The 56,900-nt window shown below is 62.1% G+C and carries 53 protein-coding genes, 1 tRNA gene, 3 pseudogenes and 1 riboswitch (2 of these 58 running past the window's edge); of the genes and pseudogenes, 33 read left to right on the forward strand and 24 right to left on the reverse strand.

What is annotated here, in order from left to right:
• A protein-coding gene (hemN, locus tag X741_RS157445) for an oxygen-independent coproporphyrinogen III oxidase (protein ID WP_023764654.1) crosses the window boundary here: on the reverse strand, positions 1–449 show its 5' end (the start). 901 nt of this gene lie to the left of the window's left edge; 449 of the gene's 1,350 nt are visible here — the first part of the coding sequence; it begins with the start codon at positions 447–449; its stop codon lies beyond the left edge, outside the window.
• A gap of 162 nt (positions 450–611) precedes the next feature.
• Here hemN and X741_RS157440 point away from each other — a divergent pair, with 162 nt between their 5' ends.
• The gene (locus X741_RS157440) at positions 612–1,340 is read left to right on the forward strand and encodes a Crp/Fnr family transcriptional regulator (protein ID WP_023777166.1); all 729 of its coding nucleotides are present in this window, start codon (positions 612–614) and stop codon (positions 1,338–1,340) included.
• A gap of 7 nt (positions 1,341–1,347) precedes the next feature.
• Here the strand turns inward: X741_RS157440 and X741_RS1000000170805 are convergent, their stop codons facing one another.
• Positions 1,348–2,295 (reverse strand): hemerythrin domain-containing protein, encoded by a 948-nt coding sequence (locus X741_RS1000000170805; protein ID WP_245272678.1) that lies wholly within the window; start codon positions 2,293–2,295, stop codon positions 1,348–1,350.
• Positions 2,296–2,674: 379 nt separating this feature from the next.
• Between X741_RS1000000170805 and ccoN the strand changes: the two genes are divergently transcribed.
• From ccoN to X741_RS157395, 10 genes and pseudogenes are all read left to right on the forward strand, one after another.
• Positions 2,675–3,715 (forward strand): cytochrome-c oxidase, cbb3-type subunit I, encoded by a 1,041-nt coding sequence (ccoN, locus tag X741_RS01000000166415; RefSeq protein WP_280940332.1) that lies wholly within the window; start codon positions 2,675–2,677, stop codon positions 3,713–3,715.
• Between the two features lie 11 nt (positions 3,716–3,726).
• Positions 3,727–4,458 (forward strand): cytochrome-c oxidase, cbb3-type subunit II, encoded by a 732-nt coding sequence (gene ccoO, locus X741_RS157430; protein ID WP_023777168.1) that lies wholly within the window; start codon positions 3,727–3,729, stop codon positions 4,456–4,458.
• Positions 4,459–4,470: 12 nt separating this feature from the next.
• Complete coding sequence (locus tag X741_RS157425) at positions 4,471–4,620, forward strand: CcoQ/FixQ family Cbb3-type cytochrome c oxidase assembly chaperone (RefSeq protein WP_023764650.1); 150 nt, start codon at positions 4,471–4,473, stop codon at positions 4,618–4,620.
• 2 nt (positions 4,621–4,622) lie between these two features.
• A complete protein-coding gene (gene ccoP / locus X741_RS157420) occupies positions 4,623–5,486 on the forward strand; it encodes a cytochrome-c oxidase, cbb3-type subunit III (RefSeq protein WP_023777169.1) in 864 nt (287 codons plus the stop codon).
• 172 nt (positions 5,487–5,658) lie between these two features.
• Positions 5,659–7,223, forward strand: a pseudogene (ccoG, locus tag X741_RS01000000166420) (cytochrome c oxidase accessory protein CcoG).
• Positions 7,220–7,717, forward strand: a complete 498-nt coding sequence (locus X741_RS157415; protein ID WP_023764648.1) for a FixH family protein — start codon at positions 7,220–7,222, stop codon at positions 7,715–7,717. Before ccoG ends, X741_RS157415 begins: the two are co-directional and overlap by 4 nt.
• A complete protein-coding gene (locus tag X741_RS157410) occupies positions 7,714–10,002 on the forward strand; it encodes a cation-translocating P-type ATPase (protein WP_023777170.1) in 2,289 nt (762 codons plus the stop codon). Before X741_RS157415 ends, X741_RS157410 begins: the two co-directional genes overlap by 4 nt.
• Positions 9,999–10,160, forward strand: a complete 162-nt coding sequence (gene ccoS, locus X741_RS157405; RefSeq protein ID WP_013897073.1) for a cbb3-type cytochrome oxidase assembly protein CcoS — start codon at positions 9,999–10,001, stop codon at positions 10,158–10,160. Before X741_RS157410 ends, ccoS begins: the two co-directional genes overlap by 4 nt.
• Positions 10,161–10,363: 203 nt before the next feature.
• Entirely contained in the window at positions 10,364–11,470 is a 1,107-nt protein-coding gene (nirK, locus tag X741_RS157400) for a copper-containing nitrite reductase (protein WP_023777171.1), read from the forward strand.
• 54 nt (positions 11,471–11,524) lie between these two features.
• Positions 11,525–12,394: an SUMF1/EgtB/PvdO family nonheme iron enzyme gene (locus X741_RS157395; protein WP_023777172.1), complete on the forward strand. Its 870-nt coding sequence runs from the start codon at positions 11,525–11,527 to the stop codon at positions 12,392–12,394.
• Positions 12,395–12,462: 68 nt separating this feature from the next.
• Here the strand turns inward: X741_RS157395 and X741_RS157390 are convergent, their stop codons facing one another.
• From X741_RS157390 to X741_RS157380, 3 genes are all read right to left on the reverse strand, one after another.
• Positions 12,463–12,795, reverse strand: a complete 333-nt coding sequence (locus X741_RS157390) for a cytochrome b/b6 domain-containing protein (protein WP_348625674.1) — start codon at positions 12,793–12,795, stop codon at positions 12,463–12,465.
• A 74-nt stretch (positions 12,796–12,869) separates the two neighbouring features.
• Complete coding sequence (locus X741_RS157385; protein WP_023777174.1) at positions 12,870–14,042, reverse strand: NnrS family protein; 1,173 nt, start codon at positions 14,040–14,042, stop codon at positions 12,870–12,872.
• Between the two features lie 118 nt (positions 14,043–14,160).
• On the reverse strand, positions 14,161–14,595 hold the full coding sequence (locus tag X741_RS157380) for a pseudoazurin (RefSeq protein ID WP_013897078.1): 435 nt from the start codon (positions 14,593–14,595) through the stop codon (positions 14,161–14,163).
• Positions 14,596–14,747: 152 nt separating this feature from the next.
• Here X741_RS157380 and X741_RS157375 point away from each other — a divergent pair, with 152 nt between their 5' ends.
• Positions 14,748–15,449: a Crp/Fnr family transcriptional regulator gene (locus tag X741_RS157375; protein WP_023777175.1), complete on the forward strand. Its 702-nt coding sequence runs from the start codon at positions 14,748–14,750 to the stop codon at positions 15,447–15,449.
• Positions 15,450–15,452: 3 nt separating this feature from the next.
• On the opposite strand, the gene X741_RS157370 is transcribed toward X741_RS157375, so the two are convergent.
• Positions 15,453–15,668 carry a DUF1858 domain-containing protein gene (locus X741_RS157370; RefSeq protein WP_023777176.1) on the reverse strand — a complete coding sequence of 72 codons (216 nt, stop codon included), beginning with the start codon at positions 15,666–15,668 and terminating at the stop codon, positions 15,453–15,455.
• A 134-nt stretch (positions 15,669–15,802) separates the two neighbouring features.
• On the opposite strand from X741_RS157370, the pseudogene X741_RS1000000169650 reads away from it, so the two are divergent.
• Positions 15,803–15,934: pseudogene (locus tag X741_RS1000000169650) on the forward strand (CBS domain-containing protein); the annotation flags it as partial.
• A 104-nt stretch (positions 15,935–16,038) separates the two neighbouring features.
• On the opposite strand, the gene X741_RS157365 reads toward X741_RS1000000169650, so the two are convergent.
• Entirely contained in the window at positions 16,039–16,308 is a 270-nt protein-coding gene (locus tag X741_RS157365) for a DUF6455 family protein (protein WP_023764639.1), read from the reverse strand.
• Positions 16,309–16,516: 208 nt separating this feature from the next.
• The gene (locus tag X741_RS157360; protein ID WP_023777178.1) at positions 16,517–17,329 is read right to left on the reverse strand and encodes a universal stress protein; all 813 of its coding nucleotides are present in this window, start codon (positions 17,327–17,329) and stop codon (positions 16,517–16,519) included.
• 198 nt (positions 17,330–17,527) lie between these two features.
• On the opposite strand from X741_RS157360, the gene X741_RS1000000170810 reads away from it, so the two are divergent.
• Positions 17,528–17,884: a hypothetical protein gene (locus X741_RS1000000170810; RefSeq protein WP_023777179.1), complete on the forward strand. Its 357-nt coding sequence runs from the start codon at positions 17,528–17,530 to the stop codon at positions 17,882–17,884.
• Here X741_RS1000000170810 and X741_RS157350 read toward each other — a convergent pair.
• Positions 17,881–18,153: a hypothetical protein gene (locus X741_RS157350; RefSeq protein ID WP_348625675.1), complete on the reverse strand. Its 273-nt coding sequence runs from the start codon at positions 18,151–18,153 to the stop codon at positions 17,881–17,883. The two genes, X741_RS1000000170810 and X741_RS157350, sit on opposite strands and share 4 nt — an antisense overlap.
• A gap of 235 nt (positions 18,154–18,388) precedes the next feature.
• On the opposite strand from X741_RS157350, the pseudogene X741_RS01000000166425 reads away from it, so the two are divergent.
• Positions 18,389–19,370 (forward strand): annotated as a pseudogene (locus tag X741_RS01000000166425) (aminotransferase class I/II-fold pyridoxal phosphate-dependent enzyme).
• 73 nt (positions 19,371–19,443) lie between these two features.
• On the opposite strand, the gene X741_RS157345 reads toward X741_RS01000000166425, so the two are convergent.
• Together X741_RS157345 and mscL are read right to left on the reverse strand one after the other, a co-directional pair.
• On the reverse strand, positions 19,444–20,610 hold the full coding sequence (locus tag X741_RS157345) for a pyridoxal phosphate-dependent aminotransferase (protein ID WP_023768330.1): 1,167 nt from the start codon (positions 20,608–20,610) through the stop codon (positions 19,444–19,446).
• Between the two features lie 105 nt (positions 20,611–20,715).
• Positions 20,716–21,135, reverse strand: a complete 420-nt coding sequence (mscL, locus tag X741_RS157340; protein ID WP_023768331.1) for a large conductance mechanosensitive channel protein MscL — start codon at positions 21,133–21,135, stop codon at positions 20,716–20,718.
• Between the two features lie 249 nt (positions 21,136–21,384).
• Between mscL and X741_RS157335 the strand changes: the two genes are divergently transcribed.
• Positions 21,385–24,876, forward strand: coding sequence for a PAS domain-containing hybrid sensor histidine kinase/response regulator (locus tag X741_RS157335; protein ID WP_023777180.1), 3,492 nt, complete (start codon positions 21,385–21,387; stop codon positions 24,874–24,876).
• Between the two features lies 1 nt (position 24,877).
• Here the strand turns inward: X741_RS157335 and X741_RS157330 are convergent, their stop codons facing one another.
• Both X741_RS157330 and X741_RS157325 read right to left on the reverse strand, forming a co-directional pair.
• Positions 24,878–25,537, reverse strand: coding sequence for a response regulator transcription factor (locus X741_RS157330; RefSeq protein WP_013897245.1), 660 nt, complete (start codon positions 25,535–25,537; stop codon positions 24,878–24,880).
• A gap of 127 nt (positions 25,538–25,664) precedes the next feature.
• Positions 25,665–26,099, reverse strand: a complete 435-nt coding sequence (locus X741_RS157325) for a hypothetical protein (protein WP_023768334.1) — start codon at positions 26,097–26,099, stop codon at positions 25,665–25,667.
• A 163-nt stretch (positions 26,100–26,262) separates the two neighbouring features.
• Between X741_RS157325 and X741_RS157320 the strand changes: the two genes are divergently transcribed.
• Both X741_RS157320 and X741_RS157315 read left to right on the forward strand, forming a co-directional pair.
• Positions 26,263–26,613 carry a DUF952 domain-containing protein gene (locus X741_RS157320; RefSeq protein ID WP_023777181.1) on the forward strand — a complete coding sequence of 117 codons (351 nt, stop codon included), beginning with the start codon at positions 26,263–26,265 and terminating at the stop codon, positions 26,611–26,613.
• Complete coding sequence (locus tag X741_RS157315) at positions 26,610–27,689, forward strand: quinone-dependent dihydroorotate dehydrogenase (RefSeq protein ID WP_023777182.1); 1,080 nt, start codon at positions 26,610–26,612, stop codon at positions 27,687–27,689. Before X741_RS157320 ends, X741_RS157315 begins: the two co-directional genes overlap by 4 nt.
• Here the strand turns inward: X741_RS157315 and X741_RS157310 are convergent.
• Positions 27,682–29,022 (reverse strand): MATE family efflux transporter, encoded by a 1,341-nt coding sequence (locus tag X741_RS157310; RefSeq protein ID WP_023777183.1) that lies wholly within the window; start codon positions 29,020–29,022, stop codon positions 27,682–27,684. The two genes, X741_RS157315 and X741_RS157310, sit on opposite strands and share 8 nt — an antisense overlap.
• Before the next feature lie 131 nt (positions 29,023–29,153).
• Here X741_RS157310 and X741_RS157305 point away from each other — a divergent pair, with 131 nt between their 5' ends.
• Positions 29,154–30,050: a histone deacetylase gene (locus tag X741_RS157305; protein ID WP_023777184.1), complete on the forward strand. Its 897-nt coding sequence runs from the start codon at positions 29,154–29,156 to the stop codon at positions 30,048–30,050.
• A gap of 20 nt (positions 30,051–30,070) precedes the next feature.
• Here the strand turns inward: X741_RS157305 and X741_RS157300 are convergent, their stop codons facing one another.
• Positions 30,071–30,334: a DUF6460 domain-containing protein gene (locus X741_RS157300; RefSeq protein WP_023768339.1), complete on the reverse strand. Its 264-nt coding sequence runs from the start codon at positions 30,332–30,334 to the stop codon at positions 30,071–30,073.
• A 274-nt stretch (positions 30,335–30,608) separates the two neighbouring features.
• Between X741_RS157300 and X741_RS157295 the strand changes: the two genes are divergently transcribed.
• The 6 genes from X741_RS157295 (at position 30,609) to X741_RS1000000167450 (ending at position 38,314) form a co-directional block, all read left to right on the forward strand.
• The gene (locus X741_RS157295) at positions 30,609–31,598 is read left to right on the forward strand and encodes a glycosyltransferase family 2 protein (RefSeq protein ID WP_051410427.1); all 990 of its coding nucleotides are present in this window, start codon (positions 30,609–30,611) and stop codon (positions 31,596–31,598) included.
• A gap of 32 nt (positions 31,599–31,630) precedes the next feature.
• A complete protein-coding gene (locus tag X741_RS157290; RefSeq protein ID WP_023777186.1) occupies positions 31,631–32,086 on the forward strand; it encodes a GtrA family protein in 456 nt (151 codons plus the stop codon).
• Between the two features lie 1,898 nt (positions 32,087–33,984).
• Positions 33,985–35,952 (forward strand): acyltransferase family protein, encoded by a 1,968-nt coding sequence (locus X741_RS157285; RefSeq protein ID WP_023777187.1) that lies wholly within the window; start codon positions 33,985–33,987, stop codon positions 35,950–35,952.
• A 24-nt stretch (positions 35,953–35,976) separates the two neighbouring features.
• Positions 35,977–36,050: transfer RNA gene (locus X741_RS157280), tRNA-Gly, on the forward strand.
• A gap of 189 nt (positions 36,051–36,239) precedes the next feature.
• Entirely contained in the window at positions 36,240–36,560 is a 321-nt protein-coding gene (locus X741_RS157275) for a hypothetical protein (protein ID WP_156937864.1), read from the forward strand.
• Positions 36,561–36,973: 413 nt separating this feature from the next.
• Complete coding sequence (locus X741_RS1000000167450) at positions 36,974–38,314, forward strand: methyltransferase (protein ID WP_084018426.1); 1,341 nt, start codon at positions 36,974–36,976, stop codon at positions 38,312–38,314.
• Positions 38,315–38,558: 244 nt separating this feature from the next.
• Here X741_RS1000000167450 and X741_RS157270 read toward each other — a convergent pair whose 3' ends face one another.
• Entirely contained in the window at positions 38,559–39,320 is a 762-nt protein-coding gene (locus X741_RS157270; RefSeq protein ID WP_023777190.1) for a Stf0 family sulfotransferase, read from the reverse strand.
• 339 nt (positions 39,321–39,659) lie between these two features.
• Between X741_RS157270 and X741_RS1000000169660 the strand changes: the two genes are divergently transcribed.
• The gene (locus X741_RS1000000169660) at positions 39,660–39,935 is read left to right on the forward strand and encodes a hypothetical protein (RefSeq protein WP_156934524.1); all 276 of its coding nucleotides are present in this window, start codon (positions 39,660–39,662) and stop codon (positions 39,933–39,935) included.
• 124 nt (positions 39,936–40,059) lie between these two features.
• On the opposite strand, the gene X741_RS157260 is transcribed toward X741_RS1000000169660, so the two are convergent.
• Entirely contained in the window at positions 40,060–41,049 is a 990-nt protein-coding gene (locus tag X741_RS157260; protein WP_023777191.1) for a LysR family transcriptional regulator, read from the reverse strand.
• Positions 41,050–41,337: 288 nt separating this feature from the next.
• Between X741_RS157260 and chvE the strand changes: the two genes are divergently transcribed.
• From chvE to araD1, 4 genes are all read left to right on the forward strand, one after another.
• A complete protein-coding gene (chvE, locus tag X741_RS157255; protein WP_023768349.1) occupies positions 41,338–42,408 on the forward strand; it encodes a multiple monosaccharide ABC transporter substrate-binding protein in 1,071 nt (356 codons plus the stop codon).
• A 99-nt stretch (positions 42,409–42,507) separates the two neighbouring features.
• Positions 42,508–44,040 carry a multiple monosaccharide ABC transporter ATP-binding protein gene (gene mmsA, locus X741_RS157250; protein WP_023777192.1) on the forward strand — a complete coding sequence of 511 codons (1,533 nt, stop codon included), beginning with the start codon at positions 42,508–42,510 and terminating at the stop codon, positions 44,038–44,040.
• Positions 44,037–45,323 (forward strand): multiple monosaccharide ABC transporter permease, encoded by a 1,287-nt coding sequence (gene mmsB / locus X741_RS157245; protein ID WP_023768351.1) that lies wholly within the window; start codon positions 44,037–44,039, stop codon positions 45,321–45,323. Before mmsA ends, mmsB begins: the two co-directional genes overlap by 4 nt.
• A gap of 292 nt (positions 45,324–45,615) precedes the next feature.
• A complete protein-coding gene (gene araD1, locus X741_RS157240) occupies positions 45,616–46,608 on the forward strand; it encodes an AraD1 family protein (RefSeq protein WP_023777193.1) in 993 nt (330 codons plus the stop codon).
• Between the two features lie 308 nt (positions 46,609–46,916).
• Here the strand turns inward: araD1 and X741_RS157235 are convergent, their stop codons facing one another.
• Positions 46,917–47,690, reverse strand: a complete 774-nt coding sequence (locus X741_RS157235; RefSeq protein WP_023768353.1) for an ABC transporter substrate-binding protein — start codon at positions 47,688–47,690, stop codon at positions 46,917–46,919.
• Between the two features lie 99 nt (positions 47,691–47,789).
• Positions 47,790–48,884, reverse strand: a complete 1,095-nt coding sequence (locus X741_RS157230; protein WP_023777194.1) for a 2'-deoxycytidine 5'-triphosphate deaminase — start codon at positions 48,882–48,884, stop codon at positions 47,790–47,792.
• An 88-nt stretch (positions 48,885–48,972) separates the two neighbouring features.
• Positions 48,973–49,050: riboswitch (SAM riboswitch) on the forward strand.
• A 55-nt stretch (positions 49,051–49,105) separates the two neighbouring features.
• Here X741_RS157230 and X741_RS157225 point away from each other — a divergent pair.
• Positions 49,106–50,296 (forward strand): O-succinylhomoserine sulfhydrylase, encoded by a 1,191-nt coding sequence (locus tag X741_RS157225; RefSeq protein ID WP_023777195.1) that lies wholly within the window; start codon positions 49,106–49,108, stop codon positions 50,294–50,296.
• Positions 50,297–50,332: 36 nt separating this feature from the next.
• Here X741_RS157225 and X741_RS157220 read toward each other — a convergent pair whose 3' ends face one another.
• Positions 50,333–51,484, reverse strand: a complete 1,152-nt coding sequence (locus tag X741_RS157220; RefSeq protein ID WP_023777196.1) for a ceramide glucosyltransferase — start codon at positions 51,482–51,484, stop codon at positions 50,333–50,335.
• Positions 51,485–51,704: 220 nt separating this feature from the next.
• On the opposite strand from X741_RS157220, the gene apaG reads away from it, so the two are divergent.
• The gene (apaG, locus tag X741_RS157215) at positions 51,705–52,097 is read left to right on the forward strand and encodes a Co2+/Mg2+ efflux protein ApaG (RefSeq protein ID WP_023777197.1); all 393 of its coding nucleotides are present in this window, start codon (positions 51,705–51,707) and stop codon (positions 52,095–52,097) included.
• A 39-nt stretch (positions 52,098–52,136) separates the two neighbouring features.
• On the opposite strand, the gene X741_RS157210 is transcribed toward apaG, so the two are convergent.
• The 3 genes from X741_RS157210 to X741_RS157200 all read right to left on the reverse strand — a co-directional run bounded on the left by X741_RS157210 (position 52,137) and on the right by X741_RS157200 (position 55,410).
• Positions 52,137–53,168 (reverse strand): Hsp33 family molecular chaperone, encoded by a 1,032-nt coding sequence (locus X741_RS157210; RefSeq protein WP_031249923.1) that lies wholly within the window; start codon positions 53,166–53,168, stop codon positions 52,137–52,139.
• A gap of 112 nt (positions 53,169–53,280) precedes the next feature.
• Positions 53,281–54,192: an ornithine carbamoyltransferase gene (gene argF, locus X741_RS157205; protein ID WP_013897269.1), complete on the reverse strand. Its 912-nt coding sequence runs from the start codon at positions 54,190–54,192 to the stop codon at positions 53,281–53,283.
• Between the two features lie 18 nt (positions 54,193–54,210).
• Positions 54,211–55,410 (reverse strand): aspartate aminotransferase family protein, encoded by a 1,200-nt coding sequence (locus tag X741_RS157200; protein WP_023777199.1) that lies wholly within the window; start codon positions 55,408–55,410, stop codon positions 54,211–54,213.
• Between the two features lie 356 nt (positions 55,411–55,766).
• Between X741_RS157200 and X741_RS157195 the strand changes: the two genes are divergently transcribed.
• Positions 55,767–56,285: a GcrA family cell cycle regulator gene (locus X741_RS157195; RefSeq protein ID WP_023777200.1), complete on the forward strand. Its 519-nt coding sequence runs from the start codon at positions 55,767–55,769 to the stop codon at positions 56,283–56,285.
• A 128-nt stretch (positions 56,286–56,413) separates the two neighbouring features.
• Here the strand turns inward: X741_RS157195 and X741_RS157190 are convergent, their stop codons facing one another.
• A protein-coding gene (locus X741_RS157190; RefSeq protein ID WP_013897272.1) for a magnesium and cobalt transport protein CorA crosses the window boundary here: on the reverse strand, positions 56,414–56,900 show its 3' portion. It continues 521 nt past the right edge of the window; only the last 487 of its 1,008 coding nucleotides appear in the window; its start codon lies off the right edge, out of view; it ends in the stop codon at positions 56,414–56,416.

Below are 56,900 nucleotides of genomic sequence, written 5' to 3' on the forward strand. Positions count from 1 at the left end.
CGGGCTTCGTCCATATCGTTGGGTTCGATTTCGACGCTGATCTTGGCGCCGGGAAGAAATGAGAAGCTGTTGCGCAGAACGTCTCCCAGCGCCACCATGTCCTGTGGTTTGAGCATCGTCGGTGAGCCGCCACCGAAATGGACGGCACGTACCCGGCCCTTGCCTCCGGCGAGCCTTGAGACGGTGGCGATCTCCGCATGCAGCGATCTCAGATATTTCGTGACCGGTTCGTAGTGGCGTGTCTGCTTGGTATGGCACGCACAGAACCAGCAAAGCTTGTCGCAATAGGGGATGTGCAGATAGAGCGAGATCTCGTCGCCCTCATTGAGCGCCTGCAGCCAGCCACGACAGACGGCGGCATCGACGCCCGGATGAAAATGCGGCGCCGTTGGGTAACTCGTGTAACGCGGCACGTTCTCACCAAGCCTGGCAACTAATTCTGGCCGCATGTCGCTCTCAACTCCGGAACGTTTCGCGCGATATTGTGCAAGGTGGGCAACAGCCGCCTTGATTTCGGTCAATGCCCATCGGCTGCGGACAAACTGCCGCAAGGCTTTTTCTTGGGTCGATGCTATATCCTGACGGAACCTTTAGGTTCGCGGACGACCACGATGACAGTGCGTCAGGATGTACATAGCGCCGGCATTCCCGTGCTTTGCCAGTCATGCGAAGCGCGGCATCATGGCGTTTGCGGCGCGCTCGATCCGGACCAGCTGGTGGGCCTCGCCAAGACCTCATCGAAGCATACCGTCGAAGCGGGCGTGGAATTGATCGGTGACGCCGAGGCCGTCGACAGCTACGCGAATGTGCTTTCCGGCGTGGTCAAGCTGATGAAGAGCCTTTCGGACGGGCGCCAGCAGATTGTCGGGCTTCAATTTGCTCCCGATTTTCTGGGCAGGCCCTTCAAGGTGGAAAGCGCGATCAACGCCGAAGCCGCAACCGCAGTTTCCCTGTGCTCGTTCCCAAAGGCGGCCATCGAACGGATGATGAAGGAATCGCCGGGACTGGAGCATCGTCTCTTCAAGCAGACGCTGAACGAACTCGATGATGCCCGCGACTGGATGGTGACGCTGGGCCGCAAGAGTGCTTCGGAAAAGGTGGCGAGCTTCCTACTCATGATCGCCAGGAACATCGACCCCACGCTTGATCCGGCCGCCCAGTCGACAAGTTTCGATCTGCCTTTGACCCGCGCCGACATCGCCGATTTCCTCGGTCTGACGATCGAGACCGTCAGCCGTCAGCTGACCCGGCTGCGATCAGATGGCGTGATCCGCATCGAGAACAATCGGCATGTCATCGTCGATAGCTTGACTCGGCTGCAGCGCCGCTCCGGCGCCTAGTCTAGGCTCAATCGACAAACCCAATCATCGGCAGGACATGCTCGCGCTCGAAGGCGATATGCCGGCGCAGGCTTTCGAAGAACCCGCGCAGCATGAACCCAACCGCCTCGGCATTGTCGATCGTCTTGCCGTGGCCGATCGCCAGCAACATCTCTGTCACCTCACCGGCAAAGCATTCGTCCTCGATATGCTCGGCGCTCAATCGCCTTGCTGAATCAAGATTGGCATCACTGCCGGCCAACGCCATCTCGTAGGCGGGGAATATGACCGTCTCTTCGTATCGATGACTGTCGCGCAACAGCGGAACGATTGCGTTTGCTACCGCCAAGCATGCCAAAATGTCGACCTTGGGCAGCGTGTCCGCGATCCTTTCCAAGGCATCGCAGAGCTGCAGTTTTTCCAAGTGTACACGTTTCATCACCGCAGCAGACCCTGCCGGCATCGAATTTTTGCCGCCTGCATGCAGTGGAAACGGTCCCCCTCCTGTCTGCGAGTTCAACGGCAATCTCCTGATCGTTCGCAGGATCAAGCCTGCCCAATCCAAATGCACATGACTTTGACATGGATCAAGGCGGGGACGTGCTGGCTGCGGAATTGGTGTTGCCGCGGATTGGCGTCCGCGCAGGGAATCCGAGGTCGGGGAAATGTCATGAAGTTCGGCACACAAATCTTCGCGTTGAGCCTTTTTACTTTCGCGGCCTTGGTGGCTGCCGGCTTCGGCGTGGACGAGCCGTTCCGGCAGCACATGTGGGTGCTGTTCTTCGTGCTGCTCGGTTTTGTCGCCATCCTCATTCGCAACTCGAGCTTCGAAGTGGCCGCTCCGATCGACCCATCCGCTTACATGGACGGTCCAATCCGCTACGGCGCCATCGCCACGATGTTCTGGGGTGTCGTCGGCATGCTGGTCGGCGTGGTCATCGCGCTGCAGCTGGCCTACCCCGATCTCAACATTCAACCTTGGTTCAATTTCGGCCGCTTGCGGCCGCTGCACACGTCCGGCGTCGTCTTCGCCTTCGGCGGCAACGCGCTGCTGTGCACGTCATTATACGTCGTGCAACGTACCTGCCGCGCCCGCCTGTTCGGCGGCGATCTCGCCTGGTTCGTCTTCTGGGGCTACCAGCTTTTCATCGTAATGGCCGCGACGGGCTACCTGCTAGGCATCACCGAGAGCCGCGAATACGCCGAACCCGAATGGTACGTGGACATCTGGCTGACTATCGTCTGGGTCGCTTACCTCATCCTGTTCCTTGGCACGATCCTGAAGCGCAAGGAACCGCACATCTACGTCGCCAACTGGTTCTACCTGTCCTTCATCGTCACCATCGCGATGCTGCATGTGGTCAACAACCTTTCNCCTGTTCCTCGGCACGATCCTGAAGCGCAAGGAACCGCACATCTACGTCGCCAACTGGTTCTACCTGTCCTTCATCGTCACCATCGCGATGCTGCATGTGGTCAACAACCTTTCGATGCCGGCCTCTCTCCTCGGTTCCAAAAGCTACTCCGCCTTTTCCGGCGTCCAGGACGCGCTGACGCAATGGTGGTACGGCCACAACGCGGTCGGCTTCTTCCTGACCGCCGGCTTCCTCGGCATGATGTATTATTTCGTGCCCAAGCAGGCGAACCGGCCAGTCTATTCCTACCGGCTCTCGATCATCCATTTCTGGGCAATCATCTTTCTCTATATTTGGGCCGGGCCGCATCACCTGCACTACACCGCCTTGCCCGACTGGGCGCAGACGCTCGGCATGGTGTTCTCGATCATGCTGTGGATGCCGTCCTGGGGCGGCATGATCAATGGCCTGATGACGCTGTCCGGCGCCTGGGACAAGCTGCGCACCGACCCGATCATCCGCATGATGGTTATGGCCATCGCCTTCTATGGCATGTCGACCTTCGAAGGCCCGATGATGTCGATCAAGGCGGTCAACTCGCTATCGCATTATACCGACTGGACAATTGGTCACGTGCACTCCGGCGCGCTCGGCTGGGTCGGCATGATCTCGTTCGGCGCGATCTACTACATGGTGCCGAAGCTCTGGAACCGTAACCGGCTCTATTCGCTGCGGCTGGTTACCTGGCACTTCTGGCTGGCGACCCTGGGGATCGTCGTCTACGCCGCGGTCATGTGGGTGTCCGGCATCATGCAGGGCCTGATGTGGCGCGAATACGACGAGCAGGGCTTCCTGGTCTACTCCTTCGCCGAGACCGTCGCTGCCATGCACCCCTACTACGTCATGCGCGCCATGGGCGGCGCCATGTATCTCTCGGGTGCCCTGATCATGGCCTGGAACATCACCATGACCATCCTCGGCCACCAGCGTGAGGAGCAACCGATGCCGGGCTCCGTTCCCGCCCTTCAGCCTGCCGAATAAGGAGCCAGAACATGGGCTTGATGGATAGACATGCACTAATCGAGAAGAACGCCACGCTTCTTCTCGTAGGCTCCCTTCTTGTGGTGACCGTCGGCGGCATCGTCGAGATCGCACCCCTCTTCTACCTCGATAACACGATCGAGAAAGTCGAAGGCATGCGGCCCTACTCGCCGCTCGAGCTTGCCGGACGCAACATCTATGTGCGCGAGGGCTGCTACCTCTGCCACAGTCAGATGATCAGGCCGTTCCGCGACGAAGTCGAGCGCTACGGCCACTACAGCCTGGCCGCCGAGTCGATGTACGATCATCCCTTTCAGTGGGGATCGAAGCGGACGGGGCCGGATCTCGCCCGGGTCGGCGACCGATATTCGAATTCATGGCATGTCGCGCATCTCTCCGATCCGCGTTCCGTTGTGCCGGAATCCATCATGCCCAGCTACGCGTTCCTGAAGGACGCGCCGATTGACGTGAAGGACTTCTCGACGCACCTGGTCGCCAACCGGCGGGTCGGCGTCCCCTATGACGATGATATGGTCGCGCACGCCAATGTCGATCTGATGGCGCAGGCTGATCCCAACGCCGACACATCAGGTCTTGAGGCCCGGTATCCCAAAGCCAAGATCGGCGACTTCGACGGCAACCCGCAACAGGTCACCGAAATGGATGCCCTCGTCGCCTATCTGCAGATGCTGGGCACGCTGGTCGATTTCAAGAACTACGACGAAGCCGCCGGCTACCGCTGAGGAGTTTTTTCCATGAATTACAATCTTATGCGGGAGTTTGCCGACAGCTGGGGTCTTGTCGCCATGGCGCTTTTCTTTGCGGGGGCAATTGTCTTCGCCCTGCGCCCCGGCAGCCGCAAGCTTGCGGACGAAGCAGCCCGGATTCCCCTCGAGGACGAGTGATCATGAGCGACGAACACATCGACGAAATCTCCGGCGTCTCAACCACGGGTCACGAATGGGACGGCATCCGGGAGCTGAACAACCCACTTCCGCGCTGGTGGGTCATCACGTTCTACGTCACCATCGTCTGGGCGATCGGCTACACCATCGCCTATCCGGCATGGCCGCTGCTGCACTCGGCGACAACGGGCGTTCTCGGCTATTCGAGCCGCAACGACGTCAAGAACGAGCTGGCGGCAGCGGAAGCAGCGAAGGGCAAATACCTCGCGGCGGTGGAGTCGAAAAGCGTCTCCGAAATCGCTGCGGACGATGCCTTGCGGGAATTCGCGGTCGCGGCCGGCGGCGCCGCATTCAAGGTCAACTGCACGCAGTGCCACGGCTCCGGCGCCCAGGGTTCCAAGGGCTTTCCCAACCTCAACGACGACGACTGGCTGTGGGGCGGCAAGGCCGAGCAGATCCAGCAGACGATCACGCACGGCATCCGCTTCGCTTCAGATCCGGACACGCGCCTGTCGGAAATGCCGGCCTTCGGGGACATCATCACCGCCGACCAGATCGCTCAGGTCAGCGCCTACGTTGCCAGCCTGTCCGGCAAGGTCCGCGATGCAACTCTTATTCAACCCGGCGCCAAGGTCTTCGCCGAAAACTGCGTCGCCTGTCACGGCGACAATGCGAAAGGCAACAGGGAACTCGGCGCACCCGACCTGACCGACGCGATCTGGCTTTACGGGTCGGGCGAGACGGCAATCGGTGACCAGGTTCGCGCACCGAAGCAGGGCGTGATGCCAGCGTGGGGCGCGCGTCTCGGCGAGACCAAGGTCAAGGAGTTGGCGGTCTACATCCATTCGCTCGGCGGTGGGGAATAGGTCGGGGGCCCTATTCCTGCCCTTCGCCGCCTGAGCGACGAGGCCCGGCCAGTCCGGGCCTCGATCTTTTCGGCATTCGCCAATTGACCTGCATCAACGCGGGTCGATCCATGCGGCGGCAATGTTGCCCTGCGCGCTCAAAATCACAGTCCGCGCGCAAGTGGAGATAGTCGTGCTGGACAAGACGCAGGTAGAACGGCTGGAAGCCGAGGCGGTCTATTCCGCCAAGACACGTCAGCCCCTCTACGCTGCGCGCAAGAAAATCTTTCCAAAGCGCGCCTCGGGCAACTTTCGCCGCTTCAAATGGCTGGTGATGGCGATCACGCTTGGCATCTACTACCTGACGCCGTGGCTGCGTTGGGATCGCGGTCCATTTGCCCCGGACCAGGCCGTGCTGCTCGATCTTGCCAATCGGCGCTTCTACTTCTTCTTCATCGAGATATGGCCCCAGGAATTCTTCTATGTGGCCGGCCTCCTGGTCATGGCCGGCGTTGGACTTTTCCTGATCACCTCGACTGTCGGCCGTGCCTGGTGCGGCTATGCATGTCCGCAGACCGTATGGGTCGATCTGTTCCTTGTCGTCGAACGTGCGGTCGAGGGGGACCGCAACGCCCGCATGAAACTTGACGCTGGCCCCTGGACCGCCCGCAAGCTGATGCTGCGGCTATCGAAGCACGCCGTCTGGTTGGTCATCGGCGCGGCGACCGGCGGCGCCTGGATTTTCTATTTCGCTGATGCACCGACACTTATGGGCGAGCTTTTCACCGGTACCGCCGCGCCTGTCGCCTACATCACCATCGCCGTGTTGACGGCGACCACCTACACGTTCGGCGGCCTGATGCGCGAACAGGTCTGCACCTATATGTGCCCATGGCCACGCATCCAGGCAGCCATGCTCGACGAGAACTCGCTCACCGTCACCTACAATGACTGGCGCGGCGAACCGCGCTCACGTCACGCCAAGAAGGTGCAAGCGATAGGGCAGTCCGTCGGCGACTGCGTAGACTGCAATGCCTGCGTTGCGGTCTGCCCAATGGGGATCGACATTCGCGACGGCCAACAACTCGAGTGCATTACCTGCGCGCTGTGTATCGACGCCTGCGACGGCGTCATGGACAAGCTCGGCAAGGAGCGCGGGCTTATCTCCTACGCGACGCTCTCCGATTACAACGCCAACATGATGCTGGCGACCGCAGGCGGCTCCAGTTCAATCAATCCGTCGCTGGTCAGGACTGCCGTCGGCACCTTCTCCGATCAGGTGGCGCATTTTCACGTTCGCAAGATATTCCGGCCGCGCACCTACGTCTACATGGGCCTGTGGTCGCTGATCGGGCTGGGCCTGCTCTATTCGCTGCTGACGNGACGCGCGATCGGCTCGAGCTGAACGTGCTGCATGACCGCAATCCGCAATTCGTCACGCTATCCGATGGCTCCATCCGCAACGGCTATACCGTCAAGCTGCTCAACATGATCCCTGAGCCAAGGACGATCGTCGTCACCATGCAGGGCCTGGAGGGTGCCGACATGGTCGTCGTCGGCGACGACATTCCGGCCGGCCGGTCTTTCGCCATCCCGGTCGAACCCGACCGGCTGAAAACGTTGAAGGTCTTCGTTCGCCGGCCGGCGGACCAGATCCACGCCCCGGCACAGACCTTCAAGTTCCGTGTCGAGGATAGAGCGAGCTTCGAGTCGAACGAGTACATCGCCACATTCAACGCGCCAGAGGCCGCCAAATGACCGCCAATGCCCAAAAGCCTCGCGAATTCACAGGCAGGCACATGCTGGCCATCATTCTCACCTTTTTCGGGGTGGTCATCGCGGTCAACCTGACCATGGCCACGCTCGCCAATACGAGTTGGACCGGCCTCGTCGTCGAGAACACCTATGTGGCCAGCCAGCAATTCAACAAGGAGGCCGAGGCCGGCCGCGCCCAAGCGGCGCTCGGTTGGACCGGCAAGCTGACCATCGCATGGGGCGAAGTCCGCTACAGCCTCTCCGACGCAGCCGGCAAGCCGGTTCCTCTGCACGGTGTCAAGGTGCTGTTTCGTCATCCCGCCTACGAGAAAGAGGACGAATCCGTCACGCTCGCCCTCGCCTCAGGCAAGGAATTTGCAGCGCAACATATGCCGAAGGACGGCGTCTGGATCGTCGAAGTCGACGCCGATGCCGGCCTGGCGCGACCCTATCGCGACGTCCGCAGGATCATGATTTCTCATGGAGCGCTGCAGTGAGCTGTTGTGCACCGGGCGCTGAAATGGCGCTGGATCTGAACGGCGCCACATCGGTCCTGCCATCCAGCCAGGAAATCAGGTTGGCGAGCCGATCGCTTGGCGACGATCTTCGGCAGACCGACCTTTCAGTGCCGACGGTTCATTGCGCCGCCTGCATCCAGACGATCGAAGCGGCACTTGGAAGGCTCGATCACGTCGAAAGCGCGCGCGTCAACCTGTCGACGAAACGGGTCGCGGTCCGGTGGCGTGGAGACGAGGTGCCACCGTTCGTCGCCGCGCTTGGCAGGCTGGGCTACGAGGCGCATCTGTTCGCACCCGAGATCGACGACAAGGACAAGACGCTTGCCGAACTGATCCGCGCCGTCGCTGTTGCCGGCTTTGCGGCGGGCAACATCATGCTGCTTTCGGTCTCGGTCTGGTCCGGCGCCGAGGGTGCTACCCGCGACCTGTTCCACTGGGTCTCGGCGCTGATCGCCATTCCTGCCCTCGCCTTCGCCGGCGGCATCTTCTTCCGGTCGGCCTGGAACGCCTTGCGTCATGGCCGCATGAATATGGACGTGCCCATCGCGGTCGGTGTTTCGCTCGCCTACGCCATGAGCCTCTATGAGACGATCAATCATGGCGACCACGCCTATTTCGACGCGTCGGTATCGCTGCTGTTCTTCCTTTTGATCGGACGCACGCTGGATCATGTGATGCGGGAGCGTGCCCGGACTGCCGTGAAAGGCCTGTCTCAGCTGGCCGCGCGTGGCGCCATGGTGCTGCGCGGCGATGGCGCGCGCGACTATCTGCCGGTCGGCGAGATCGAACCAGGCATGCGGTTGTTGATCGCGGCCGGTGAAAGGATCCCCGTCGACGGCAAGATCATCCAGGGAACGTCGGATCTCGATTGCTCGCTGGCCTCAGGCGAAAGCACGCCGAAAAACGTGGCGCCAGGCGAAGCGGTACAGGCCGGCGTGCTCAATCTTACCGGCCCCCTGACGATTGAGGCGACAGCCGCCGCAAAGGATTCATTCCTGGCGGAAATGGTCCGGTTGATGGAGGCCGCCGAGGGCGGCCGCGCGCGATATCGCCGTATTGCCGACCGCGTTTCAGCGCTTTATGCCCCGGTGGTCCATCTCACGGCGTTTGTGACATTCCTGGGCTGGATAGCGGCGACCGGAGACTGGCATCGGGCGATGACGATCGCCATCGCCGTCCTCATCATCACATGCCCGTGCGCGCTTGGCCTCGCGGTGCCGATCGTGCAGGTGGTCGCCGCACGGCGCCTGTTCGAGAACGGCATCATGGTCAAGGACGGCTCCGCCATGGAACGCCTGGCAAGCGTGGACATTGCGGTGTTCGACAAGACCGGAACGCTGACGCTTGGCCAGCCCCGGCTCGTCAACGCGCCGTCGATCGATCCGGCCATGCTGACAGTCGCAGCCGACCTAGCGGCGCACTCGCGTCATCCGTTTTCAAAGGCCATAGCCGGCTTTGCCATTCCTGGCGGGCAGCTCAAATTCGATGCCGTCACCGAGCATCCGGGATTTGGAATCGAGGCCACTGACGCGGCAAGCACCTGGCGACTGGGCCGACGCGGATGGGCTGGCTGGAAGGCTCGAACCGGCGGTGAAGGCAAACACGGCTACGGCGGAACGGTGCTGACGAGAAACGGGATGATCGCCGCATGCTTCGTTTTCGAGGATGCATTGCGCGCCGACGCCAGAGCGGCCATCGATCAATTGAGCGACGCCGGGGTTCCCGTGGAGATGCTGTCGGGCGATACTGCGGCAGCCTGTGCCGAGGTTGCGAAGTCACTCGGAATCGACGACTTCGTTCCGTGCCTGCTGCCATCCGGCAAGCTCGAGCGCATCGAAACCCTCGCGAAAGTTGGGCACAAGGTTCTGATGGTTGGCGACGGCCTCAACGACACGCCGGCGCTGAGCGCAGCGCATGTCTCGATCGCACCGGCCACCGCCGCCGATGTTGGCCGCAACGCCGCGGATTTCGTCTTCCTGCGCGAAAGCCTCGTGGCGGTGCCGCTCGCGCTGGACGTCTCGCGCAAGGCAGGAAGCCTGATCCGGCAGAACATCGCAATCGCAATCGTCTACAATGCGGTGGCAGTACCGATCGCCATACTTGGGCACGTCACGCCCTTGATAGCCGCAATTGCCATGTCCGCTTCATCACTGCTGGTCATCGGAAATGCGCTGCGACTGCGAACCGCCGAGCCCATTTCACAGGCCAAAAATGTTCGCCGTGACAGGCTGTCCGACTTCAACGAACTGGCCCGGTCGTCATGACCACCCTCACCTATCTCATACCCGTCGCTCTCTTTCTTGGCGCGCTTGGCTTGGGCGGCTTCCTGTGGGCGTTGAAAAGTGGCCAGTATGAAGATCTCGACGGTGCAGCTGAGCGAATTCTCATCGATCCAGAAGAGAAAAAGCGTCCACTGATCTAAAGATAATCGTTGGCGACAGCTCTCCTTTGGAAGAAGACCGAGACACCAACCTCTTCACCTCAATCGTGGCGCGCGAGATCGTTGTATTCCAGGCTGTTGTTTCTCCGACTAACGCCCATCAATTTGCGCCAGCGCAAAGAAACCCTGCGTCAGGTCCTGTAGCTTTCTTCTCATCCGCAACGGTCGAGACACAGGAGATTGACATGATCACGCGACGCGAAGCCCTCTTCGGAGCAGCGCTCGGCGCTGCCGCCGTTGCGGCACTGCCGGCATTGTCGGCAACGGTCACAAAGGCGGAGATCCGCGGGCTACCCCGTGAACAGATCACGCTCGTGGCACCGCCTTTTGTGCATCCGCATGACCAGATCGCCAAGAGCGGGCCGAAGATCGTCGAGTTCACCATGACGATCGAGGAAAAACCTGTCGTCATCGATGCCGACGGCGCAAAGCTCAACGCGATGACCTACAACGGCTCGATCCCGGGCCCGCTGATGGTCGTGCACCAGGACGACTACCTCGAGCTGACGCTCATCAATCCCGACACCAACTCGCTGGCCCACAACATCGACTTCCACGCCGCGACCGGCGGCCTGGGTGGCGGCGGCCTGACCTTGATCAATCCGGGCGAACAGGTGACCCTGCGCTTCAAGGCGACGCGGACGGGAACGTTTGTCTATCACTGCGCCCCTGGCGGCGCGATGATCCCCTGGCACGTCGTGTCCGGCATGAACGGTGCCGTCATGGTGCTGCCGCGCGACGGGCTGAGGAACGAAAAGGGCGAACCGGTCAAGTACGACAAGATCTTCTACATCGGCGAGAGTGACTTCTACATTCCGCGCGACGAGAAGGGCAATTTCAAGAGCTACGAATCCGCCGGCGACGGCTACGATGACACCGTCAAGGTGATGCGTGGGCTTATTCCGACCCATGTGGTGTTCAACGGCAAGGTCGGATCCCTGACCGGCGACAACGCCATGAAGTCCAAGGTCGGCGAAACGGTGCTCATCGTCCATTCTCAGGCCAATCGCGATACGCGGCCGCATTTGATCGGCGGCCACGGCGATTATGTCTGGGAGCTGGGCAAATTCGCAAACCCGCCGGCCAAGGATCTGGAGACTTGGTTCATCCGCGGCGGTTCTGCGGGGGCGGCGCTCTATACATTCCTGCAGCCGGGCGTCTACGCCTACGTCAATCACAATCTGATCGAGGCCGTGGAACTCGGAGCAACCGCTCACTTCAAGGTCGAGGGCGATTGGAATGACGACCTGATGACGCAGGTCGAAGCGCCCAAACCCATCGCCATCAACTGAACGGCACTTTCAATTTGCCCGGACAGCAATGCTGTCCGGGCATGGACAAAAGACATGTCGGCTTTCATCCTGAAACTCATGCCGATCGCCATGATGGCCGCAGCCGTGCCGGTTGGGTTATCGATACAGGCAGCCAGTGGCCATAGACAGTCCCACGTCGCTGCCATGACGGTCAGCCTGCGTCCAGGTTCGATCATCTATCCGATGCCGGGCGAGTACCTTAGGGGCGGACGCCCGCAAGCAAATCCCATAGTCGAGCGGCAACTCAACGGTCCGCTCGAGATCATGACCTCTCAGGTCAGCGCTGCCGACTACGCGGATTGTGTGTCGGCTGGCGTCTGTCGGCCGGCGGAGGAGACCCGCTCAATCCCGCGCGATGCACCTGCAACAGGAGTGAGCTACCTCGACGCCGTTGCCTACGCCCGGTGGTATTCTGACGTGACCGGCAGCCTGTGGCGGCTGCCATCCGACGAAGAGTGGGCCTTTGCCGCGGCGGAGCGGTTCGCTGGGGAATTCGAGGGTGTCGAAAACGATGCCAACAACCCCGCCAGACGTTGGCTCACCAGCTACCAGGCAGAACTTGACCTCAATCGCAAGCCGGACCCGTTGCCAAGGAGCCGGGGCTCCTTTGGTGTGAATTCGCGCGGCCTGGCCGACTTCTCCGGCAACGTCTGGGAGTGGACTTCGACTTGTTATGTCCGCACCACGCTGGCCGAAGACGGAAGCGGTGTTGCGAGTTCGGTCGACAATTGCGGCGTCCACGTCCTCGAAGGCCTTCACAGAGCCTATATGTCGAACTTCGTCAGTGACGGAAAAAGCGGAGGCTGCGCTGTTGGCCTGCCCCCCGACAATCTGGGGTTCAGGCTGGTTCGGGATCGCCCTGGCTGGGCGAGCGATCTGCTCTCCCATTTGGGCATGATCTGACGGCAGGCGCCGTCAGATCATGCCAACAGGCACGGCTTTGACGTGGGCGACAAATTTCCAGACCCGTCCTATCGGCCGGGCGACAGCATCCGCTTCAGCGTGCCGTCGCGAAGCCAGTATTGGTGGAACAGTGCCGCCAAGGCATGAACCGAAATCAGGACGATAAACACCGGCTTGCTGAGCGAATGGATGTCGCCCCACGGATCGCCAACATAGAAAGCGAGGAGCCCAACAATCGGCGTTGCGAGCAAGACAAGATAGAAAAGGCCGTGCGATCCACGCGCGGCGATCCGCATCCAGACGGGCCCGCGGTCCGCCGGGCGAGGAGCACCGGGCGCGAATCCTCCTGGAATTGTGGCCGGAAGCTTACGCATTTGTAAGCTGACGGGCATGCGTGTCATGAAAGCGCAGCCGCCGCCCTGCCGCCTTGACTGTAGCGGCAGGGGCTGGCGTCACAGTCTCTTCCGTCGCATCGCTACCTGGCCTTCTGCGTCGTCAAGGCCATGCCGTAAGTCAGGAGGAAGCCGGCATACGCCAGAATCCATGCAGCGCCCGCGGCATGAACGATCCCCTCATAGGGTATAAAAACAGCAAGTATGCGCAACAGGGCTGCGATGAGGATTGCGGCGAAGACAACAATCGCTTGAGGTCCGGCCCGTAGTTGCCGACCGGTATGGCCAAGCGTGGCGCGGGCCATCACCGCGATCGTCATCGAGCCGACGGCGCCGGCGCCCAAAGCATGGAGTCCGGCAGCAACCGGCACCATCGCAGGCAAGAAAATCGACGCCGAAATCAGCCAAAGTCCAACCGGCACGAAGGCGTATGCGAGGTGAAGAATGAGAACGAGCGGATCTCGCAAGGTGCGATCGCCAGCCCACCGCGCCAACCGCCATGCCTGGCTGGCGGCGGCTCCCAGGAGCAGCCCGGAGATATCGTTGTCGGGGGCGAACGTCCAGGCGCCCAGAGCGATGGCTGAAATGGTCAGAGATGCAATGTCGAAACGGTCGAATGGCGTCGGCAGCCTGCCAGGATTTTCGCGCACGAGCCAATTGCGCGTGAAGCTTGGAATGATGCGCCCGCCGATCAGCGAAATGAGCAGGATCGCCGCGGACATTCCGAGCCTGCGGCTGATGTCCGACGTGCCCTGGACATGGGCCTCGATGTGGAACGCACCGTTGGCGCAGGCCATCACGACAAGCGGCAGCAGCACCTTGAGGTTGCGCCAGTTGCGTCCGGCGATGATTTCGCGGGCGGCGGCGGCAGCCACCGCAAACAGAAATGAGCCGTCGATCACCGCGGCTGCTTGCCAGCCGATGTCAGCCGAGAAGAAGACAGCGGCGCGCCCGGCAAGCCACAGGACAACCAGCGCCAGCAGCGGCAAGCCTTGTACGGGCAGCCGACCAGTCCAATTGGGGATGGCGGTCAGCAGGAACCCGGTAACGATCGCCGGCAGATAGCCGAACAGCATCTCGTGGATATGCCAATCGATCGGAACAAATACACTGTGGGCCTCGAGCTCGCCCGCATAGATCGGCAGCCAGAGCAGAATCGAGAGCGCGGCATACAATGACCCAAGGAAGAAGAAGGGCCTGAACCCGTAGGAAAGAAAGGCGGGGCCGGAATAGCGCCGCAGACGTGCAATTGCCATGACTTGTGTCCCCAAATGACTTGTATCCTCAAATGAAAAGGGCCGGATGAACCGCCGCCCTCGGTCCGTCCGGCCCTTGCCCACTCCGACTTGCGGCGAGCAGGCTGTCTGATTGCGGCTAGTTGGCCGCAACTTGGGTGAACAGGTCGGCAAACACCGTCTTCGCCTTGCCTACGTGCTTGACCGCTTTCGCCGCATCCAGGTTTACCGGCTTGCCGACAACGATCAGAGCGACCATCCCCATGCCATAGTGGGGCGCGCATTTGACGCCGTAGACGCCTTCCTTGGTCAGCGTAACGGTGATCTCCTCACTCGGCTTGCCCTTGAACGGCTCGGCGCCATCCGGAATCATGCCCTTGATCGACTCGGCGTCATGGGTCTTGTCGGTCGGCACGAACTTTACGGTATCGCCGGGTGCGGCCTTGACGAAGGCCGGCTGGAAAACCATGGCGCCTTTTTCGCCCTTGTTGAGCATCTGCACGACATGCTCTTCCGCGCTTGCGCCGCCGGCGAGCGCGAGGAGGGAGATTGCAGCAGCGAGGAAGAGTTTCATCGATTTATCCTTTGTCTCATGTTCGCGGCATTGCGCCGTTCCACGTCATTTAGCCCGATGCGGCTGCGAACAATTTGCGCTGGCGCAAACTCGCGCTAAGAAAGGTTTGCCGCGCGATTGGCGCAGCGTGTCGGGTCGTGAGGAAATTCGTTTTGGCTGCGCTGGACCGATCGCTGATATCGCAGCTGCCGCTCTTCCAGGGGATGGCTCCCGAAGAGCAAAACGAAATCCTCAGAAGCGCTCGATCGTCACGCTATGCCAAGGAGTCCGCGATCTTCGAACAGGAAAGCGAGGCTCATTCGTTTTTCGTGCTGATTTCGGGCTACATACGGGTCGTCCGCACCACGCCGGATGGACAGCAGGTCATCGCCAGATACATCAGCGAAGGCGAGATCTTTGGCGTCGCCGCCGCGCTGGGCCGGACAACCTATCCCGCCAGCGCCGTCGCTGCGGTCGACTGCGTGGTGCTGGCCTGGCCCAACGCACTCTGGCCGGAGCTGGTGCGACGATTTCCGGCGTTTGGAGCAACCACCTACAAGACCGTCGGTACCAGGCTGCAGGAGACCCAGACGCGGGTGGTCGAGATGTCGACCGAGCAGGTCGAGCAGCGGGTCGCGCATGCGTTGCTGCGTTTGGCAAACCAAACCGGCCGAAAGACCGACAGCGGCATCGCAATCGACTTCCCAATTTCCAGGCAGGATATTGCCGAGATGACAGGCACGACGCTGCACACGGTAAGCCGTCTGCTAAGCAAATGGGAAGACGTCGGAATAATCGTCAGCGGACGCCAGAAAGTCACGGTCAAGGATGCGCATCGCCTCGTGGTTCTCGCCGAGAGCCGGGGCAAGGGATGATCCTCACGGTTCCCCTCGAACGACCGATTCCAGGTCCGAAATGAATCGGCTTTCGTCGACCTGATGCTCGCGGCATGCTTCGGTCACGGTATGGAAAGCGCCGATCGGACAGCCGACGCAAAGCATTCTGTAGCTCAGCACCACCGGCACCGTTGCCGGCCATTTTCTCATGATCTCGTCCACGACCATGTCGGGTCTGATAGAACCGGACTTCTTCACGGTCGCCTCCGCAGTTGAGAGTGTCATCATACATCCCGGCAACCCTGCGGTCGTTGCGCTTTCGCAACCTGCCGCCGACGTTGCCGATTCCTGAAAATGATTCAGATCAAGGACGCCGCGAGCGAGACTTCGATATGCGTGGGGAAATATCCGAGGAGGCAGCCAGGCAAGCCGAAGCGATAATGACCACGCCGGTGATCGCGGTTGACCCGTCTGCGTCAGTCGCCGATGCGGCAGCACTGATGCTCGCCAACAAGATCAGCGGTCAGCGTGATCAGACCGGCTGAGTGCCTGAAGCCGCTGGCGGTGATCGCTCGCTGCTTTCGCTAGCCGCGTTCATTTCATTTTGCTGTCCAGATGAGCTGAAAGACTATCGGTCGCCAGACACGTGTTGCAACCGAGCGATCAGGTCGCTGTTGCGGCAATAGGCCGGTGGCTCGTCAGCTTGGTGGTGATCGTCGAGCCAGGTCGAGCATTCGTCCTGATGACCGCAGGCACGGCAGCGGTTTGCCGCCCGGTCGGTGACAGCCGCGTGATCCGGCACGACCTTCAATTGCCTGTCGACGCCCAGTGCCCGCATCATGCGGCCCATCAACGCCGTCCTGGCGTCAACCGAAATCAGATAGTCGAGAAAGGTCATGTGGTTTGCTCCTGCACATGCCAATCATTGCCTGCAGGCAGCACCATGACATTGATCTCGGTCAACAAACTGCTTCGTCGGCGTCCGGTCCCCCGCTTCCGATTTCCGAGCCAGCAATTGTGATCACGGTCAAAGGCTCCCTTGAGGGATCGGTTCGATCCGGACTGTGACTTCGTGCCCCATAGTTGTAAGCAGCCAGGTTATGGCCTCAGTACGACATGAGCCGATTGATGCCGCTCTCCCGAAGCAGTGTGCGGGTGATGCCGCCGAACGCCCATTCCTGCAATCGGCTGTGACCATAGGTGCCAGAGACGATCAGATCAGCGCGGATCGAGCGCGCGAACGCCACGAGCCGTTCTGCTTTGGCCTCGCCGGTGAGTATTTTCGTCCTCGCCATGATGCCGTGGTGCTCGAGATAGACCGCCACGTCCGCCAGGCTGTTGCGGACACTGTCATCGGCATCGCCCTCTATCGTGGCGACGACCACCTCATTGGCCTTCGACAGAAAGGGCAAGGCATCAGCGATCGCCCGGCGCGCCTCCCTGGCATCCCTCCAAGCGACGAGGACGGTCATTGCCAAGACATGCTCGACATTGTCGGCCGCGACAAAGACGGGTCGACCGCTGCCAAGCGCCAGGCTACCGACATCGACGGCGCGGAAGACATTACCGCCTTCACCACCGCCGGTCACGATCAGGTCAACCGCTCGGGCGGCAATGCTAAGCAGGCGGGTCGGACTGCAGACCTGCTGCATCCATTCGCTGCTGACGGCGGACGGAACCAGCCGCTCGAATTCGCCGCGCAATTCGGCGAGGCGTTTTTCGATTTCCGTCCGCTGGATCTGCATGACCTCACCTTCGTAGACCAACCCCTCGCCGGTTCGGACCAGTGGCGGGACATCCGCGGCCGCCAGGCCAATCAGATGAGCGTCAAAGCGCTCGGCAAGGCCCGCAGCGAGCTTCACGATGGGCACCGGATCCGCGTCTACTGTGAGATTGACGATTATCGACCTGTAGGACATGAAAACTCCTCGCGCTGAAGACGGTGGAATGCCTTGCCAATTGCATGCTTCGGCCTCCGACACCTTGATGCGGGTCAAAGGACTGCGTCTTGATTGTCGCGGCGGTGGGGCGATTCTACCCGTTCCAGAGCGGTATGCCTGCGAAGGGAGTGCTACGTCAGCCAGCGTTGCCGGTTCTCAAATCCAAGGGCTGCATGAGTGAGCAAGAAGGCGCCAGTCCCATCTGGCCGCGAAACCGCGGCGGCAGTGCTTCCCGATGGTAAGCGCGAGGAACAGCGCGGCGCCGCGGAACATGAGCTTCTTGCCCTGATGTTTGAGCAAGCTCCCGGGTTCATGACCTTGCTGAGCGAGCCCGGCCATGTTTTCCAACTGACCAACGCCGCCTATCAACGCTTGATCGGTCAGCGGCAGGTCATCGGAAAGCCGGTGCGGGAGGCCTTGCCTGAGCTTGAGGGTCAGCGCTTTTTTCATCGCGCGAATGTCATGAGCAAGATGGGCGCGGGCAGCCTGTCGCACCTCGTGCGCATGGCGATGATCGCCGACTCCACGCATTAAGCAGGAAGTGAATTTGTCTGCTTGTGTTCTGGCTTCCAGTGCCGCCAGTGGGTCGGCCGAATGCCAACGCGAGCACCGGTGGCGGCGTCCTTCCAGCCTTCCTTACCTTTTTCACAGGGGAATACGAGCGTGTGCAGGCCATCATCATCGATGACGGCCAGTTCGAGGCTACGGCCATATGGCGCGCTTGCGATCGGATTCCACATCGCGCCACTGTGAAAGAAGGATCCCTGCAGCGCTTTGATTTGAATCATTTTCGCGGCGGCCAAATGCTATTTGCAATGGTGGGTTGGGCCCGGCCAACGTGGCAGTGCTCAGACATGCTTTTGCGCTTGGGAGTCCGTTCTTCGAACTGGAGGAAGGAAGTCATTTCGCCGAACCCTCGAGCGCGCTAGCAAAAATTGACCTGGCTCAATGCGAGCCTGCCTTGCCGCTGCAAAGGTGACGCCAAGAGCTTCGATGCTCTCACGGCCACTCGGCTTTTTTCATTCAGGAAGGTTTGACATGAACTACCAGCGGTTCTTCGAAGAAGCGATCGACCAGCTCCATGCCGAGCGGCGTTATCGCGTCTTCGCCGACCTCGAGCGCATCGCGGGCAAGTTTCCGCGCGCCATATGGCGGTCCAACGGCCGCGCCGAGGAAATCACCGTCTGGTGCTCCAACGATTATCTCGGCATGGGCCAGCATCCCGACGTCATCGCCGCGTTCCAGGACGCTGCCGGCAAGATGGGCTCGGGCGCCGGCGGCACCCGCAACATTTCCGGCACCTCGAACCCGCTGGTCGAGCTCGAGNATCAGAGAGATCGTCGAACTGGCCGAGCGCCACAATGCCATGACCTATATCGACGAGGTCCATGCGGTCGGCATGTACGGGCCGCGCGGCGGCGGCATCACCGAGCGCGAGGGCCTGGCCGACCGCATCGACATCATCGAAGGCACGCTGGCCAAGGCGTTCGGCACGCTGGGCGGCTATATCACCGGCACCAGTGCGGTGATCGACGCGGTGCGCTCCTACGCGCCAGGCTTCATCTTCACCACGGCGCTGCCGCCGGCGATCGCCGCCGCGGCCACCACTTCGATCCGCCATCTCAAGCGCTCGCAGGCCGAGCGCGACGCCCAGCAGCAGCAGGCGAGCCGCACCAAGCAGATCCTGTCGGCCGCCGGATTGCCGGTGATGGAATCGCCGACCCATATCGTGCCGCTGCTGGTCGGTGACCCCGAACTGTGCAAGATGGCCAGCGACCGCCTGCTTGGCGTGCACGGCATCTACATCCAGCCGATCAACTACCCGACCGTGCCGCGCGGCACGGAGCGGCTGCGCATCACGCCGACACCGTTCCATTCGGATGAGTTGATCGCTGGACTGCAGGATGCGCTGGTCGAGACCTGGGATGCACTGGGCATTCCCTATGGTTCCGCCGGCCGGCCTTCTGTCGCCAAGAGCGACCGGATCGTGCCGCTGCTGGTGCCCAAGTCAGGCGGCTGAAGCCCGTTTGAAACTCAACTCCGGCGGCATCTGAGGCACCAGAGCGACTTCCATTTCGGGCTTCGCCGCCTGCTCAGACAGTTCCCATCCACTTCGCCAGCCGGTGCGCGGCCTCCTCGATCTGGTCGAGGCGGCGGTGGAAGCACAGCCTGAGGAAGGCTTCGCCGCCGGGACCGAAGGCGGTTCCCGGAGCCAGGCCGACATTGGCCTTGTCGACGATGTCGAAGGCCGCCGTGCGCGAATCGGTGATGCCGTCGACCGTGAAGAACAAATAGAAGGCGCCTTGCGGCACGGTAAACCGGGCGCGGCCGGTGGCGCCAAGAATGCCGCAGACCAGGTCGCGCGCCTTCCTCGCCCGCTCCACCTGTTCGGCGACGAAACCATCGCCCTCGTCGAGAGCTGCGACGGCGCCGCGCTGCATAAACTGGGCGACGCCGGAATTCGAATACTGGATCAGGTTCTCGAACACCTGCTGCAGGCTCGGATGCGTCTTGATCCAGCCGACGCGCCAGCCGGTCATCGCCCAGTTCTTGGAAAAGGAGTTGACGAACAGGATGCGGTCTTCCGCCGTGGCGATGTCGAGGAAGGACGGCGCACGGCCAGGGCCATAGTGGAACAGCGAATAGATTTCGTCGGCGATGATCCACACGTTCTTGGCGCGGGCGAGATCGAGGATCGCCCGCAAGGTCTCGTGATCGGCGGTCCAGCCGGTCGGGTTCGACGGCGTGTTGATGAACAGCGCCTTGGTGCGCGGGGTGATCGCCGCGGCGATCTTCTCGACGTCGCAGGACCAGCCATTGCCGGAATGATCGAGCGTGACCGGCACAGGAACGGCGCCCGACAGGGCGGCGGCGGCGTCGAAATTCGGCCAGGCCGGCGACAGATAGATCACCTCATCGCCAGCGCCGGCGAGAGCGGTAAGGGACATCTGGATGGCATGCATGCCGGATCCGGTGACGATGAACTGTTCCTCCGGGAAGGTCTTGGCGAAATGCCTGGCGTAGTAGCGGGCCAGCGCCTGCCTGAGGTCGGGAATGCCCCTCTGCCAGGTGTAGAACGTCTCGCCGCCTGCCAGCGCCTTCGACGCGGCATCGGTGATGAAGGCCGGCGTCGGCAGGTCGCCCTCGCCGGCCCAGAGCGGGATCAGCCCCTCACGCAGGCGGCCGTAATTGACGACGGCGACAATGCCGCTCTCAGGTGCGGCACGGGCTTCGGCGCGAAAGCTGTCGATCAGGCTCATAGACAAATCCGTTTTCGATTAGGGTTGCCGCTCTTTACCAGATGCTTGAACGGAAAACCCCGGCCGCGAACGGCCGGGGTTTTGGTCCAGCAACGGTTGGCTACATTATCGCTTGGCGAGCAGATCTCGGATTTCGGTCAGCAACGCAACATCGGCGGGCGGCGGCGCGGCGGGGGCCGCAGGCTTCTCGGCCTCGAGCCGCCTGCGCAGATTGTTCACCGCCTTGACCATCAGGAAGATGACAAACGCAATGATCAGGAAATTCAGCGCCACGGTAATGAAGCTGCCATAGGCAAAGACCGCGCCTTGCTTGCGCGCATCTTCCAAGTTGGTGGCGGTTACATTGTGCGACAGCCCAATGAAGTAGTTATTGAAATCGACCCCTCCGAGTGCGCCAATGAAAGGCATGATGACATCGTCAACCAACGAAGTGACGATCTTGCTGAAAGCTGCGCCGATGATGACGCCGACGGCCAAGTCCATCACATTGCCCTTGGAAATGAATTCCTGGAATTCTCTCAGCATTCGACCCTCCTTGTCATGGCCGGCCGCGCTGCCGCTCCGTCCTTGGCTTCGACCTGAAGGCAACATAACAAAAACCTGCGGTTGCAACATGGGCAAAAAGGGGAAAGCAACCGCTTTCTCCTTAGGCAGCGCCCGGGCTCGCTTCGTCGCCCCGATCATGCTGCCAAAGCCGCGATGGACTCCAGCGCCAAGCTGTGATTGCGTTCGCACAAGCCGGATAAAAAGGCGGCAAAGGAGGAAATTCCAGGCGTGCAGGGCTTGTTCATCGTCATCATCGCGATCGCCTATGTGACGCTGCTGTTCGCCATCGCCAGCCTGGGCGACCGCCGCTCGGCTGTCTCCGGACCCGGCCGCGCGCGGCCCTTCATCTATGCGCTCAGCCTTGCCATCTACTGCACCTCCTGGACCTTCTTCGGCTCGGTCGGGCTCTCCTCCGAGCGCGGCCTCGAATTCCTCGGCATCTATACCGGCCCGGTGCTGGTGTTCGTGTTCGGCTTCCCGCTGCTCAACCGTATCGTGCGGCTGGCCAAGACCGAGAAGATCACCTCGATCGCCGACTTCCTTGGCGCCCGCTACGGCAAAAGCTTCACCGTCGCCGCGATCGCCACGCTGATCGCGACCATCGGCGCGGTGCCCTACATCGCGCTGCAACTGAAGGCGATCTCCGGCTCGGTCAGCCTGATGATCGAGCACTATACGGGATCGCCGCCCTCCTTCGATCCGTTCGTCAGCGACATCTCGCTGGTCGTCGCCATGCTCTTGGCGCTGTTCGCGGTGCTGTTCGGCACCCGCCACGCCGACGCCACCGAGCACCAGGACGGACTGGTGCTGGCGGTGGCGGTCGAGACCGTGGTCAAGCTTGCCGCCTTCCTGGCGATCGGCCTGATGGTCACCTTCCTGATCTTCGGCGGCCCGGGCGACATGTTCGCCAAGCTGGCGCAGAACGGGCAGGTGCGCCAGGCGATGGGCTACAACACTTCGCTCGCCACCTGGCTGGTGCTGACGGGCTTGAGCGGCTTTGCCATCATCCTGTTGCCGCGGCAGTTCTACGTCACCATCGTCGAGAACCGTGGCGAGGCCGAACTGCGCACCGCGACCTGGGTGTTCCCGCTCTACCTCGTGGCGATCAACCTGTTCGTGCTGCCGATCGCCTTTGCCGGCCTTTCCCTGGTCGGCACCGGCACCAGCAGCGATCTCTACGTGCTGTCACTGCCCTTGTTCAGCGGCCATGACGTGCTTGCCATGGCGGCCTTCATCGGCGGCTTGTCGGCGGCAACGGCCATGGTGATCGTCGAAAGCGTGGCGCTGTCGATCATGATCTCCAACGATCTCGTCATTCCGCTGTTCGTGCGGCGCCTGCTCAAGACCTCGACCTCAGAGAACGAGGATTGGTCGACGCTGATCCTCAACGTGCGGCGCGGGGCGATCTTCATCCTGCTGTTCATCGCTTTCCTCTACTACCGCGAGAGCACCAACAGTGCACGACTGTCATCGATCGGCCTGATGTCGTTCGCGGCCATCGCGCAGTTCGCGCCGGCACTGGTCGGCGGGTTGATCTGGCGTGGCGCCAACGGCAGGGGAGCCGCGCTCGGCATGGTCGCCGGTATCCTCGTCTGGGGCTACACGCTGCTTTTGCCCTCGCTTGTCGCGCCCGATACCGACATGGTCGTGCACGGGCTGTTCGGCTTCGAAGCGCTGCGGCCGCAGGCCCTGTTCGGCACTGTGGCCGAACCACTGAACCACGGCGTGCTGTGGAGCCTGTCTATCAACACGCTGTTCTTCGTGCTTGGCTCGCTGTCGCGCGCGTCGGTGCCGCTGGAGCGCATCCAGGCATCGATCTTCGTGCCAAGGGATGCCGGCCCGATGCCGAGCCTGCGCCGCTTCCGCACCGCCATCACCGTCAACGACCTCAAGGATACGATCGGGCGCTATCTCGGCGTCGAACGCACCGAGCGCTCCTTCCAATCATTCGAAAAGACCAACGGCACCACATTGCTCGGCAAGGAGCAGGCGAGCATGGACGTGATCCGCTTCTCCGAGCAACTGCTGGCAAGTGCTGTCGGTTCCTCCTCGGCGCGGCTGATCCTGTCGCTGCTGTTCCGGCGCCACGACCGCGAATCCAGCGATGCCTTCCGCCTGCTCGACGACGCCACCGAGGCGCTGCAGCACAACCGCGACCTCTTGCAGATCGCGCTCGACCAGATGGAGCAAGGCATCACCGTCTTCGACCGCGATTTCAGGCTGATCTGCTGGAACCGCCAGTACCGGGCGCTGTTCGACCTGCCCGACGACATGGGCCAGGTCGGCGTCTCGCTCGACCAGATCCTGCGCCATCTGGCCGAACGCGGCGACATCCCCGCCGACCAGCGGGTGACGATGCTCAATCGGCTGACCAGTTTCGTCAGCCCCTGGCAGATGGAATTGAAGACCAGCGGCCGCATCCTGGAACTGCGGTCCAACCCGATGCCGGATGGCGGCATCGTCGCCACCTATGCCGACATTTCCGGGCGCGTCGAACAGGATCTGGCGCTGAAGCGCGCCAATGAATCGCTGGAGCAGCGCGTCAAGACCCGCACCATCGAACTGACCAGGGTCAATGAGGAGTTGGCGCAGGCGCAGATGCTGGCCGAGGAGGCCAATCTCGGCAAGACGCGCTTCCTCGCCGCCGCCGGCCACGACATCCTGCAGCCGCTGAACGCCGCCCGGCTCTATTGCTCCTCGCTGATCGAAAAAGCCGGCAAGGGGCCGGCCGGAAAGGCGGCCGTCAACATCGAATCCTCGCTGGAATCGGTCGAGACGATCCTGGGCGCCGTGCTCGACATCTCGCGCCTCGATGCCGGCGCGATGAAGCCGGATGACAGCGCCTTCACCCTCGACGGACTGCTGAGCCAGATCGGCAACGACTTCCGGCCGCTTGCCGCCGAAAAGAAGCTCGGGCTGACGATCATGCCGTCGTCGCTGACGGTAATGACGGACCGCAATCTATTGCGTCGCCTGATCCAGAATCTCGTCTCGAACGCCATCAAATACACGCGGCACGGCCGCGTCCTGGTCGGCGTCAGGCGGCGCGGCGAATTGGCGGAGATCCAGGTGATCGACACCGGCATCGGCATTGCCGGTGACAAGCTGAACACGGTCTTTCGCGAATTCACGCGACTGGACGAGGGTGCGCGAGAGGCCGAGGGCCTCGGCCTCGGCCTCTCCATTGTCGACCGCATCGCCCGGGTGCTCAGGCTCGAAATCCGCATCTTCTCCAATCCAGGCAAAGGCACGCGCTTTTCCGTTGTTTTGCCGGTCGCTGCCATGCAGGAGCCGCGACGCGAGGTTGAAAAGACCAGAGGCCCTGCGCGGGCGGCGGCTTCGTTGGCGGGATTGCATGTGCTTTGCATCGACAATGATGCCCGCATCCTCGAAGGCATGCGGCTGCTGCTCGAAGGCTGGGGGTGCCATGTCGACACCGTATCCGGCTCACGCGATCTGGAGACCGCCGCGATCGGCCGCCCGGACATCGTGCTTGCCGACTACCATCTCGACGGCGAAACCGGTCTCGACATCATCGTCAGGCTGCGGGCGGCCCATGGCGCCGGCCTGCCGGCCGTATTGGTCACGGCCGACCGCTCCAACGAGGTGCGGGCGGCCGCAAGCGGGCTCGAGATCCCGGTGATCAACAAACCGCTGAAACCCGCCGTGCTGCGTTCGATGATGGCCAGGGTCAGGCCGCTGGCCTCGGCGGCGGAATAGGTCAGCTCGTCGGCTGCAGCGGGTCGCCGCCGATCTTGGATAAAAGGATCACCGCCTGGGTACGGCTGTCGACGCCGAGCTTCTGCAGAATGGCCGAGACATGCGCCTTGATGGTCGCCTCGGAGACGCCGAGTTCATAGGCGATCTGCTTGTTGAGCAGGCCTTCCGCCAGCATGCCTAGCACCCGGGTCTGCTGCGGCGTCAGCGCCTGCAGCCGCTTGATCAGGTCCGAAATTTCGGGATCGCGCTCGACGCCGAGATCGATCCCGACGGGTGCCGCGATGTCGCCGGCAAGCACCGACTGCACCGCATTGCGGATCTCCTCCATGCTGGCCGATTTGGAGATGAAGCCGGAAGCGCCGAGATCGAGGGCGCGCCTGATCGTCGCCGGGTCATCGTGCGCCGAGACAACGACCAGCGGCACCGACGGATGGACGCCGCGCAGCGAAACCAGGCCGGAGAGACCGCTGGCGCCCGGCATCGACAGGTCGAGCAGCACCAGATCGACATCCTCATTGGCCACGACCAGCGCCTTGGCGCTTTCGAAATCGCCGGCCTCGTGGATGGCGGCGACATTGCCGATGCCGGCGAGCGCCTCGCGCAGCGCGCCGCGAAACAGCGGATGATCGTCGGCGATGACGAAAGAATAGCCTGACGGCAAATGTCCCTCCCCGAATCCCCGATGATTTTTTAGGCTTTTTCCGGGGCACGTTGGACGATTATGAGGGGCGGCGCGCTGTTTTCAAGCGGCAAAGCCAGCGCGCCGCGTTTTCCCTTGTCTATAGCGCTCAGGTCTTCTGCGAGTTGAGCTGGGCGCCGTCACCCTTGTCCTTGTCCATATCCTTGACGATGCCCATGAAGCCGCGCAGGAAGCGCTCCATGTAGCTCATCGTCTTGTTGAATTCCTCCTCGCTCGGCAGCTTCGATTCGAGCCGGGCGGAAAGCGAATTTTCCAGCTTGGTGACGCGCTCGTCCATCGCCTTCATCGAGGTCTGCAAGCGGTCGACCTCGTCCTGGAAAGCGGCGCGCTCGTCGGCCGCCATCTTGCAGACGAGCTGGCCGGAGCGTTCCTCGCAGATCGACATCGCGCCGGTCTGGGTGTCCATGCGGATATAGCCGGTGGCCGACTTTTCCAGCCGGTAGCGATCGGTTTCTTCCGAATATGCTGAAGCCGCGACCAGCGAAACGAGCGCGGCGGGGATCAAGATGTGCTGCAGACGCATGTTGTCCTCCATGGCCAAAGCCTAAAATATCGCATCTTTGCGCCGGAAATGGGGAAGACCCTTGGCGTGGCCTTTCCCGCACGGCTGGTTCGGATTCGTTTTGACGCAATTCCGGACGGAAAACCGTTTCACACTTGTCCTGGAATTGCTCTATAGCGCAACCATGTCTCAGTTTATCTATAAGATAACCCCGGAAGCTGCTTGGCGCGAGGCCGAAACCAATGGCCGTTTCACTGGTGCCGCGATTGATGTCGCCGACGGCTTCATCCACTTCTCCACGGCGTCGCAGGTCAGGGAAACAGCGGCAAAACATTTTTCCGGCCAGACGGATCTTCGGCTGGTCGCCATCGACGACGCCAGCCTGGGCGATGCCCTGAAATACGAAGTCTCGCGCGGCGGCGCACTGTTCCCGCATCTTTACGGCGTGCTGGACCTGAAAGCGGTCAAGTGGGTCAAGCCATTGCCGCTCGGCGCCGACGGCACCCACCAGTTCCCGCCGCTGGAGGGGCAATGAGCGTGCTCGACCGGATCGGCCAGAAGCTGCTGTTCACTTTCGATCCGGAAACCGCGCATGGCCTGTCGATCGCGGCGCTGCGCTGCGGCCTGCCGGTTGGCGCGCGTGCAACGCGCGATGCCAGGCTGAAGGTCAGTCTCTGTGGTCTCGATTTCCCGAACCCGCTCGGCATGGCGGCAGGCTATGACAAGAACGCCGAGGTGCCCGATGCGCTGCTTGGCCTCGGTTTCGGCTTTGCCGAGGTCGGCACGGTCACGCCGCTGCCACAGGCCGGCAATTCGAAGCCGCGCATCTTCCGGCTGACGGCGGATGAGGCGGTGATCAACCGGCTGGGCTTCAACAATGAAGGCCATGCGGCTGCCGAAAAACGCCTCGCCGCCCGTGAGGGCCGTGGCGGCATCGTCGGAGTCAACATCGGCGCCAACAAGGATAGTGCCGACCGCATCGGCGACTATGAGCGCGGCGTCGCCCGCTTTGCGGCCTATGCCAGCTATCTCACCGTCAACATCTCCTCGCCCAACACGCCGGGTCTGCGCAACATGCAGGCGCGCGAACAGCTCGGCGAACTGCTGTCGCGGGTCATGGCCGCACGCGCCGTGGCGTCCGCGCAGCCGCCGGTCTTCCTGAAGATCGCGCCGGACCTGGTCGAGGCCGAACTGGAGGACATCGCCGCCGAGGTGACCGAGAAGCGGATCGACGGCGTCATCGTCTCCAACACAACCATTTCGCGACCGGCCTTGCGCAGCGGCGACGTTGCGCGCGAGACGGGCGGACTGTCGGGCAAGCCGCTGTTCGAACGCTCGACCATCGTGCTGGCCAAGATGCGCAAGCTGCTTGGCCCCGAGAGGGCCATCATCGGCGTCGGCGGCGTCGATACCACGGACGCCGCCCTGGAGAAGATCCGCGCGGGTGCCGATCTCGTCCAGCTCTACACCAGCATGATCTACGCCGGACCAGCACTGCCGGGTAGGATCGTTGCCGGGATGGCACGCTTTGCGGAGATGGAGAAACTCAAGTCGATCCGCGAATTGCGCGACAGCAATCTCGATCGGTGGGCGTCGAAGCCACTCAGCTGAACGCCGTGCGCACCCGGATCCGCAGGATCGCCAGCAGGCTGAAGCCGCGCGCGAGCAGGAAGACGTGCAGCGCCGCCCACAGGCCGTGATTGCCGAAGGCCGGCGCCAGGGTCAGCAGCGCGGCGGCGAAAACCAGGAACGACAAGAGCATCATGTTGCGCATGTCGCGCGACCAGGTCGCGCCGATGAAGACGCCGTCCATCTGGAACGCCAGCACGCCGCTCAGCGCGGTGAATGCCGCCCACGGCAGGTAGATGTCGGCCACGGAGCGGACCTCCTGCGATGTCGTGACGACGGCGACCAGATTGGCACCGGCCAACAGAAGCACCAGCGTCGCGGCCCCGGCCAGCCCGAAACCCCAGAATAGCGTCAGCCGCACGGCCTGACGGAAGGGCTGCTCCGCGCGTGCACCGACGGCGCGGCCGGCGAGCTGTTCGGCGGCGGTGGCGAAACCGTCGAGGAAATAGCCGGCGACAAGGAAGAAATTCATCAACACCGCATTGGCGGCCAGCGTCACGGTGCCGAACTGCGCGCCCTGGCGCGTGAACAGCGCGAAGGCGGCAAGCAGCGAGAACGAGCGGATCATGATATCGCGGTTGAGCGACATCATGCGCAGGAAGGCGGACATGTCGAGCAAGCGATGGCGGGGCAAGGGCGGCGCCGTCCGGAACCGCCTGATGACGATGGCCAGACCGAGCAGCATGGCCAGGAATTCGCCACTGACGGTCGCCCAGGCGACGCCGGCAACGCCCCAGCCAAGTTCCAGTCCGAGCAGGAAGCAGAGCGCGATGTTGATGCCGTTGAGCACCAGTTGCAGCACCAACCCAAGCCCGCCCTCGCCGCGGCCCAGCACATAGCCAAGGATGGCGTAGTTGATCAGCGAGAAGGGCGCGGCGAGCAGCCTGATCCTGACATAGACGCCCATCGCCTTGCTGACGCGCGGTCCGGCATCCATGAACCACTGGCCGCCGACGGCGATCAACGGCGAAAGTGCCGCCATTACGATGCCGGCGACGACCGCGATCAGCACGGCGCGCCAGAATACCGCCTGTTCCTCGAGCGCGTCGCCACGCCCGAAAGCCTGGGCGACGAGGCCGGTGGTGCCCGAGCGCAGGAAATTGAAGCCGGTGAAGACGACATCGAGGACCAGCGCGCCCGCCGCCAGGCCGCCGAGCAAGGCGGCATCGCCGAACTGGCCGATCACGGCCGTATCGACCAGGCCGAGCATCGGCGTCGTCAGATAGGCAAGCGTCATCGGCACCGCGATGGCGAGCACGGAGCGGTTGGTGACGACGAAAGGTCTCGCGTCGGCTGTGGTCGCGCCCTTGTCCAAGGATTGCTGCCTTGCTGATTGCGGCTTGATCGAGCGTCCGATGTGCCCCATTTTCCTGCCACCGCGCAATCACCCTTGCCGCGACGGCCAACCGAAATCCCGGTCTGGCGCGAGCCCGCCGGACCCAGTCCATGCCCCTGCAGATCGTCCACCATCCCGACTACGACGCCGGCTTCGCCGTCAACCACCGCTTTCCGATGAGCAAGTATCCTCTGCTGATGGAGGCCTTGCAGGCGCGGGGCCTGGCCGGCGCGCTCAACACGGCGGAACCCGCGCCGGCATCATGGCTGAAGCTTGCCCATGCGGCCGACTATGTCGATCAGGTCATCGGCTGTTTTGTGCCGGAAAAAATCGAGCGTGAGATCGGCTTTCCGATCGGCCCGCGTGTTTCGCGTCGCGCGCAGCTTGCCACGGGCGGCACTGTACTGGCGGCGCGGCTCGCCTTGCGTCACGGCATCGCCTGCAACACCGCCGGCGGCAGCCATCATGCGCGGCACGCGCAAGGCGCCGGCTTCTGCACCTTCAACGATGTCGCCGTCGCCGCGCTGATGCTGCTCGCGGAGGGTGCCGCGCACAACGTCCTTGTCGTCGATCTCGACGTGCATCAGGGCGACGGCACGGCGGACATTCTGGGCGATGAACCGCGCGCGTTCACCTTTTCAATGCATGGCGAGCGCAACTACCCGGTGCGCAAGATCGCCTCCGACCTCGATGTGGCGCTGCCCGACGGCACCGGCGATGCAGCCTATCTCGAAAGGCTCGCCGCGATCCTGCCGGAACTGTCGGCCATGCGGCACTGGGACATCGTTTTCTACAATGCCGGCGTCGACGTCCATGCGCAGGACCGGCTTGGCAGGCTGGCGCTTTCCGACAACGGCCTGCGCAGCCGCGACGAGATGGTGATCGGCCATTTTCGCGCAAACGGCATCTCCGTCTGCGGTGTCATCGGTGGCGGTTATTCCACGGATGTGCCAGCACTTGCCGCGCGCCACGCCATCCTGTTCGAGGTCGCCTCGGGCTACGCCTGACGAACTTTTTCGAGCATGGCCTACTTCCGGTAGTTGGCGATCCGGAGCAGGATGAAGGCCGGAACGACGATCGCGGCGCCGAGCAGGATATAGCCAAGGAAGCGGTCGATGGCGCGGAAGCCCAGGTTCCAGACATCCATGAAGAACTTCTGGATGCCATAGAAGACATCCATCGGCGACCAGCCGAAGGCATTCATGACAAGGCCGACGAGGAACGAGACCACCAGCAGCTTCAGGATCACCCTGAACGGCGAGTCGCCGAGAAAACGCGTCAGTGCGGACAAGGCCGTCTCCCGATTGAGATGCCCAGACTCACGGGCACCGCCCAGAAATACGTGCTTGGCGGCTATCCATCAAGCCAGCGCGGCCCGCGCGGCAGAAAGTGTGCGTGGCGTGGAACTGTCGGTCCGTTCGTGACGGCGCAGGACGCGCCCGGCCGTTCGATAGCGCCCTCGATCCCGACTTATCTGTTTTCTAACCAATTGCCGCTATTGCCGTTCCAAGAGCGGGAGCCAGGCTTTGGCGGGAACAGGAAAAATCGGCGCGCACCGCACAGTCATGCTGTCGGTCGTGGTGCCATGCTACAACGAGCGTGACGGTGTGGCCGAGCTGCATCGACGCGTCAGTGCCGCATGCCTCGAGCAAAGCCGTTCCTACGAGATCGTGCTTGTCATCGACGGGGCGACCGACGGCACCCGCGAGGCCATTTTCGAACTGGCCGAAAAGGACGACCATGTGGTCGCCATCGACCTTGCCCGCAATTACGGCCATCAGATCGCGCTCAGCGCCGGGCTGGAATTCTGCCGCGGCGAGCGCATCCTCATTCTGGACGCCGACCTCCAGGATCCGCCCGAACTGCTCGGCGCAATGATGGCGAAGATGGATCAGGGCTTCGACGTCGTCTACGGCCAGAGGATGAAGCGCGACGGCGAGAGCTGGTTCAAGCTGGCTTCCGCCTCGATGTTCTATCGCTTGCTGGGCCGGATGGTCGATGTCGAGATCGCGCAGGACTCCGGAGACTTCCGGCTGATGAGCCGCCGCGCGGTGGACCATTTGAACGCGATGCCCGAATGCTACAGGTTCATTCGTGGCATGGTGAGCTGGATCGGGCTGAGGCAGGTCGCCTTCCCCTATGAAAGACACCGGCGCTTTGCCGGCACCACCCACTATCCGTTGAAGAAGATGGTTCTTCTGGCGGTCGACGCGATGACCAGCTTTTCGATCGTGCCTTTGCGGTTTGCTTCGCTGCTGGGGATGATGTTCGGCGTGCTCGGACTGGTCGTGCTCGGCTATACGCTGTTCGAATGGTCCAGGGGCAACGTGGTGCCCGGCTGGACGAGCCTTGCCGCGATCATGCTGATCATGGGCAGTGTGCAGCTTCTGGTGCTCGGCATATTCGGCGAGTATCTCGGCCGCATGTATATGGAGACCAAGCGGCGGCCGCTCTACTTCGTCAACGAAATCGTTTCGCGCGACCAGCCAGCCAAGGACAGCGACCTGCCCGTCCATCGCCTGCAGGAGATGGCGAAAAGAGCCGCGCGTGGTTGAGGCGAAGGTCGACCGGATGCAACGGGAACGGCATGGACAGGATGCGGTCGGCTCTTCCGTCTGATTTCTCGCGGATGCTGCGCTTTGGCGCCGTCGGGCTGCTCAACACGGCGCTTGGATACACGATCATCCTGACCGGGTTGTGGCTGGGACTGGGCGACATCGTTTCCAACGCGGCAGGCTATGCAGCGGGCCTCACCCTTGGCTTTTTCCTCAATCGCCGATGGACATTCACAGCAGCGGGCGGCTTTCGCCCCGGCACAGCCGTACGATACGCGATCACCTTCATTGTCTCCTACAGCGCCAATCTAGGCATAGTGATCGCCGCAATGTCCGCCGGCATCATCGAAAACCCTTTCGTCCATCTGGTGGGAAACTGCCTCTACACCGTCATCTTCTATCTCGGCTCGTCCCGTTTCGTCTTCGTCGGCGGCGCGGACGATGCCGTGGCCGCAACGAACGCGAAATGGCCCGGAGTTGCGACATGACCGAGGCCGCAGCATCGACGGCAACACCGTCGCTTGGAGCCGTGATATGACACAAGCCGCAGCGATCTTGACGGCGACGCCGTCACCCGGAGTTGCGACATGAATCAGGCCGCTGCAATCGTGACGGCTACCCCGTCACTGAACGACGCGCAACGCATCAGGCTGATGTTCTGCCTTCTCTGCGCCTGCGTCGTGGCCTATGTGCTCACCGCCTTCGCCGGCGCGATCCTGCAGGATCCCGACAATTGGTGGCAAGTGAAGGTCGGGCTGGACTTCCTGGCAAACCGGACGTTTCCAACCGTCGACCCCTATTCCTATACGTTCGCCGGCCAGCCCTGGATCGCCAAGGAATGGCTGGGTCAGGTGCTTCTGGCCCTTGCTTACAATGCGGGCGGCTGGAATGGCGTCGTCACGCTGATCATCGCCACCGTCGGCCTGACGGTCTTCCTGATGGGATGGTTCCTCAGCGCCTGGCTGAAGCCGATCCTGGCGATAACGCTGGCCTTCACAGCGGCTTTCCTGGTCGCTCCGATCTATACGGCGCGCCCGCATGTCTTCACCTTGCCGATCATCGTCGTCTGGACGGCAATGCTGTTTCGCGCCGCGCATGAAGAGAAAGCCCCGCCCCTGTGGCTGCTCGTGCTTGTCGTCTTGTGGGCGAACCTGCACGCCACCTTCACCCTGAGCTTCGTCATCGCTGGATTCGCCGGACTGGAACTGCTGTCGCGGACCGGCCTGTCGAAGCCCGCGCTTCTGGCAAAATGGGTTGCGTTTGGACTGCTCTGCCCGCTGGTCAGCCTGATGCATCCCTATGGGGTGAAGGCCATCCTGGCCACGTTCACCGTCGCCTATGGCAACGAGGCGGTGCCGCTCATCCTGGAGTGGCGCCCGTTCAATGCCCAGGAGCACCTCTTCCAGGAAGCGGTGATGCTGCTGGCGCTTTTCGGGCTTTTGGTATCGAGGCTCCGGATTGGCTGGGCCAAGGCGTTGTTCATCGTCTTCGCCTTGCATGTCTATCTCGGCCATATGCGATTTGTGTATCTGCCTTTCCTGTTGATTCCCCTGGTGATTGCGGTCGAGGTCGCACGGCAGTATCCTTCGCTCTCGACCACGACCTGGTTGGCGGAAAAACGTGACGGGCTGGAAAGGCTCTTCGCCAGCCGATTCCATGCGCTCTGCGGCACCATGGCTGTCTTGCTGGTCGCAGCGGNGGCTGGAAAGGCTCTTCGCCAGCCGATTCCATGCGCTCTGCGGCACCATGGCTGTCTTGCTGGTCGCAGCGGTTTTGATCCTCGGCAGCGCCTATCAGGTTGCACCGAGCCCGAAGACATCGGCCAGCGGCGCCCTGGCATTCGCCGGGGATCACCACCTCACAGGCAACGTGCTGAACTCCTACAATTTCGGCGGTACGCTGATTTTCCATGCCATCAAGACCTATATCGACGGCAGGACGGACCAGCTGTTCCTGGGCGGATTCACGAAAGCCGATGAGGCAACGGGCAAGAGCGTCGGAAAGCCGCTGCTCGAGGCCCAGCTGAAAAAATACGCTGTTGGCTGGGCGCTGCTTACAGCCGACGATACCCGCATCCCGTTCTTCGCGGAATTGGGCTGGAAGCGGGCCTATGCGGACGACTATGCCGTGATCTACCTGCCCGGCGCCTGATTTTTACAGCGATTTTTCAACGCCGATCTTTCAACGCCTGCGCCAATCGGCTTCATCAATCGAACACCGGTTTGCCTTGACACCGATGTTGCAGTGCAGCAAAATTGCGCGACAGAGGGTAGATCTGTGCGACCAGCAAACTGGCATTTTTCGCAATATCAGGACGTCGCCGCATGAGCGATGCAGCAAGCTGCGGCAAGCCAACACCGCCGACCCCATCATCCGGACCGGTCAAATGAACTACAGGCGCGACATCGACGGTCTGCGGGCGATCGCGGTGCTGCCCGTCCTGCTCTTCCATTTCGGCGTGTCCGCCATTCCCGGCGGCTTTACCGGGGTCGACATCTTCTTCGTCATATCGGGCTATCTGATCAGCGGCAGCCTGCTCGACGATCTCGAGCGCGGCCAGTTCTCGATCGGCCGTTTCTACTGGCGCCGTGCGCGCCGCATCCTGCCGGCGCTGACCTTCGTCATCGTGCTCGCGAGCATTGCTGCCTGGTTCATCCTTTTGCCGACGGATCTACACGAATTCAGTCTCAGCGTGATCGCGGCCTCGACCTTCTGGTCGAACATCTATTTCTGGAAGACGACCAACTATTTCTCCATCGATGCCGCACTGCGGCCGCTGCTGCACACATGGTCGCTTTCGGTCGAGGAGCAGTACTACATCTTCGCTCCGATCCTTGTGTATCTGATCTACCGCTATGCCTCGAAACGCTGGTTAACGATATTGCTGCCGATCGCCATCGGCAGCTTTGCCGTCGCGGTCATGGCAACCACGCTGGCGCCGACCGCCGGCTTCTATCTTTTGCCGACACGGATCTGGGAACTGGCGCTGGGCGCCATGCTGATGCTGAAAAGACCTCCGGCGCTTGCCAGCCGGCTGGCGATGGAACTGATCGGCCTGGCCGGCTTTGTCCTTGTCGCGGCCGGTTTCCTGACGATTTCGGAAAGCGACCCGTTTCCGGGCTACAATGCCCTGTTGCCCTGCGTTGGAACGGCGCTGCTCATCTACGCCGGCACCGACCGCGCGGGCGCGGAAGGGCCGGCACCCATTGCCACCCGCGTGCTTCGGTTCGCCCCGCTGGTCTGGGTCGGCCTCATTTCCTATTCGCTCTATCTGGTTCACTGGCCGATCAACTCGTTCGTCCACTATCTCTCCCTGAAGGCCATCGGCGTGCCGACGATCGTCGCGATGACGGTGGCCAGCTTCGCCCTGGCGACGTTCTCCTGGAAATATGTCGAGCAACCCTTTCGCCAGAAACGGGCGTTCACCGCCCCTTTGCCCATCTTCGCCTTTTCGGCGACGGCGATCGCGCTGCTGTGCGTCGTTGGCCTGACTGGTGCGCTGGGCAACGGTTTTCCGCAACGGTTCCCGGATTTTTCGACCGAACGGATTCGCGTCGGCGACTGGCGCAACGGCGTCTGTTTCAATGAAGGCGAGACCCGGATCGAGACCTGGAACCTCGCCGACTGCACCCGCACGCAGGGCTTTGCCACCAATGTGCTGCTGTGGGGCGATTCCTTTGCGGCCCACTATGTTCCGGGGCTCGACGCAAACGCGCAGAAGGTCCAGGCCAACGTCATCCAATACACCTATGCCGGCTGTCCACCGGACCTCAGCTATTTTTCCTATGCCCGGCCGGCCTGCACCCGCTTCAACGAACGGGCCCTGTCGGTCATCCGGGATGCCAATGTCCAGGCGGTGATCCTGAGCGGCCGTTGGAGCGACTACCAGATCAGGGGCTTCGATGGCCTGCAGAAGACAGTCGACCGGCTTCGCGAAATGGGCGTCAAGGTCTATGTCATCGGCCAGTCTCCGGAATTCGTCGCCGACGTCCAGAAAATCGCTTTCTTCGCAACGCGGGAGCATGCCACGAACACGTCCTGGCCGATGGCCATGGATCCCGACATCAACAAGCGAGTGCTGCCATTCGTCAAAGGCGCTGATTTCATCGACCCGCTGGCCTATCTGTGCGACGCGGCCGGCTGTTCCTACGCCGATGCAGGCACCAAGCAATTTCTCTACTTCGACTACGGCCATTTCTCGACCGCCGGAGCGGAGCTCGCCATCTCGAAATACTGGCCGAGCTTTGCCGCGAGCAACGAAGTCGCGAAGGCAAAAGTGCAATCCGCGGGCCATGGACCCGCTGAACCGCCGCAACTTGCGACGGGAGCCGGTTTGCGATTGCCCGGAGGCTAATCCTCATGGTAACGAGGCTGCTGCGCGGGTATGATGTAATGGTAGCCTGTCAGCTTCCCAAGCTGAACGCGCGGGTTCGATTCCCGCTACCCGCTCCAGCATATGCCGCAAGGGTTTGCGCCTGATTTGGAGCAAGCTAAAGTGGGTGGTTTTTAAAGGCAGTTTTACCGCTTTCGTTCCGCTTTTGGTCGAGTCGCTCTCTTGGACGCTACAGCGCGCGTCCGACGACGACCGCACCCAGCTGGTGCTCGACTGGGCCGGCGGCCGGGCGTTTGCCGGCGAAATCATTGATCCTCGACGGCGAGATGATCGCGCCCGAGCCGGACGGCCGGCCGAACTTTCACGCCATGCATTCGCGCATGGCATGGAATGCCGAGCTGCTTGCCTTCGTCGCCTTCGACATCTTGCACAAGGATGGCGAGGATCTGCGCCCGCTGCCGGTGATCGAGCGCAAGGTGATTCTGTGGGACCTGGTAAAGCCCGCCGACGGCGTCATCCAGTACAGCCAGTACCTTGAAGGCGGTGGCGCCGAGTTCTTCGCGGCGGCCGAGCGGATAGGCCTCGAAGGCATTGTGTCGAAGCTCCTACCGCAGCGGCGCCAGGGATGAGGCTTGGGTGAGGGAGTTCGGCCCCAATGTGCTGGTTTTCCGATCAGTGCCGCCCGTCAAATAAAACCGCCGTCGACCGGGCACAGAAAAGCCCGCCAGGGGGCCAGCGGGCTTAAGTGTCATAAGGCTGACGAGGAGTAGGGTTTGAATTCCCGTCGCAGGGCAAATTAGCTGGAACTCACATAAGGGCAATTAGTCCAACGGCGTATCACGCTTACCCTGCCCATTAGCCGCAGCTAAACTTATCTGGACTCACTGCCACTTTGGAAGCATTCTTCCTTTGGGAGTGAGGGGCGTGGGCAAAGTCCAGCGTCATCAAGGTGCCAACCAGGCTGATCGCTGGCGAAAGAACGCCAGGAAGCGGCGGCCAGGCTTCATCCTTCGAAGGTAACGTTCAGTATCAGGAACACTCTATGATGGACGTCAGCACGCTTCTAACAATTTTGCGTAGCCGCAAGGTGAACCTATGGGTAGAAGGGTCCCGGCTTCGATGCAGTGCTCCTGTGGGTGCAATCGACGCGGAATTGAAATCGGCACTTGTCGATCAGAAAGATGAGATAATTGCCCTCCTGCAAGCGGATACGCCGCCAGGTCATTTGACTGAAGCGCCGACAGCTAGATCCGAACAGCCAGCAAGCTCGACACTGCAGACGATTTGTCGCGAAGTTGCTGCACCGGTCCCGGTGGCACCTGAACGAATGACGCAATTTGTGAGCGAATTGCGCAGTTGCAGTTTTGACCTCGCTAGTTGCGCAAAGCGACTGGGGGTTTTTCCTCGCCTAGGGGTTAATTTCTGGGCCTCGATGAGACCCGACTGGGTCCCTCGTGCAAACGATCCCATGGACAATCTTATTTCGCTCTTTATTGATGGCCGTCAGGTCAACACGAACCTCTTTGCCAAACAGCTTACGTCGAGGTTCGTCGATACAGCGCTTGATATGGGCCTCCTGACCGACTGTGCGGGCGGAGTCCTGCAAGCGAACGCGTGTTTATTTCCTTGCTACGGCAGCTACATTGTAACGGACCATCCTGCCAAGAATTCCACAATCAATCAGGTCATGTGGTTGTGGGGAGAGAGCTTTGTTCTCGGCGGCTTGGTCAAAAGAAGTCCACGACGGCGGGCTGTCGATTTGGGGACAGGATCCGGTATTCACGCGATACTGGCCGCAGATCATTGTTCGTCGGTTATCGGCGCGGACGTCAATCCGCGCGCTGTTGAATTTGCAACGTTCAATGCAATGCTTAACGGCAAAAGCAACGCACAGTTTATTTTAAGCGATTTGTTCAACTCAATCGAGGGAACATGCGATCTCCTCTTGGCCAATCCTCCTTACGCTCCTGATAGTGCAGCGCAACCAGGAGACAATTTCTGGAGCGGCGGACTGCAAGGGACCGACCTGCTTCGAAAAATTGTCGAATCGCTGCCTGCCAAGCTCGATCCTGACGGAACAGCCCATCTAATTGCCCTCTATCCGAATCCGCCCGCCACAAAGACTCGAGATCATTTTGATATGTGGCTTGGTGGGAAGATAGGCGACTGGGATGTGCTGGATCACACCTGGCCGGTGCCGCACTACGAAGATTTATTCTCCTTGCAGCCCTACCAGGGCGACAAGAGCGCGTGGCGTTTCGGCGTGGTCAGCCTGCGTCGCTCTGCCTCCGGAAATGGTTGGTGGAAAGAGGGGGCCGGCAGAGGTTTGTTTTTCGGGACGGATGGACGCTGCAACTTGGTTGCCGATCACGACGGCCACTGACCCCTTGCGCTGGGAAGAACCGCGGCATTGTAACCGTCCGACGGTTTTACATTTCGACGGTAACCCATTGATTTCAAACAAGCGCTATTTGCCCGATTTTACACGGAAGTCGTTGGAATCCGGTCGAAAGGGCTAGCTTCCCAAGCTGAACGCGCGGGTTCAATTCCCGCTACCCGCTCCAGCATATGCCGCAAGGGTTTGCGCCTGATTTGGCTCCGGAAACCAGTGGGCGCCGCAGGCAAGTCTAAGCCTGGACTATTCGCATCTGCTTCTTGAGAAGGAACCGGGTGAAGTTCTCGAAGTTGCGCGGCGCCACCTGTTCGGGGAGGTGGGCCAGCACGTCTCCGGATCGGGCGTCGTCCTGGAAACGCTCCACCCACTCTTCGGTATGCGTGTCCCGCTGCAACCGCAAATTCGTCTTGAACTCGCAGTCGGGCATCTCAACCGACAATTGCCGGGCAACCGATGCGACGTAGGGACGAGGATCATCCAGCAGATCTTCGTAGAAGAAATGGTCGTGGGGCAAATCGGCGAGGCGCAAGTAGGCCTCCCAGAAGGCATAGCTCTGCTCGATCAGGAAATAGGCCCGGCAGATACCGGCGAAATCGTATTGCGGAACCATATCCGCGCGGTCCATCGTGCTTCTCCAACCGCCAGACGCCTTTGCCCGGCAGTAGGAAATCGCCTGACGAAGGCGGTCCCGCCGCTCCAGCAGGATCAAACCCATGGTATGGCGCCGGACACATTCGGCAAGGAAGTCGGCTCCATGTTTCGCCTGCGACCAGTGAAGGTGGCGTGGAAACAGTTTTACGGCGAACCTGCCATTCGCGGTCCCGCCGCGATCGATGACGGCAGACAGGAGTTCATCGAAGGATTTCGGCTTGAAACCCAGATTGGCCGTGTCGAGCCATTCGGCTGAGTTGCCTAACAATCCGGTGCTGTTTGCGAGGCTGCCAAGCCATTCTGAGCCGCTACGGGCCTCGGTCAGTATCGCCACACCTTTCATGCGTGCCGGTTGCCCCCTGCCTGTAAGCGTATGACCGGTATTGCGGGATACGGTTCTGCGCCTCGATGGCTCCTCGGCATGGTCACCTCCGTCTAACAACACGTCAATTAGTAGCCTCTAATATGATTCCGTCAATTCGATCTTCGGCTAAACAGTCTTAGGCTAAACAGGCCGGCCAATTCCGTCGCTGGGTGCGACACACAGGTCTGGCCCTTGCATACGTCTCCAATCAAGAAGTCACCCGGCCACCGCAGCGGTGGCCGGCCTTCAACTCGCGGTCCGTTACAGCCAGATGCCGACCCAGACGCGCTCACGCCAGCAGCGGACACGGCGACGGCCATGGCGCCAATAACGACGGCAGACCCTTCTCCAGACGCGACGTCGTCCGCCATGGCGATGGTGGCGGCGATACCATCGGCGATGGGATATCTGCTCCACCTCGACCTGGTCGTCGTCTTCGAAGACAGCCGGATCAGGCTTGTCCAGTTCATCGAGAATACCGTTGCCCTGGGGAATACCGTTGCCTTGGGGAATACCGGCAACCGCGCGGCCGGGTCCGGCTACGCTTGCAAACGCAACTGCCCCCGCAACGCCAAGCATTCCAGTGAGAAATAACCGACGTTCCATCGAAGCCTCCAGAATTGTTGACCGCCGATGCTTCTGCTTCGTTCCCTCGCCCAAAACGGGCTCCAGCGAGCATGCCGACTGGACTGAACGCGCGAGCTCGATTCGCGTTCCATCATCCCACTTCGCGCAGGATAAAATCGTGCAGCATCTTGGCGGCCGGCGACAGCACGCGATTCCTGACCGTGATCAGGCTGTAGGGCCTGACCTCGATGTCGAACTCGGTCTGGACGACGTCGATGGCGCCGGCGAGTCCGTCGGGATTCTGGATGAATTTCGCGACCTGTATCGAGACCGGGGCGATGGCGTCGGACTGCGCGACCATGACCAGCGTCAAGAGCAGCGAGCTGGTGTTGAGGATGCGGTCCGGAAGCGCGATGTTGCGGTTGAGGAAATTGCTCTCCATCGCCTGGCGCAAGGGCGAACCGCCCGATTGGAAGACCCAGTCATAGGCGGCGGTATCTTCCAGCCGCACCACGCTGCCCCTGGTGAGCGGGTGGCCGCGGCGCACGATCAGGCAGGCTTTCTCGACGCCGATGACACGGGATTCGAACAGCCGTGGGTTCAGGTCGTCAGGAATGCGCGCAATGATGAAATCATGGCGCGTGGCAATAAGTTCGCGCGCCAGCACATTCGAGGTCTCGACCTGCATGGTGATCTCGATGTGCGGATAGATGCGGCGAATTTCGCGAATCGCCGGCACCGCCAGTTCGATCGCCGGCGCCGTCACGGCACCCAGGAACACCGAGCCGCCCTTGCCCGCCTTGAGCTCGGAGATCTCGCGATCGACCTCGCGCATCTCCAGCAGGATCGAGCGCGCACGCCTCGCCAGCGCCTTGCCGTAGGGCGTCAGCGTGACGCCACGCGGCAGCCTTTCGCACAGTTTGACCTCCAGCACCGCCTCCATCTCGGCGATCATGCGCGAAGCCGCCGGTTGCGAGATGTTCATGACCTGGGCAGCCGCGCTCACCCGACCGTGATCGTCCAGGGCCACGATCATGCGCATGTGACGCAGGCTGAGACCGCTGCGCAGCAGGGTCTCGCCGTCACCGGGCAGCTCGTTGTAACCCTCTGAAATTCCACCGGGATTGCGCAATGTCGCCATGAATGCCCCTAACTCGCCAATATCGTGTTCCTGGATCCAACATATATCAGTCCCGGTATAGCAACCATCAAAGATCGCATTTGACAGTTATGGCAAAGAGCCACACCCTTCGCGCGTTCCGAGACGTGACAGTCGCCGACGATGAAATCGTATCGATTGAAATCAGCGGTTCGGGACCATGGGAGGATACCGGAGATCGATATGACGGCAGCAGTGCCTTGGCGCTTCTGCACGATTGCGCGGCCCGCGACCCCCGGGGTGCCGCGTCCATCAAACAGGGAGAGTTATGTGAAAATCATCAAGACACTGGCCGCAGTCGCGGCGCTTGGCATCGCTGCCATGACCTATTCGGCTCACGCAGCCGACAAGGGTCTTGTCGGCGTGCTGATGCCGACCAAGACTTCGCAGCGCTGGATCAATGACGGCGACGCCGTCAAGTCCCAGCTCGAGGCTCTTGGCTACACCGTTGACCTGCAGTACGCGCAGGACGACATCCCCAACCAGCTCAGCCAGCTGGAAAACGAAATCACCAAGGGCCCGAAGGCGCTGATCATCGCCTCGATCGACGGCACCACGCTCTCGGATGCGCTGCAGAAGGCCGCTGACGCGGGCGTCGTCGTGGTCGCCTATGACCGCCTGATCAAGAAGACCGCCAATGTCGACTATTACACCACCTTCGACAATTTCGGCGTCGGCGTGATCCAGGCGAATTCGCTGGTCAAGGGCCTCAAGGAACGCTTCCCGAACACCAAGCCGTGGAACGTCGAACTGTTCGGCGGCTCGCCCGACGACAACAACGCCTTCTTCTTCTACAATGGCGCGATCTCCGTCCTGCAGCCGCTGATCGACGACGGCTCGATCAAGATCAAGTCCGGCCAGATGGGCATGGACAAGGTCGGCACGCTGCGTTGGCTCGCCGCCACCGCCCAGGCGCGCATGGACAACCTGCTGTCGGCCAACTATTCGGACGGCAGCCGCGTCGATGGCGTTCTGTCGCCCTATGACGGCCTGTCGCGCGGCATCACCGCCTCGCTGCGCGCCGTTGGTTACGGCACCGACGCACAGCCCTGGCCGATCGTGACCGGCCAGGACGCCGAGACCGCCTCGGTCAAGCTGATCATCACGGGCGAACAGTACTCGACCGTGTTCAAGGACACCCGCGACCTGGCCAAGGCCACTGTCGGTCTGGTCGACAAGGTGCTCTCGGGCGGCAAGCCTGACGGCCTCGACACCAAGACCTACAACAACGACGTCAAGGTCGTTCCCTCGATCCTGTTGACGCCGCACGAAGTCGACAAGTCGAACTACCAGAAGCTGGTCGTCGACTCCGGCTACATCAAGGCCGAAGACCTGAAGTAATTTCGGTTGCAAAGCCAGGGGTCCTGCGCAACGCAGGGCCCCTTTTCGTTCACCAGCGACCCCGGTATTGTTGCGGACCTCGCAGGAGAATTATTGCCCATGACCTCGACGATTTTGGAGATGCGCGACATCACCAAGACGTTCCCCGGCGTGAAGGCGCTGTCGAACGTCAACCTCAGCGTCGAGGAAGGCGAGATCCACGCCGTGGTCGGAGAGAACGGCGCCGGCAAGTCGACGCTGATGAAGGTCCTGTCGGGCGTCTATCCCGCAGGCACGTATGATGGCCAGATCATCTTCCAGGGCCAGGAATGCCAGTTCAAAGGCATCCATGACAGCGAACACAAGGGCATCGTCATCATCCACCAGGAGCTTGCGCTGGTACCGATGCTGTCGATCACTGAAAATATCTTCCTCGGCAACGAACACGCCAAATACGGCGTCATCGACTGGGATGCCAACGAGGCGCGCACCGGCGCGCTGTTGAAGAAGGTGGGCCTCAAGGAGGACCCCAAGACACTGATCACCAATATCGGCGTCGGCAAGCAGCAGCTGGTCGAAATCGCCAAGGCGCTGAGCAAGGACGTCAAGCTTTTGATCCTCGATGAGCCGACCGCGTCGCTCAGCGAGAAAGACAGCCAGGCGCTGCTCGATCTTCTGCTCGAATTCAAGCGGCAAGGCATGACCTCGATCCTGATCTCGCACAAGCTCAACGAGATCAACCGGGTCGCCGACAAGGTAACGGTCATCCGTGACGGACGCACCATCGAGACGCTGGCCAAGAAGGATATCAGCGAAGATCGTATCATCACCTCGATGGTCGGCCGTTCGCTCGATGACCGCTATCCGCCGCGCGAGCCCAAGATCGGCGAGGTCGTGTTCGAGGTGAAGAACTGGTCGGTCTATCACCCGCTCCACGCCGAACGGCAGGTGATCAAGGGCATCGACATCAATGTGCGCAAGGGCGAGGTGGTCGGCATTGCCGGGCTGATGGGCGCCGGGCGCACCGAATTCGCGATGAGCCTTTTCGGCCGCTCCTATGGCCGCCGCATCACCGGCGAGGTGCTGCTCAAGGGCAAGCCGGTCGATGTCTCGTCGGTAAGCAAGGCGGTCCAACACGGCATTGCCTACGTCACCGAGGACCGCAAGACTTACGGTCTCAACCTCATCGACCATATCAAGCACAACATAACGCTTGCCAATCTCGGCGGCGTGTCGCGCCACAGCGTCATCGACGACATGCGCGAACTCGCCGTTGCCAACGACTATCGCAAGAAGACCAATATCCGTGCATCCAGTGTCTATCAGTTGACCGGCAATCTTTCCGGTGGCAACCAGCAGAAGGTGGTGCTGTCGAAATGGCTGTTTGCCGACCCGGACGTGCTGATCCTCGACGAGCCGACACGCGGCATCGATGTCGGCGCCAAGTACGAAATCTACACGATCATCGCGCGGCTTGCCTCGGAAGGTAAGGCGATCGTGGTCATCTCGTCGGAAATGCCGGAATTGCTCGGGATTACCGACCGCATCTACGTCATGAACGAAGGACGCATCGTGGGCGAAATGCCCGCGGCGGACGCGAGCCAGGAAAAAATAATGCGCGCCATCGTCCGGGGAGAAGGAAAAGCAGCATGAGCACCGATAGCGCCCCCGCCCCACAGGGCAACATCGCCGAAGAACAGCGTCCACGCATCGCCGTGTCGGCGCTGGCGACGAATTTGCGCGAATACGGCCTGATTATCGCGCTGATCGTCATCATGCTGTTCTTCCAGTTCACCACCTCGGGAACGCTGTTCAAGCCGGTCAACCTCAGCAACCTGGTGCAGCAGAACTCGTTCATCATCGTGATGGCGCTGGGCATGCTGCTGGTCATCGTCTCCGGCTATATCGACCTCAGCGTCGGATCGGTCGCCGGTTTCATCGGCGCGCTGGCGGCAAACATGATGGTCATCTGGCAGCTCGGACCGCTCAGCAATCCGCTGGTGGTTTCGATCATCTGCCTGATCGTGGGCGGCCTGATCGGCGCCGCGCAAGGCTACTGGATCGCCTACCACAGGATACCGAGCTTCATCGTGACACTAGCGGGCATGCTGATCTTCCGCGGCATCTGCCAGGCGCTGCTCGGCGGCGGCTCTTCGGTCGGCCCGCTTCCGGACGACTTCAAAATGCTCAGCTCCGGCTTTATCCCTGACGTGATCGGCCCGCTGACGCTTGTCCCGCCGGTAGTGAACGCGGCCGGCAAGACCATCCTGGGCAGCGGCGTGACCCTGCACATGACGACGGTCGTGCTCGGCCTGATCGCCGTGCTGGCCTATGCCTATTTCGGGGTAAGGACGCGGCGCAAGCGCGAACGTCATGGCTACGAGGCCGAGCCCTTCCCCCTGTTCATCGTCAAGACGCTGGTCGCCAGCGCGCTGGCGCTGTTCCTGGTCTATGAGTTCGCCAGCTACCGGGGCCTGCCGGTGGTGCTGCTCGTCATGGGCGTGCTGATCACGCTGTTCGTCTTCGTCACCAAGCGCATGACCATTGGCCGCCGTATCTACGCGATGGGCGGCAATCCCAAGGCGGCGCAGCTGTCGGGCATCAACACCGAGCGGCTGACTTTGCTGGTGTTCATCAATATGGGCGTGCTGTCGGCGCTCGGCGGCCTGATTATCGCGGCACGCCTCGGCCAGGCGGTGCCGGCGGCGGGCCTAGGCAGCGAACTCGACGTCATCGCCGCCGTCTTCATCGGCGGCGCCTCGGCGATGGGCGGCGTCGGCCAGGTCATCGGCGCCGTGGTCGGCGGCTTCATCATGGGCGTGATGAACAACGGCATGTCGATCATGGGCGTCAATGTCGACTGGCAGCAGGTGGTCAAAGGCCTGGTGCTGCTCGGCGCCGTGATCTTCGACGTCTACAACAAGAACAAGGCCTGACAGGAGCAATTCCAGGAAAAGTGCGTCGCGGTTTTCCCACAGGAATTGCGTAGGAACAAAACTACCGGGAGCGGGTCGAACCGCTCCAGCAAGGGCAACGAGGAAGGCATACGGGTCACATCGCGGCGCTGCCGGCAACCCGCCGGCATGAAGAAGTTCCCTCCAGGAACCAGGCCCCGCGAGCGCAATCCGAACGGAGAATTTCACCCGTGGCACGGACGACGTTCCGGCCGCGCTTGGGAAGGCTTGCCGCACCGGCAGCCATGCCAAGGCACATGAGAGAGGATTGATCATGCTGATCTCGCAGATTCTCGACGACGCCGAGACCATCCGTGTCGTTGCCCGCAGCGGTGGCAAGACCCGGATCATCAACGGGGCGCGCAGCGTCTATTCGCTGGCGATGGAGGCTGCCCGCACCGGCGTCGGCCTCGTCGCGCTGATCGAGCGCAAGGGACTTGGCGAGACGGTCGATCTCGACGCCGCCTACAAGAAGGGGCGGCTCCTGTCGCCGATCAATCACCCCGATCCGGCGCACCTGCATCTGACCGGCACCGGGCTGACCCATCTCGGTTCGGCCGCGACGCGCGATTCCATGCACAAGAAGCTAAGCACCGACGGCGAGGAGCAGCTCACCGATTCCATGAAGATGTTCCGCATGGGCCTGGAAGGCGGCAAGCCCGCGAAAGGCCAGACCGGCGTGCAGCCGGAATGGTTCTACAAGGGCAACGGCACGATGGCCGTGGCGCCGGGTGCCGCGCTGCTGTCACCGGCTTTCGCCAAGGACGCCGGCGAGGAACCCGAGGTGGCCGGCATCTATGTCATCGGTGACGACGGCGCCCCGTTCCGCGTCGGCTTCACGCTGTCGAACGAGTTTTCCGACCACGTGACCGAGCGCGTCAACTATCTCTTCCTCGCCCATTCCAAGCTGCGCAACGCCTCCTTCGGACCCGAGATCCTGATCGGCGACCTGCCATCGGACATCCGCGGCACGTCGCGTATCGTGCGCGACGGCAAGACGCTGTGGGAAAAGCCGTTCCTGTCGGGCGAAGCGAACATGTCGCACACCATCGGCAATCTCGAACATCACCACTTCAAATACTCGGCCTTCCGCCAGCCCGGCGACGTGCATGTGCACATGTTCGGCACGGCGACGCTGTCCTTCGCCGACGGCATCAAGACCGAAGCCGGCGACGTATTCGAGATCGAGGCCGGGGATTTCGGCCTGCCGCTACGCAACCCGCTCGAGATTGAGCAGCCGGTGAAGGTGGCGGTCAGGGCGTTGTGATGGAGTGATCTCCCCCCTTGTGGGGGAGATGGCCGGCAGGCCAGAGGGGGGCGCTGTCCCGCCAGCGTCTCAATCGAAACAATTCTGTCTTCAGGCTATTCCCGGCATTTTGAAGAAAGGCCGCGATCCTTCGCGCCCCCCTCTGCCCTGCCGGGCATCTCCCCCGCAAGGGCAGGGGAATCGCACATGAGTACAAACGTACTCTTGTGCGANAGCTGATTTAGCTGGACGACGCGTGGTGTGAGGCGCCCCCCTCTGCCCTGCCGGGCATCTCCCCCACGAGGGGGGAGATTGGCAGCCTCAATCCCTCAATAAATATCGAAGTCGAAATATTTGGCCTGGATCTTCTTGTAGGTGCCGTCGGCGACGATGGCGTCGATGGCCGCGTTGAGCTTGTCGCGCAGTGCGGTGTCTTCGAGGCGCACGGCGATGCCGGCTTGCGTCTCCGTACCCTTGACGTCTCCAATCATCTTGCAGCAGCCGTCGCTCGCCTTCTTCATCCAGTCCATCAGCACGAACTTGTCCGAGATCACAGCGTCAAGCCGGCCGTTCTGCAGGTCGGTGATCGCTTCCTCCTGGGTCGGGTAGAGCTTTGCCTCCGCGCCTGCCTTGCCATAGACATCCTGGTCATAGGTGGCCTGCGTGGTCGCAGCCTGGGCGCCGACCGTCTTGCCGGCAAGTGCCGCCGGTTCGGTGGAGGCGATGTCGCTGTCCTTCAAGGCGACCAGGGCGAGCGGCGTCGTATAATATTTGTTGGTGAAGGCGACCTGCTTCTTGCGCTCTTCGGTGATGCTCATCGAGGCGATGATGGCGTCGAACTTCTTGGCCTGCAGGGCGGGGATGATGCCATCCCAGTCCTGGGTGACGATTTCGCACTCGACCTTCATCTGCGCGCACAGCGCATTGGCGATGTCGATATCGAAGCCGACAACCTTGCCGTCAGAGGTGATGGTGTTGAACGGCGGATAGGCGCCCTCGGTGCCGATTTTCAATTTCTCGGCAGCCTGCGCCGACAGAGAGCCGGCCGCCATCGCCAACATGGCAGCGCCTGCCGCCGATAGGATCCATTTTGAAATCTGCATTTTCTTGTTCCCCTTGAACGCCGCATCCCGGCGATCGACAAGCCAGCCAAGCATGATGTGCCAGCGCAGGCAAGTATTTTACCTGGTAGTAATCGGAGCTCAGCCCGCAGGGCGGAAATGCTTGGACAGCTTCAGGCCTTGTGCCTGGTAGTTGGAGCCGAGGTCGGTGCCGTAAAGCGCCTGCGGCCGCTTCAGCATGTGCTCGTAGACCAGCCGGCCGACGATCTGGCCATGGTCGAGGATGAACGGCACTTCGTGGCTGCGCACTTCGAGCACCGCCCGGCTGCCGGTGCCGCCGGACGCCGAATGGCCGAAGCCCGGATCGAAGAAGCCAGCATAGTGAACACGGAATTCACCGACGAGCGGATCGAAGGGCGTCATCTCGGCTGCATAGAGCGGCGGCACATGCACCGCTTCCTGGCTGACGAGGATGTAGAACTCGTCGGGATCGAGCACCAGTTCGCCGGCGCCGCTCTTGTGGATCGGCTCCCAGAAGTCGACGACATCCTGCGCGGCGCGCTTGTCGACGTCGACGAGACCGGTGTGATGCTTGCCTCGATAGCCGACCAGCCCATCAGTGTCGCCATTAAGGTCGATCGACAGTGCGATGCCACCGCCGGAAATATTCGGCGGTTCGGTGGCGACCAGCATCTCGGCACGGTGCAGTTCATGCAATTCGGATTCCGAGAGCAGTGCGTTGCCGGTGCGGAAGCGTATCTGCGACAGGCGCGAACCGGTGCGCGCGACGATCGGGAAGGTGCGCGGGCTGACTTCCAGATAGAGCGGACCGTTGTAGCCGGCGGCGATCTTGTCGAACTCGTGGCCGCGGTCGGTCATGACGCGGGTGAAGATATCGAGCCGGCCGGTCGAGCTCTTCGGGTTGGCCGAGGCCGAAATCTCCGCCGGCAGCGCCAGGCTTTCGAGCAGCGGCACGATGTAGACGCAGCCGGTTTCCAGCACAGCGCCTTCGGCAAGATTGATCTCGTGCAGCTTCAGGCGATCGAGCTTTTCCGAAACCGTGTGGTTGGGGCCCGGCAGGAAGGAAGCCCGCACCCGCCAAGCCGTGTCGCCGAGCCTCAGATCGAGGCTGGCCGGCTGGATCTGGTCGGCATCGAGCGCGCGCGCCGACTTCAGCGCGCCGGACTGGAACAGCGCCGCAATGTCCTGATCGGGAAGAATGCCTGTCTGCCGCAAGGCTGCGCTCCTGGCCGACGATTTTCTTGTCGCACAAACCTCTTAATGAAGCCGGCAATTGACGCAAGCATGGGACGGGTCTAAAGGGTCGTTATCCCGTGGTGATTTGGCCGGTCGGCTTGCAGCCACGTTAAACAAGTCGCTAAAGGACCGTTGGCCGCAAGGCCGTATGGACCGGTTGCGACTTTCGCGGCCGGTTTTTTTGTGTCTGGAACAAAGCAATGAGCAACAAGAAGCGCAATTGGAAGCCACAGACAGCCCTCGTGCACGGCGGAACCCTGCGTTCCCAATTCGGCGAGACGTCGGAAGCAATGTACCTCACCCAGGGCTATGTCTACGAGACGGCGCAGGCGGCGGAGGCCCGTTTCAAGGGCGAGGAGCCAGGCTTCATCTATTCGCGCTACGCCAATCCGACGGTCGACATGTTCGAAAAGCGCATGTGCGCGCTGGAGGGCGCCGAGGATGCGCGCGCCACGGCGTCGGGCATGGCGGCGGTGACGGCAGCGCTCTTGTGCAGCGTCAAGGCCGGCGATCATATCGTGGCGGCACGCGCGCTGTTCGGCTCCTGCCGCTGGGTGGTCGAGACGCTGGCGCCGCGCTACGGCATCGAGGCGACGCTGGTCGATGGCACCGATATCGCCAACTGGGAAAAGGCGGTAAGGCCCAACACCAAGCTGTTCTTCCTGGAAAGCCCGACCAACCCGACGCTGGAAGTGGTCGACATATCAGCCGTCGCGGCACTTGCCAATTCAATCGGTGCGCGGCTCGTCGTCGACAATGTCTTCGCCACGCCGCTGCAGCAGAAGCCGCTGCAGCTCGGCGCCCACATTGTCGTCTATTCGGCCACCAAGCACATCGACGGCCAAGGGCGTTGCCTGGGCGGCGTTATCCTGTCGGACAAGAAGTGGATCGACGAGAACCTGCACGACTATTTCCGCCACACCGGCCCCAGCCTGTCGCCGTTCAATGCCTGGACGCTGCTGAAGGGACTGGAGACGCTGCCGTTGCGCGTGCGCCAGCAGACGGAAAGCGCCGGCAGGATCGCCGATTTCCTGGCCGAGCAGCCGCAGATCGCCCGCGTCATCTATCCCGGCCGTGCCGACCACCCGCAGGCTGATATCGTCAAGAAGCAGATGTCGGGCGGCTCGACGCTGGTCTGCCTCGACGTCAAGGGCGGCAAGCAGGCGGCCTTCGCCTTGCAGAATGCGCTGGACATCGTTCTGATCTCGAACAATCTCGGCGATGCCAAGAGCCTGATCACCCATCCGGCGACGACGACGCATAAGAATTTGAGCGACGAGGCGCGCGCCGAACTCGGCATCGGGCCAGGTACGCTCAGGCTGTCGGTCGGCCTGGAGGATACCGACGACCTTCTGGAAGACATCGCGCAGGCGTTGAGGGCAGCCAAATAGGGAAGACAGTCAGGTAGGTCCGTCGAGCAGGCGCGATCAGGCGCTTGACGGCGTCTCCTCCAGTTCGGCCGCCTTGGTGCGGATGGTCATCGCGTTGCCGCGCCAGTCGACGGCGCCGCCGAGCCAGCCGCGCGTCCACATCGCCGGCAGGATCAGGTCGCGCACCATGATCGCCGCGACCATGCGCGGCGACAGGTACCAGCCCTTGGACCAGGCCAGGGCGCACTCCGGAAGATAGAAGGCCGCCAACACGGCAAGCGCGGTCGCCCAGAGGCTGAAGCCGGCGCCTGCCGCCGCAACCAGCGCAAGCACCAGCGGCACCACAGCGCCAGTCAGGATTTCGGGCGTGAAGAACAGCGGAAAGGTGACGCGGCGCAGGCGCGCCCAGCGGGCCTGGCGCGACCAGATTTCGCCAAGCCTGCGCCGGCCGAGCGGCTGCTCGAAGGGCGAAGCGACGAGATTGACGCGCAGGCCGAGGCCGTTCACCAGCTTGGTCGCGGCGGCGTCCTCGGCGATCTCGGCCGCCAGCGCGCGAATGCCGCCGCTGGCATCCAGCATCGGCTTGTTCCACAGCATGCTCTTGCCCTGGGCGAAGCCAAGGCCGAGCGCCTCGCCGGCATATTGCCAGCGGGCCTGCAGCGTGTTGAGAAAGGCGCATTCGACCTCGGCCCAAAAACCGTCGGGACGCGAGCCGATCGGCGTCGAGCAGACAAGGCCGGTATCGGCCCGCCACGCCGCCATCAAATGCTCGATGTAATCCCTGGGCATCAGCACGTTGGAGTCTGCAAGAACGACCCAGTTGTGGCGCGCCGCTTCCCAGCCCTTGACGCAGTTATTGAGTTTGGGATTGGCGCTGACGCGGTCGTCCCCGATCAACAGCCGGGCCGGCACTTTGGGAAACCGGGCAATTGCCCTGTTTATCAGTTTGACGACCGGATCGTCGGCATGGGCGACGCAGAAGATCAGCTCGTAGCGCGGCCAGTCGAGCGAGAAGGCGCGCTCCAGTGTCTCGTGCGTGAACGGCTCGACACCACGCGATGGTATGACAATCGACACCGGCTGCGATTTGCCGCCGGGCGGGGCGACCGTGGTTCGCCGCTTCAGCTGCGAAGCGGCAAGCGAAATGCTGGCGGCATTTGAGAGGATGAGAGCAGTCGAAAGCGAGGCGGCTATGAGAGTGAGTTCCATCGAGATATGGTCACTCCAGAAAAGACGGCCGGCTTTATGGCCGTTTTCAACAGTTCGACAGAGCGTCGAGTCGCCCGCTTGGCGCACACCACCATTGTCCTGTGTCACTTAAATGACATTCTTTGCCGGCACCTGCCTTTCAAGGCCGGGCGCGACAAGACGCGCATGTTGACCTGCCCGCCGGGAGCGCCGAAATTACCGGATCAGTTTGGAGCCGTTTATGTATCGCGCCGTCACGCGCAACATCGAAGTGCAGGTCAGGCCGTTCTACCTCGAGGACCGCTCGGACCCCTCGGAGAACCGCTATGTCTGGGGCTATCAGATAACGATCGACAACCAGTCGGACGAGTTCGTGCAGCTTCTGGCGCGTTATTGGCATATCACCGACGGCACCGGCCGGGTCGAGGAAGTGAGTGGGCCGGGCGTCGTCGGCGACCAGCCTGAACTCAATCCCGGCGACAGCTATCAGTATACGTCCGGCTGCCCGCTCTCGACCCCGTCAGGGATCATGGTCGGCCGCTACACGATGCGCAACAAGCGCGGCGAGACCTTCGACATCGCCATTCCGGCATTTTCCCTCGACCTGCCAGGGACGCGGCGGACGGTGAATTAGCGGCTTTCTCCCCGTTCCACGGAGAGAAAGCCGGTTCCTTCATTGCGCCGCGAATTCCGCCGGGTCGAAGTCATATTGCTTCGAGCAGAACTCGCAGGCGACGTGGATGCCGCCATCCTCGGTGCTGTCCTTGATCTCCTGCGCGGAAAAGCCCTCGAGGATGCCGCGGATCTTGTCGCGCGAGCATGAGCACTGGTCGGCGACGGGAACGCCGCCGAAGACGCGCACGCCATGCTCGTGGAACAGGCGATAGAGCAGCCGTTCGGCGCCGATCGTCGGATCGATGAGTTCGGTCGGCTCGATGGTGCCGAGCAGCGCCAGCAATTCCTGCCAGGAATTATCGGCCGGATCGTGAACTTCCTCGCGCGGATCGCCATCGCCACCGTGCAGGTCCGGAACGCGCATGCGCTCGGGCGATTGCGGCAGGAATTGCGCCAGGATGCCGCCGGCACGCCACTGCTCGCGCGCCCCGCCAGGGCCGGGCGTCAACAGCTTGGCCACCGATAGCCTGATATCGGTCGGGATCTGTTCCGACTGGCGGAAATAGGTGCGCGCGGCGTCTTCCAGCGTTTCGCCGTCAAGCTGAACGATGCCCTGATAGCGCTGCGTGTGGGCGCCCTGGTCGATGGTCAGCGCCAGAACGCCGCTGCCGAGCAGCGTCTGCTGCGATGTCTCGCCGACCGCGACCAAAGCCTCGAGCCGATCGGCGTCGAAGCGCGCATAGGCACGCAGCGCCGAGGGCGTGGAGAAGTCCGCCACCAGCATGTCGACCGGCCCGTCGGTGCGGGTCTGCAGGATGAACTTGCCCTCGAACTTGAGCGAAGTGCCGAGCAGCACCGTCAGCACACAGGCTTCCGCGAGCAGGCGGGCGACCGGCTCGGGATAATCGTGGCGGCTCAGGATGGCGTCGAGCATCGGCCCGAGCTGGACCGTGCGGCCACGCACGTCGAGAGGGCCGACCTCGAAGGGCACGACGTGATCGTCGCCGGCGTAGCCGAACTCGCCGAGTTTGGGGTGGTGTTCAGTCACTTGATACGTTTCCAACATGACAAAGCTCCGGGGCGCGGCCATGCCGTCCTCTCGGGAGCATGCGTCCAAACGCGCTTGATTTGCGTGATGCGGCGCAGATAGGCATCGCGGCCCCGCAGATCAAGCGCCCAGACACTTCAGGCACCCGGACACGTCAAGCGCCCAAACACCAGGCAAGCACGGCCTTCTGGGCGTGGAGCCTGTTCTCGGCCTCGTCGAAGACCACCGAATGCGGGCCGTCGATGACTTCGTCGGTCACTTCCTCGCCGCGATGAGCAGGCAGGCAGTGCATGAACAATGCGTCGGGCTTCGCCCTCGCCATCAGCTTGGCATTGACCTGATAGGGCGAGAACACGTTGTGGCCACGGGCGCGATGCTCCTGCCCCATCGACACCCAGCAATCGGTGACGATGCAGTCGGCCTGGTCGACGGCCTCCTCAGGCGAGCGCGTGAAGTGCAGCTTGCCGCCATTCGCCTGCGACCAGTCGATATGCTTCTGCGCCGGCTCGCTGCCTTCGGGCACGGCGACATTGAGGTTGAAGCGGAAACGCGCCGACGCCTCGAGCAGCGAATGCAGCACATTGTTGCCGTCGCCGGTCCAGGCAATGGTCTTGCCGGCAACCGGACCGCGATGCTCCTCGAAGGTCATGATGTCGGCCATCAGCTGGCATGGATGGGTATCGTCGGTCAGCCCGTTGATCACCGGAATGGTGGCGTTCTCGGTCAGCTCCAGCAACCGTTCGTGCGAGGTGGTGCGGATCATGATGGCGTCGACATAGCGCGACAGCACCTTGGCGGTGTCGGCGATGGTCTCGGAACGGCCGAGCTGCATCTCGGTGCCGGTCAGCATGATGGTCTCGCCGCCAAGCTGGCGCATGCCGACGTCGAAGGACACCCGCGTGCGCGTCGACGGCTTGTCGAAGATCATGGCCAGCACCTTGCCTTCGAGCGGCTTCGAGCGCTCGCCGGCCTTGAGGCGCTCCTTGCGCGCCACTGCATCGGTCAGCATGAAGCGCAAATCGCCTTCGGAAACGGCGGAAAGATCGGTGAAGTGGCGAAGTGACATCGGCAACGGTTCCGGGATTTACTTCGCGGCGGCGGAGGCGATCGCCTCCACCAGGCCCTTGGCGCCGGCGCGGATGCGATCGAGCGCGTCGTGGATCTCGGCATCGGTGACGGTGAGCGGCGGCAGCAGGCGAATGACGTTGTCGCCGGCCGGAACCGCCAGCAGGTGCTGGTCGCGCAATGCCATGTTCACCTTGGCATTGGGCATGGCGCATTTGAGGCCGAGCATCAGCCCGGCGCCCCTGATGTCCTCGATGACCTCGGGAAATTCGTCGGCAACGGCGGCAAGTCCCTGCTTTATCAGCAGCGCCTTGCGCTGGACGTCCTCGAGGAAGCCCTCTTCGAGCACCACGTCGAGTACGGCGTTGCCGACCGCCATGGCCAGCGGGTTGCCGCCGAAGGTGGTGCCATGCACGCCGGCGGTCATACCGACGGCCGCTTCGTCGGTGGCAAGGCAGGCGCCCATCGGGAAGCCGCCGCCAATGCCCTTGGCAATGGCCATGATGTCGGGCGTGACGCCTGACCATTCATGCGCGAACAGCTTGCCGGTGCGGCCGATGCCACACTGGACCTCGTCATAGATCAGCAGCAGGTCGTGCTGGTCGCAAAGCTGGCGCAGCCGCTTCAGCGATTGCGCAGGCACCGGGCGGATGCCGCCCTCGCCCTGCACCGGCTCGATCAGGATCGCGGCGGTCTCCGGGGTGATCGCCTTTTCGGCGGCATCGATGTCGTCGAAGCCGACCTGGTCGAAGCCTTCGACCTTGGGTCCGAACCCCTCGAGGTATTTGTACTGGCCACCGGCCGCGATGGTGGCCAGCGTGCGGCCGTGGAAAGCACCCTCGAAGGTGATGGTGCGGAAGCGCTCGGGATGGCCCTTGACGAAGTGGTAGCGCCGCGCCGTCTTGATCGCGCATTCCAACGCCTCGGCGCCGGAGTTGGTGAAGAACACCTTGTCGGCGAAGGTGGCATCGGCCAGCCGCTCGCCAAGCCGGTTCTGCCCGGGAATCTCGTAGAGGTTGGAAACGTGCCAGAGCTTGGCTGCCTGCTCGGTGAGGGCCGCGACCAGGTGCGGATGGCCGTGGCCAAGCGAATTGACCGCGATGCCGCCGGCGAAATCGAGATATCGCTCGCCCTTGTCGGTAACCAGCCAGGAGCCTTCCCCATGGTCGAAAGCCAGGGGTGCGCGAGAAAAGGTCTCGAAAAGCGCCGAACCGCTCATTATATGCTTCTCCGGTGCCGGAAAATCAAAAAAGCCGCCAAAGCGGCGGCCTTTGCGGCTTATCGTGTTTTTCGGCCATGAAGTCAACGAAAACGTCGCGTAGTGGCACGCGGCAAGCCCCCTGACAGGACGCCGGCTCATAAGAGAGCGGCAAGTTGGGGAAAACCGAAAAAACCGATTCGTGTTGCACTTGGGACTCTTGTCACCGAGTCAGCGCATAGAGTAGTTGTAGTCGAGAAATAACTAGATTTCGTGCGGCGGACCTAATCACCAGATATATGTGGTGTCTGCCCCAGCAGTGGTGCTGGGTCGGGAGTGGATTCTGATTGCCGCACGCTTAGCAGGAGCGCGGTCTCATGAACTGGACTGACGAGCGGGTCGAACTTCTCAGAAAACTGTGGTCGGAGGGTCTGAGCGCAAGCCAGATTGCTGCGCAGCTCGGAGGGGTCAGCCGCAACGCGGTCATCGGCAAGGTGCACCGGCTGAAACTGTCGGGCCGCGGGCGCGCAACGGCGGCGCCGGCACGCCAGAAGAAGACGGCGCAGGGATCGACCGTTCAGAAATCGGTGGCGCGGGCGGCAAGCGCGTCACGCCACGTCACGACATCAATCGGCGCGACGGCCTTGCAGACCCAGTTCGACGCCGAACCGGTGGCGCGGCACTATATCCGGCCAGTCGAGAACGTCGTGGTACCGATCTCACGGCATCTGCAGCTTGTCGAACTGACCGAGCGAACCTGCAAATGGCCGAACGGCGATCCGCTTTCGGAAGACTTCAATTTCTGCGGCAACGAAGCCGCCGAAACCGGCCCTTACTGCAAATACCACGCCCGCGTCGCGTTCCAGCCGGCGGCGGAGCGGAGGCGGAACAGGTAAGTAAGGGAATAGGGGAGTAAGGCAGTAGGGCAGTATGTTTTGAGCTGCGCTTGTGAGCGCCTTAACCTACTGCCCTACTGCCCTACTGCCCTACTGCCCTACTGCCCTACTGCCCTACTGCCCTACTTTCACAGCCACCCGTTCTTGCGAAACCGCCAGTACAGGACCGCGCAGATCAGCGCGATGGTGGCCAGTACCATCGGGTAGCCATATTCCATCCTCAGTTCCGGCATGTCGGTGAAATTCATGCCGTAGATGCCGGCGAAGGCGGTCGGCACGGCCAATATGGCCGCCCATGAGGCGAGTTTCTTCGAGATCGCCGTTTCCTGGCTCTGACCGACCAGCAGGCTCGCCTCGAAGGCGAAAGCCAGCACCTCGCGCAGGCTGTCGATCTTTTCCTGGACGGTCCGGATGTGGTCGGTCACGTCGCGGAACAGCGGGTGCATGGCGGAATGGATCTGCGGCAGGTCGGCGCTGGTCAGCCGGCGGCAGACTTCCACCAGCGGCAGCGCTGCATTGCGCAGGCGCAAGAGGTCGCGGCGCAGCATATAGAGCCGCTCGATGTCGGGGCCGGTCATCGGCTTCAAAAGGACCTTGTCCTCGATCGCCTCGACC

This window comes from Mesorhizobium sp. LNHC221B00, from assembly GCF_000502935.1.
GTDB classification, from domain to species: Bacteria; Pseudomonadota; Alphaproteobacteria; order Rhizobiales; family Rhizobiaceae; genus Mesorhizobium; species Mesorhizobium opportunistum.

Excerpts from the sequence above, each read along its gene's own strand:
- X741_RS157440 (WP_023777166.1), top strand. The coding sequence starts at position 612 with ATGACAGTGCGTCAGGATGTACATAGCGCCGGCATTCCCGTGCTTTGC.
- ccoO (WP_023777168.1), top strand. The coding sequence starts at position 3,727 with ATGGGCTTGATGGATAGACATGCACTAATCGAGAAGAACGCCACGCTT.
- X741_RS157425 (WP_023764650.1), top strand. The coding sequence starts at position 4,471 with ATGAATTACAATCTTATGCGGGAGTTTGCCGACAGCTGGGGTCTTGTC.
- ccoP (WP_023777169.1), top strand. The coding sequence starts at position 4,623 with ATGAGCGACGAACACATCGACGAAATCTCCGGCGTCTCAACCACGGGT.
- X741_RS157415 (WP_023764648.1), top strand. The coding sequence starts at position 7,220 with ATGACCGCCAATGCCCAAAAGCCTCGCGAATTCACAGGCAGGCACATG.
- ccoS (WP_013897073.1), top strand. The coding sequence starts at position 9,999 with ATGACCACCCTCACCTATCTCATACCCGTCGCTCTCTTTCTTGGCGCG.
- nirK (WP_023777171.1), top strand. The coding sequence starts at position 10,364 with ATGATCACGCGACGCGAAGCCCTCTTCGGAGCAGCGCTCGGCGCTGCC.
- X741_RS157395 (WP_023777172.1), top strand. The coding sequence starts at position 11,525 with ATGTCGGCTTTCATCCTGAAACTCATGCCGATCGCCATGATGGCCGCA.
- X741_RS157390 (WP_348625674.1), bottom strand. The coding sequence starts at position 12,795 with ATGACACGCATGCCCGTCAGCTTACAAATGCGTAAGCTTCCGGCCACA.
- X741_RS157385 (WP_023777174.1), bottom strand. The coding sequence starts at position 14,042 with ATGGCAATTGCACGTCTGCGGCGCTATTCCGGCCCCGCCTTTCTTTCC.
- X741_RS157380 (WP_013897078.1), bottom strand. The coding sequence starts at position 14,595 with ATGAAACTCTTCCTCGCTGCTGCAATCTCCCTCCTCGCGCTCGCCGGC.
- X741_RS157365 (WP_023764639.1), bottom strand. The coding sequence starts at position 16,308 with ATGACCTTTCTCGACTATCTGATTTCGGTTGACGCCAGGACGGCGTTG.
- X741_RS157360 (WP_023777178.1), bottom strand. The coding sequence starts at position 17,329 with ATGTCCTACAGGTCGATAATCGTCAATCTCACAGTAGACGCGGATCCG.
- X741_RS157345 (WP_023768330.1), bottom strand. The coding sequence starts at position 20,610 with ATGAGCCTGATCGACAGCTTTCGCGCCGAAGCCCGTGCCGCACCTGAG.
- mscL (WP_023768331.1), bottom strand. The coding sequence starts at position 21,135 with ATGCTGAGAGAATTCCAGGAATTCATTTCCAAGGGCAATGTGATGGAC.
- X741_RS157325 (WP_023768334.1), bottom strand. The coding sequence starts at position 26,099 with ATGCGTCTGCAGCACATCTTGATCCCCGCCGCGCTCGTTTCGCTGGTC.
- X741_RS157320 (WP_023777181.1), top strand. The coding sequence starts at position 26,263 with ATGTCTCAGTTTATCTATAAGATAACCCCGGAAGCTGCTTGGCGCGAG.
- X741_RS157315 (WP_023777182.1), top strand. The coding sequence starts at position 26,610 with ATGAGCGTGCTCGACCGGATCGGCCAGAAGCTGCTGTTCACTTTCGAT.
- X741_RS157305 (WP_023777184.1), top strand. The coding sequence starts at position 29,154 with ATGCCCCTGCAGATCGTCCACCATCCCGACTACGACGCCGGCTTCGCC.
- X741_RS157295 (WP_051410427.1), top strand. The coding sequence starts at position 30,609 with ATGCTGTCGGTCGTGGTGCCATGCTACAACGAGCGTGACGGTGTGGCC.
- X741_RS157290 (WP_023777186.1), top strand. The coding sequence starts at position 31,631 with ATGGACAGGATGCGGTCGGCTCTTCCGTCTGATTTCTCGCGGATGCTG.
- X741_RS157285 (WP_023777187.1), top strand. The coding sequence starts at position 33,985 with ATGAACTACAGGCGCGACATCGACGGTCTGCGGGCGATCGCGGTGCTG.
- X741_RS1000000167450 (WP_084018426.1), top strand. The coding sequence starts at position 36,974 with ATGATGGACGTCAGCACGCTTCTAACAATTTTGCGTAGCCGCAAGGTG.
- X741_RS157270 (WP_023777190.1), bottom strand. The coding sequence starts at position 39,320 with ATGAAAGGTGTGGCGATACTGACCGAGGCCCGTAGCGGCTCAGAATGG.
- X741_RS1000000169660 (WP_156934524.1), top strand. The coding sequence starts at position 39,660 with ATGGCGCCAATAACGACGGCAGACCCTTCTCCAGACGCGACGTCGTCC.
- X741_RS157260 (WP_023777191.1), bottom strand. The coding sequence starts at position 41,049 with ATGGCGACATTGCGCAATCCCGGTGGAATTTCAGAGGGTTACAACGAG.
- mmsA (WP_023777192.1), top strand. The coding sequence starts at position 42,508 with ATGACCTCGACGATTTTGGAGATGCGCGACATCACCAAGACGTTCCCC.
- mmsB (WP_023768351.1), top strand. The coding sequence starts at position 44,037 with ATGAGCACCGATAGCGCCCCCGCCCCACAGGGCAACATCGCCGAAGAA.
- araD1 (WP_023777193.1), top strand. The coding sequence starts at position 45,616 with ATGCTGATCTCGCAGATTCTCGACGACGCCGAGACCATCCGTGTCGTT.
- X741_RS157235 (WP_023768353.1), bottom strand. The coding sequence starts at position 47,690 with ATGCAGATTTCAAAATGGATCCTATCGGCGGCAGGCGCTGCCATGTTG.
- X741_RS157225 (WP_023777195.1), top strand. The coding sequence starts at position 49,106 with ATGAGCAACAAGAAGCGCAATTGGAAGCCACAGACAGCCCTCGTGCAC.
- X741_RS157220 (WP_023777196.1), bottom strand. The coding sequence starts at position 51,484 with ATGGAACTCACTCTCATAGCCGCCTCGCTTTCGACTGCTCTCATCCTC.
- apaG (WP_023777197.1), top strand. The coding sequence starts at position 51,705 with ATGTATCGCGCCGTCACGCGCAACATCGAAGTGCAGGTCAGGCCGTTC.
- X741_RS157210 (WP_031249923.1), bottom strand. The coding sequence starts at position 53,168 with ATGGCCGCGCCCCGGAGCTTTGTCATGTTGGAAACGTATCAAGTGACT.
- argF (WP_013897269.1), bottom strand. The coding sequence starts at position 54,192 with ATGTCACTTCGCCACTTCACCGATCTTTCCGCCGTTTCCGAAGGCGAT.
- X741_RS157200 (WP_023777199.1), bottom strand. The coding sequence starts at position 55,410 with ATGAGCGGTTCGGCGCTTTTCGAGACCTTTTCTCGCGCACCCCTGGCT.
- X741_RS157195 (WP_023777200.1), top strand. The coding sequence starts at position 55,767 with ATGAACTGGACTGACGAGCGGGTCGAACTTCTCAGAAAACTGTGGTCG.